The following is a 41746-nucleotide window of genomic DNA, read 5'->3' as shown; positions in this document are numbered from 1 at the left end:
CTTCAGTCCTGCCCACTAGACAGACTGAATCACCGATATCTCTGCGTCGCAACTGCTGACTTTTTCAACGAAATCGACCCATTGCCGACGTTAGCTGCTTCGGCGGCCGCCTTTCTGCGCAAAGAGTATCAGTAGGGGATATGCCAGCGCGAGAATGAAAATCGCGTCGAACAGGTAGACCGCAAATCCGCGCCCGAACGACGCTCCCGCCCCGAACGTAAACTCTCGCGCGTCAGAGAACAGTATCGGCAGGTTAAGAACGGTCGAAATGAAGTGACCGACCCAGCCACCTCCGCAGGTGAAGCTTTGCTGTCCCTCGCTCAAGCTGCACCCGATGGATTTCAGTATAGGGTAAGCGACAAACTCCAAGGGCGCTACAACGATGGCAACCCCCACGATGCATAAGCAAAGCAGACTCACACCTCGGAAAACTCTGAGCATTATCGACCCCGCATTCACCGAGAGTATCAATATCGATAGCGAGTTGCGACTGTCGTTGATTGGCTCATCGAACGGCTTCGAGGTGCTGGTAAACGGACCCTTGCGACGGATAAGCGTCTGCTTGTGGCCCATCTGAGAAGAGAGACGTGGATGCGCAGGCCAAGGCCGCGCATGACGGAATTATTCAACCGGAATTGAAATCATGCCGTCACCGCTCGCGCGTGCGGTCGCCGCTGCGGCGGTGACGCATGACCGTATCCAGGGCGAGCACTTTACGTTCGCTCCGATGAAATACGACACCGATCGTGACGCGCCGCTGATCTCCGATCCGGCGCGCACCGTGGTCGAGCACGTGCTGTGCCCGTTCGGCGAGTCCGCCGCCCGCGCGGGTGCCGGGGCGTTCGCACAAGCTGGCGTCAAGCCGGAGCGCGCTGGGCATGCGACCGATCGGCCCTATGTCTCGCTCGATCTGTCGCGTCTGGCCTGGCGCCCGCGCACCGGCGACCTCGTGACCCAGGAGGCGACCGGGCGGCGCTTCCGCATTCACGAGGTGCTGCCATCGACGCCGGGCTTTGTCCGGCTCACGCTCAATGGGATCTAACCATGCTGGCACGCGAATTTCTGCGGCTGACGGCGCTGGAAGCGCTGCGCCCCTCGGCGCTGCTGCCGAGCAGCGGTCCCTGGCCGACCATTGCCGGTGCCTATGTCTCGGACTCGCGCATCGATCCGTTCGATGACCTCACCGACGACGAGAAGCGCCCGCTGATCGCCGTGTTCACGGAAAACTCGTCGCTCGCCAGATCGCGCAGGCTGGCCCCGCCTTCTATAAGGGTGAGGTCGATCTCGTGTTCGAGATCTCTGACGTCGCCAACTTCCATCAGGACGGCAAGGTCATCGTCGACTATGCCGACACCGATGCGGCGGTCGAGGCCTCGCTCGGCGTGCTCGAAGATCAGATCTTTCACGCGCTGCATTTCGGGCCGACCGGCGCGCTGTTCCGGCAAATGGTCAAGCTGCCGTTCGAGGAGTGGCACTCCACCATCAAGCATCGCTCGGGCGAGGAAAACAACCGCCTCGCGGCCCGGACGATCCGGGGCCGCATCCGGGTGAAGGAGGCCTGTTACGACCCGGCGCCGGCCTCGCCGCCCGCGGATTTCGACCGGCTCCCGGCCGCGCTCAAGGCGATCGCGACGCAGCTCGGGCCGTCCACCTATCTGCACCGTCTCGCGCTCGGCATGGCGCGCGCCGTGTCGGTCATGCCGACACGCGTCAACCTCGATATGGTCGCCATCAAGGCGGTCCCGCAACCCGGCGCCATCAGCACCGAACCGGTGCAGTCGGCCGCCGACAATCTGCAAGGTGGATAATGGACAATATCTTTCTGAAGCCAGCGCCGCCCGCGGCGGACGGCGTCGTACGCGTGCGCGATCCCCAAACCGGCGCCCCGCTAGCCGCGAGCGGCGAGTGGAAAGCGCGGTCGCAATATTGGACGCGTCGGCTTCGCGACGGTGACGTCATCGAAGTGCAACAGGCCGAGGCGGAGCCCACTGCAGCCACGTCGACGTCCGGAATTGGACCCAAACCGGAAGCTACCGACCCTCACATCGAGTAGACCCGTCATGCTCCCACCCCGATCGAGGACAAATCGACTCATGCGGCAGGCTCGCCGCAAAAACTGGAGGGAGAAGAGAGAGCGCGGCAAAACGCTCAACGTAGGCTAGAAGTTCCACCGTGGATGTGGTACTGAGATAAGCGATTCGTATATAGATACCGTCTTTATGCTTTAAGGATTGCATAGTGACTGACCGGCGTGACGAAATTGAAGCTTTATTGAAGCATGAACGCCTCGAAAAGGTCCAAGGTTACACGAAGCGCGGAAGGCGCTTTCAGCTTTTGCCAGATGCCGAGTTGGTTGATTTCTGGGTACTTGCGATGAACCATTGGGCCGACGGCTCAAACGAGTTCACGTCGCAAGACCTTGATGATTGCCAATCTGAGATGATGTTGAGGCGCATTGAACCGCCATTCGATCGCGTAAGCGAGATATGGGAGCGTGTTGCTCGAAGAGCGGACATTCATTTCAACTTGATTGATAATGATCCAAAAGCTCGCGCCGCTACGGAAGCTTTGTTGGAAGAGCAACTTGGGCAGTTTCGTCAGCAGACCAGGCGCCCGAAGCATTAGTTGTGAGTTGAGAGAAGGCCGATCTGCACACCGAAAGGCTCATTACCGGACCAAGCGGAACGCAAACGGCAGAACTGCTTTTGGCCCATCTTGGACCTAACGGTAGCCCTCGCAGGCCGTCTGTTTTCGGGCTACAATCGGAAGTGGGCCGTAGGACCGCCCCAAGGCCGGCTTTGACCCGAAGCCAGCATCGTCTGTGGGCTCTCGGCACGGTTCCTGCAATGATCGCGCAGTACGCGAGAGACGTTGTCACACCGATCACCTTCTGCCTAGATCTTCTGCGAAACGGAGGAGGTAACCATCAGGGTCTTGCACCAGAAATTGCCTGTTGCCCCGCTCTTCGCCCGTAATCTCGTACCAAGCATCGTGACAGTCTCTGAAAAATGGCCAATTCGCTCCCCTCAGGGCTTCGACGAGGGGAGCGACCGAGTTGACAAACATTTGGAAGTTAATCCCGCGTCCCAACGGACGCTCAAGATTCCCAGTCTCCCAATTGCCGTTTCGCCGTTGTAGCATGAGCTGAGAGCCCTGCAACTCTATGTACATGAAGCGGTTCGCCGGTCGCTGATATGCGATTTGAAAACCGAGTATTCTGCACCAGAACGCCTCGCTCCGCTGCAAATCAAACACGTCCAACTCGGGGACCAGCCGGGCGAACCCTCCGGCAGGCAATCTGTTCTTCGATGTTTCCATTCCCCCGCGAGGCTCCTCGATGCAGCGCTGATCGCTCGCATGTTCTTAGCATTCGCGAGCCGCATTGACGATCGCTTCCTTGGCGGCGTCGGTTCAGCAGCGAGATCCGGTACGCAAAGACACGAACGCGACGTCGGACAATTTGCTCATCTGGCGCTCGATCGCTCTGAAGATCGTCGCACGAGGCTCCGCCAAGGGGAAGACGATTTCGCCAACTGATCAATCCATTCCTCGGCTAACACCAGCGTGCAGGAGCTCGTTGAGAGCGGCGAGTCAGCCGAACGATTACTAGCAGCTCAACTCAGAGATTCCCCGCCTTTAGCGAGGTTTATCGATTATGTTCTCTGCATCTGTCTCCGACATGCTCGGCTGAAGGATAGTGCAGCGGTTCGATCTTTGTTGCCTCAGGTCTGTTCGTCTTCGGATTGATTGTCGCCCTCATCGAGCTTTTTCATGTTTTCAAGGATCTTCAGCAGATCATGCAGACCGTGCACCGTGTCGTTGACGGAAATATCCGCCAGCACGTGATCGTAGTAGGTATGGATCTTCGGTAGCGCGAGCGTCTGCCAGACATGGCGACCAGTATCCGTCCATGACGAGCCTTGATCTCGGTCGCGCTCGTCCTGAGCGATCGTCACGTGTCCGCCGCGCCATACGGCCGACGAGTCCCGCGAGATTCTCGCCGGCTGACCCTGAGGTACTCGACAAGGTCGCCGCCGCTCATTCCGCTCCGTGCCTTCGGGCGGGGACAGCGCGCCCAGCACCGCCCATTGCTGGGTCGTCAGCCCCTCCTCCTGCACGGCCCGGGCCCCCGTTTTATGCAACATATTGGCCGCGTCATCACTGGCGAACAACAGAATGGCGCCGGGCAGATCATCCGGCTGGCCGATGCGACCCAGCGGGATCGAGCGTGTGAAGGCCTCGACCAGCTTCGAAGGCGGAGATCATCGGCCTCGCCAATGCCGGCACCGATACGATCAACGCGATCAAGACGGCCGGCGAGTTCGGCATCGTCGCCGGCGGACAGAAGCTGGTCGGCCTGGTGCTCTTCATCAGCGACATCCATGCGCTCGGCCTGAAGGCGGCGAAAGGGCTCATGCTGACCACCGCCTATTACAGGGACCTGAACGACAAGACTCGAGTTTTCGCTGAGCGGTTCGCCAGGCGCAGCAACGGCAAAGTGCGCCCGATGAGTTAGGCCGGCACCTATTCCACCACGCTGGCTATCTGCGGGCCGTCGAGAAGGTCGGCAGCGCCAAGGACGGCGCAGCTGTGATCGCGGCAATGCGCGACGCTGGCGCCTTTGATGATCCGCTGTTTAGCAAGACGATCGTGCGCGTCGACGGACGGGTCGCGCACGACATGTATCTGGTCGAGGTCAAGGAGCCGGGGCAATCGAAAAAGCCGTTCGATTACTACAAGGTGGTTGCCACGGTCCCGGCCGATCGCGCATTTCGCCCTCTGGCCGACGGCAACTGCTCGCTGGCGCAATGACGCCTCGCCTGCTCCCAAAGGTCAGGCCGGCGAGGAACAGTCCGCGCAGTCGGAGCGGCCGGCCGACTGCGATGCGCTCCGCCCGGCAGATCCGGACGGAGCGCGATCGGCTCACTCGGCGGTCTTGCGCGGCCGCGACCAGAGGAGCGTGTAGCCCTCGCCGCCCTCGTCCTCGAACAGGTTGGCGTAGATCGGGGCGTTGAAGGAAGGATCGTCGAGCTTGAGCGAGAGATAGTCGCGTCCCTCCTCGGAGTGACGTGCCCAGGCGGCGCCGATCTCGACCCGCCCGGCATAGACGCGGTGGCTGGGCGCGTTCTCGCTGGAGCGGTTGGCTTCGGGGACGATGCGTACACCCTTGGCCTTGAGGCTCAGGGTGATGATCTCGCCCTGGAAATCGTCGCCGACCTTCTTGAAGGAACCGATGGAAGCCATGTTGTCTCTCCTTGGCTGGTTCGGGCCGCGACCACCGCGGCCTCGATGGCGCATATCGGACGAACGGCGAGCGACGGCGCACCCGAAGGGCTGAAGCGGCAGCGGAGGACGGCGTCGGCCAACTTTCTTGTCCCGCGAGGAATGGACGTTCCGTCCAGGGGAAGAAAGTTGGCCGGCGGCGTTGCGCTCAGGCGATCGAGGCCCAGCCGGCCTTCGGCCAGATCAAGCCATCACGAGGCAAGGTGCGTCACTGCCTGATCAGTTCACGGGAGAGACATGGTGCACTGAGGCTGCACAAGAGATCGGGATGATCAGGCGAAAGATCAGAAGCCACCGAGAAGAAAAGCGTGTGCCGATGTGTGCCCTGGCTGCCAAACGTCCGTCATGCCCGGCGAAAGGCCTGGGACAGTCGAGATCCGAAAGGGGGTCCAGCCGGTTCGAGCAGAGTCCCGACTATCTTTCCGATGGAGCTCGACGCCTTGTCGTTCAACGCTAGCGATCCGCATCAAGCTCCTCGAGAACGAGGGCAGCGAGAGCTCTACGCTCCTGTGATCCCGACCACGCTGAACGCGGGGGCCGCTCGGGGTCACGTCTTGCAGCGAGACTGGCGGGGACAGTTCGTAGGCGAAAGACCGATGGAAGGCGGCAGCACGAACCAGGGATGTTCCGACCACGCCGCGCCCGCACAACGTCGTAAAGGCCGGCAGGCACGACCAGTCCAAGAGGCCGTGACGAGAACCAATTGCTGCCGATTGCAGGTATCGTCGCGCGGTCAGCGCGTCAGACGACCACGACCGCTCCCGCGCCACCACGTGCAACGCGATTCAAGCAGACATGCATCTCGATGACGAGTGCAGAGAGTCGCCTGGGATATCGACGCGGGCCGCTTTAGCAAGGCAAAGGACCTGCAGAGTTGACGGCGCTCACGCGTCGCCTTGGCCAGGAGTCCACACGGAATGCCAAGCCCGAGCGCCTCGTCGGCGAGGTTGCCCTGGATCCCCGAGCCGGGAGAGAACCGTGACGCCGATCGGGAGTGTCTCGAGTAAGGCGTCGGTGCGCTTGAAGGGATCTGATCGATTGGAGGCCGCGCGCAGTTCAGTGGATGGCGGCATACATGATCTTCTCTTCGGTCGCTTCGATCGCCGAGAATTCTTCGACGACCTTGCCTTGCCTTGATACCAGGATCCGATCGGATAGCGCTATAATTTCCGGCAGATAGGAGGATATCACGACCACAGCTCTGCCTTCATCGGCGAGCCTGTTGATCAACTCGTGAATTTCGACGATGGCCCCGACGTCGACCCCGCGCGTCGGCTCATCGAAGATGATCAGCTCCGGATCCTGAATCAACGATTTAGCGATGACAACCTTCTGCTGATTGCCGCCGGAAAGCTCGACAACCTTGACCTCGTCGCCGATGGCGCGAACCTTGAGACGTTCGATCCAGGTCTTGCCGACCCCATTTCTTTCACGACGCGACAACCAGGCTCGCCCTTTCGGAAACTTGGCAAGCAGACCCAAATAGATGTTGCGCGCGATCGAGGCCGTCTCGAAAAAGCCCTCCACCTTGCGGTCTTCGGTGACGTAGGCGATTCCGGCTTTCACGGCCGGCGCGGGGACGCGATATCGCACAGACTTGTCGTTGAGCAGAATTTCTCCACCGTGAAAGAAATCACGCTTCAGAATACCCGAGACGATCTTAAAAGTCTCGGTTCGGCCCGAGCCGACCAGTCCGAACACGCCCGTGATCTGGCCCGCGAACACCGACAATGAGTTGTTCCTGACCATCGGCGCCATTTTGAGATTCTGTATTGTCAACACGCGCCTGCCGGCCGGGCGCACTTTGTCCTTCCGCACACCATAGAGCGTATTTGAGAGGTTTCGTCCGACCATGGCCTGAACGATGCGCGCTCGATCGAATCCCGAGGCGTCGTCGGTGACGACGTGCTTGCCGTCCCGCAGGACAGTAATGCGATCGGCCAACAGCAAGGCTTCTTCGAGCGCGTGCGAGATGAAGACGATCGAAACACCGCGCCTCTTCAAATCCCGCACCAAATCGAAGAAATACTTCTTCTCCTCTGGCGTAAGCGTCGCCGTGGGTTCGTCAAAGATGATGACTTTCGCCTTGTGCAGCACGGCGCGAGCGATTTCGACCATCTGCTTCTTGGCCGCGCCCAGGCCGCCGACGGTCGCCGTCGGCGCGACGTCGAAATTGAGAGATTGGAGGAACTGCTGAGCCGCGATGTAGATGCCGCGCAGCCGATTGTAGAATCGCTCCTGACCGAGAAACAGGTTTTGCGCCACGGTCATCGTCGGCACCAGACTGTTTTCCTGAAACACCATTGCGATGCCAAGATGCCGCGCCTCCAGCGGCGTTCTGGGAGACACCGCGACGCCATCGACCGTCATTGCACCTGACGTCAAGGCCACGACACCGGCCATGACCTTGGTCAAGGTCGACTTGCCTGCGCCGTTTTCGCCGACCAACGCGTGGATCTCGCCCCGCCGCAGCTCGAAATCGACGCCCTCGATCGCTGGCACGCCGGCATACAGCTTGGTTGCCTTCGACAGGGACAGGATGATCTCGCTCATGGAAGGACCTCCTGGCCAAGGGTTGCAAGGGGCAGCCTGAGCACCCTGCCCGGCCCCTTTGCGATCATGACGAGGTCGCCGCCGTATTCGACGGCAGCGACGATGCCGTGATTGACGCCATCAGCGCGGCTATGAAGCGAATAAACCGGCAGTCCGTCGGCACCGAGCCGGATGACGAGTCCGTACGACCGTGGGGGAGCCCACGGCTTCATGACACCCATGGTCTTGATGTGCGCTCCCTGCAGCGGTTCCTTGAAGGACTGGCCGGACCTGAGCCGTGGTGCCACCCAATAGTCAGGCTCGATCTCAGCAATCATGCGACGCCGGTAGGCCGGTTCGCGCAGCACGAACTCGACCAATTGCGTGCGGGCGATAAAGGCCGTCAGCCAGAAGCCGCCGCCATGCGCCGGTGCAAGCCGGGAGGGATAGACCGGCAGGTGACCGAGCACGACCGTGCGCGTGCCGCCGGGTGCGATCGAGACCAGACGGTGCCGCCAGCTTTCACTGACCAGCACGTCGTTGCCGTTTGCGACGGCACCGAAGGCGTAGCGAAGCCCGCCCGCAAGCTGCTGCATCGTCTGCGTCCGCGGATCGAGCCTGAAGACACGGCCGGTATCACCGAGCTCCATCAGGTCGCGCGCCCAATCGCCGACCTCATACGATGACGAACCATCGGTTGCGATCAGGGTGCCGTCGCCTGCGGGCGCAAGCGCGTTGACGGCGCGCAACTCACCGGTAAATGTCGAGACCGGGGCCTTGGCGGTGATGTCGTCATAGAAATGAACCTCAGTGCCGCCAATCGCAACGGCCAGACCGCCGGACGGAAGCATCGCCAACGCGGAGATCGGCCGCGCGAATCTGCGGATCTCCGTAGGCGACGATCCGGCCCAACGCAGGAGTCGCGCGCCGTCGGCGATGAGAAGGGAGCGGCCGTCGGACGCAATATCCTCCGGTGCTTCACATTCGAGGAGCGTTTCGGCTGCCTCCAGCACTTGATTGGCCTTCAGCGCCCCGTCGAACGACGGAACGGTGATGGTCGCATCGCCGCGGCCGAGCAAGCGGTTTGCGAATTCACGGATGGCGGCGATCACGAATGCCTCCTCCAGCGTGTATCGTAGTGGACGAAGTCGGGATCGGCGTTCTCCAGCTTGAAGCGCCCGATCCTGTTGTTGGCGATACCGCCGAGATAGAGATAACCGCGGTGTTCCCGCATCGAGGTAATCATCGGATGATTGACGCCCTTGAGGTCCCAGAGGGATTCCAGGATCTGGCCCTGCTCGTTGAACTTGACGACGCACCCGGTGTTGATGTTCGGAAATAGCCATTCGTCGATCGGCACCCGCTTGGCCATGCGCCGCCGGAAGCCCGGCATCTGCCACGCCAAGTCGAGCGAAGGGCTGCGCATGCCGACCAGCGCCAGCCAATAGTTGCCATCCGACGCCAGATTGATGTTGTCGGGATAGCCCGGCAGATTGTCCATGACGGTCTCGACCGCGCCTTTCTTCGGACCAGCGAACCAGTATCGCTTGATCGAGCAGCCGAAGGTCTCCGCGAACAAGATCGACTGACCGTCGCTGGCAACAGCGACGCCGTTCGGAAACTTAAGTCCGCGCAGCACGGTGTGGGTCGTTCCACTCTTCGTGTCGTAGCAGATGATGCGACCGTTGCCGCGCGCCTCCAGCCCGTCGACCGGCCACTCGTCCATCTCGTAGCGAACGGTCGCCTCGGAGAAGAAGATCAGTCCGTCATCGGTGATGTCGAGGTCGTCGGCGAGCCGCAGACGGCTGTCGTCATTCACCGAATACAGGCTGCGGTTGGTCTCGTCGGTGGCCTTCTCCACGGTCCCGTCGGGCGTGATGCGGTAGAGACCCATGCCGCCGATGCAGACATACAGATTGTCCTGGCGGTCGAACGCCATTCCGAGCGGCTGGCCGCCGATATGGGCGAACACCTCCATCCGCTCGTAGTCCGGCGGAAAGAACCGGATGATGTCACCGTGACGGGAGCCGGCATAGAGCACGTCGTTGCGGTCGAGAATGACATCCTCCGGCGCCTCGATCCGTCCGAGCCCGATGAGAGACACATCGCGAAGCTTGTCGTTCTGCTCGAACGGCCCGCCCTTGCCGATCTCGGTCGGGGGTGGCGGCGGCAGCGCATGATAGGTCGGGGCAACGTAGACCTTGCTGATGATCCGGTTGCGGTTCTTCTGCCAGCGTATATCGACCATGGCGGCCGCCAGGAGGATCGTCGCGAGCGCCATGCGGTTGACGCCGCCACGCGCGTTCATCGCGGTCAAGCCGTTGGTCATCAGGAGGACGATGAGCACACCGACCAGCGACTTGACGACCGAACCCTTGCCACCGCCCAGTGTGATCCCGCCGAGGACGGTTGCAGTCAGGACGATCACCTCGAGGCCGACGCCGATGTCGCCGCCCACGGTTCCGAGGCGGGCGGCAAAGAACAACGCACCGATGCTGGTCAGAACGCCGCTCGCGACGTAGCAGAGCGCGATGGTCCGCCGCACCGGAATGCCGGAATTGTAGGCCGAGCGGCGCGATCCGCCGATCGCCGTGATGTGCCAGCCGGGCCGCAGCCGCGTCAGAAAGACATGGCCGACGATGGCGACGATGACATAGAGCAGCGCGACGCTCGGGATTCCCAGAACATCCCCGCCGCCAATGAAATCCCACGAGGGGATATCTGGAAGCGATGACGCGATGGCGTTCGAATAGCGTTGAATCAGCAGATCGAACGCCGAGCGATAGATGATCAGCGTGATCAGCGTGGCGATGAAGGCGCGAAGTCTCAGATATCCGATCAAGACCCCGTTCACGGCGCCGAGCAGCCCGCCGACGACCATGGTCGCGACGACCACTGCCGGAACGGGCCAATTGAGAACGTCCAGGAGATAGAGCGCGCAGAAATCCGTCAGGGCAAACATCGACCCGACCGACAGGTCGATGCCGCCGACGATGACCACAAGCCCCATTCCGAGACCGATGAAACCGATCTCTCCGGCCTGGCGCGCAGTGTCGGCGAGACTCGCGGGGGACAGAAAGTGCTCCAGGATCCGGCTCAATGCGAAGCCGACGATCAGGAGCAGAAGCACAGGAACGGCGGTTTCGGTCCACCTCTTGGACAAGATCTCGCCGAGGAGGTGGTCGGGCCAGTAGCGATATCGCAGTCGAGTCAATGTCTCGCGCATCTGCCTTCCATGGGTACTGCCTATGCAATCGTCTTGATGCGCGTCCCGGCCGAGCCGGAACGCGCGCCGCGGAGCGTCGTCACTTCTTGAGATCGGAGAGGTTCCAGCACGACGTCTGGGAGTCTGCGTTCTCCTTGGTGATCGGAATGAGCGTGCTGTATTCGAAGCCCTTGACCGAGCCCGCCTTCACCCCCGAGGACAGCAGCCACTTGATCGTTCCGGCCATCTGCGCCGCCTGCGTCGGCACGTCGTAGCTCATGTTCAGATCGAACGAGCCGTTCTTCACGAGCTCGCAGGCGCCCTTGCGCTCTCCACCGCCCGATGTTGCCAGGAAGACCTTGCCGGTGAGCCCGGCCTCCTTGATCGCAGCGGCAGTGCCGATATCCATTCCATCCCAGAAGCCCACGATGCCGCACAGGTCGGGATTCTGCTTCAGGACGGTCTGCGTGATGGCCTTGGCTTTCGCCGCATCCCAATCGGCCGCCTGGCTCGACACCACCTTGATTTCAGGATGCTTGGCGAGAACGTTCTCGACGCCCTTGAGTGTGTAGGCACTGGCAGCCGCGGACAGCGCCCCCTGAATGATCGCGATCTTGTTCGACTTGCCCTGGCAGGCCTTCACCACCCCCTCGGTCTGGCGTTCGCCGATCTCGATCCAGTTCGCGCCGACGAACGCGGAGCTGCGATAGGCTGATCCCATGTTGATCTGGATGACGTAGATCCCTTCGTTTTCGGCGCGCTGCAACAGCTTGGCATAGGTCTGGACGTCGGGATTGTGGATCACCATGACCGCCGGCTTCTCAGAGATCAGCGAGGTAACGGCCTGCGCCCCCGCGTTGGTGTTCCAGTTGGGATCACGAATCTCGAACTTGACGCCGTAGGGTTCGAGCTCCTTCTTCAGGCCCGCGTACCAGCCCTCCGTCAGATCGAAATTCATGGCGACCGGCACGTAGGCGACCGTCTTGCCGGCAAGCGCCTCGCGAAAGGTCTTCTGGAAGGGCTCGTCAAGCCCCTGCTGCGCGAGCGCCGGCGCCGCAGCCGCCGCGAGCGTCACCGCCACCAGACTTCCAAATGCTAGGCTATGCATGCGCATCGTCGTTTTCTCCCGTTTGATGTTTTCATTTTTCGGACTGAGCTAGATGTCGCCTTGCTGGGCCGTTTCTTCATTTCGCGGATTCAAGATCGTATCCGTGATCACCGCGATCAGCAGGACGACACCCTTGATCAGGTTCTGTCCGGCATAGGGAATATCCAGAATCGTCATGCCGTTCAGCATGGTCCCGATCAGCAGCGTGCCGATGATGACGTTCACGACGCCGCCGCGGCCGCCGGACAATCCGATGCCCCCGAGCACGACGACGAGGATCACGTCATAGATCATGGTCGAGTTGAAGATCCGGGTGGGCATCGAGTTGACGGATGCCGCCATCACGAGACCGGCAAAGCAGCCGATCACCGCCGCAAGCACATATTGCAGCACGACAATCGGGCGCGAGGGAATGCCGGTCACCCGTGCGGCGAACGGATTGTCACCAACCGCATAGATAAAGGCCCCCCAACGGGTCTGACGCAGCAGGAAGAACACGGCGATTGCGGCGATCGCAAACATCACGATCGACGTCGGAATGCCAAGGATGCTGCCCTGCCCGAGCCGCTCGAATCCCGCCATGCCGTCGCTCCATTGGACGACGTCGAGCTGGAACAGCGCCGCTTGCCCAAGTCCTGCAACAAACAGCCCGGTCGCGAGCGTTGCAAACAGCGGCGGCACCTCCGCATAGGCGATCAGCCAGCCATTGACGAGACCGATGGCGACGGCCAGGAGGCCGGCGGCGAGCAAGGAGGCCGGCAACGAATGACCGTTCTGCACCAACTGCAGGACGAGCCCGCCGGGGACCGCGAGGGCAGCGATGAGCGACAGATCGATGCCGCGCCCGATGACGACAACGGCCATCGCCAGGCCGAGAATGCCGAGAACTGCGACGTTCTGCAGCAGGGTCAGCATGTTGTCGGCGGTCAGGAAGCCTTTGAGGAAGATCGAGAAGGCCAGGAACAGCGCCGCGAAGACGGCGAACACGATCTCCTGTTGACCAAGCCGAAAGTGCTTCATCGTTGCTCTCACCAATTCCCAACTACGCCCGCCCGCGTGGCGGTGTCGCTTCAATACGATAGGTCTGCGGCAACGCCGACAGGCTCTCTGCAAGCCGGCCCAGCGCGACCTTGTCGATCGTTTCGACCGAAATGCAGACGACCGTGTTGAGCTTGTCGTCCTTGTTGACCTGGATGTCTGCCGCGGTTGCAGGACCGAATATCCGATCGACTTCCGTCCTGACCTTCTCCCGAACGGCGAGATCGCGAAGCGTCGGCTTGAAGATCTTGCCCACGGCGGTGACTGGAAGCGCGTCAAGCACCACCACGCGCTTCGGGCGCGCGGGGGGCTCGTGGACATTCTGCTCGAGGTAGTCGCAGAGCCGCGCGAGCTCGATCGTCTGCTGAGGCGACGGCACAACGAAGAGAATCGGAACCTCGCCAGCGTAGGCGTCCGGCATGCCAACGGCAGAGCTCATTTGCACGCCAGGATATGCATTGGCGACATCTTCGATGGCGGCGGGATCGATGTTGTGGCCGCTCCGAACAATAAGGTCCTTCTCCCGACCTGTGAGAACCAGCCGCTCGTCTGCGGTGAGGTAGCCGATATCGCCGGTCACGATCCAATCATCGTCGGTCAGGACGCCGACATTGTGCGTGGGATCGACGTATCCGGGGAATACCTGCGGGCCCTTGGCCAGCACCAGCCCGCTCGTGAGCGGAGGACACTCCTTCCTCAGCTCCGGGTCGCCCAGTGCCACGATCTTCGTTCGCGAGAACGGCGCCCTGAATCCGACGCTGCCCTGAAGCGGCTCGCCGCGACCCGGGTTGAACGCGATCGCCGCCGCGGTCTCCGTCATCCCGTAAGTCTCGAACAACCTCACTCCCGTCCTGGCCTGGAAACGGTCACCAACCGCCTTCGGGAGCACCGCACCTCCAGTCAGCGCCATCCGGACCGAGCTGATATCGCAGGACCCGATCGGCACCTCCGCCAAAGCCGCAATGGAGGTCGGCACGCCGCTCACGATCGTCACGCGATGTCGTGCGACGGTGTACCAATAGTCGCGGACGACCTCCGGGACGCGCAGACCGTAGGGTGACGGAATGATCACGTGGCCGCCAGCGGCGAGAATCGACAGACCTGCAGTCATGGTGCCGCCAACATGAAACAGCGGAAACCCGTTCAGCGCGATGTCCAACTCGTCGAGCCCGTGAACCTGGGCGAAGCCCCATGCGGCGTGGATCTGGTTGCCATGTGTCAGGCGGACGAGCTTTGGACGTCCGGTCGTCCCTCCCGTGTGGAAGAGCGCGCACACCGACCGCCGATCATTTGACGGTTCGAAATCGAGCGCATCTCGGTGCTTCGAAGCGGCTTCGTCAAAGACGGCCATTCGGCCGTTCGCGTCGCGGCTCTCGCCTAGAACGAGGATCTTCTGCAAAGATCCGACCCGTGCGGCGACCTTGTTCGCCTTGTGCCAGAGCGCCGGATCGTCGGCTTCCGAAGGAATCACAAGCAACGCTGCATTCTGCGCGTCGAGGAGATCGACGATCGCGTCCTCGTTCAGCAGATAGTTGATCGAGCTCGCGACGCCGGCGACCTGGGCGCCGAGCAAGGCCGGAAAGACCTGCGGCAGGCTCGGGCAGAGGAATGCAACGGTCGGTCCATCCGGTCTGATGCCGGACGCCCTGAACAAGTTCGCCGCGCGGGATATGTCGGCAAGCAATTGACGGTGAGTGAGGCTGATTTCGCGGGATTCACGAGGTGTCAGAACGGTCAGTGCCTGCCGATCCGGATGCAATCGGGCGGTCGCCTCGAACAGGTGATACAGATTTCGCGCAGGTACGAGGGCGTCATATGGCAGCCGCTCCAGCGCCACGATGTCAGCAATGGAGCCGACAGGGCGCGTGAACCTCGTCGTCATCGGTGAAGGCAGGCCTCCCCCCATTGCTGCAGTCCCTGGCACGGCAAATCACGCACGCCCGCATCGGCATCCGCGACTGCTTCCTCCCATTTTTGTTCTCTTAGCTTGCCGCCCCGAGTGACGCTTGCCTCGGAGCGCAAAGCTTTTGCATGGCCGCGCAAAGTTGGCTTGCGTAGAGCCGCTGGGCAACTAGAATTGCGGAACGGTCCTTGTGCGATGCAAAATGCAGCTTGGGCTGCTCGCGATGGATGACCGATGGAGCTCGTGTTCACAACGGAAAGCCTTGAGCCTTCCAAGCGCTACGCTGCCTGGCAAGGCGCCATTTGCGACGTCTATGTCCATGTCGACGTCGAGGCCGAGCAACGGTCCGACTATCAGGGCTTCATCCGGGAAGCACGATTTGGCGTGCTGACGATGACCGACGTATTGCTGTCGGAGCAACGGATATCACGACGGGAGCGGCATATCGCCAGGCTCGACAAGGATTGCTACTACGTCGAATTCGTTCAACAGGGCAAGATCAACGTCCTGCAGGCAGGCCAGACGCTGAATACGAATCCCCACGTAGGTGCAATCTTCTCCGCGGCCGAAGCCTACGATCTGGAGTGCGTAGGGAAGGTTAGATCCCTCTACCTTGAGATTCCGCGCAAAGAATTTTCGTCGCGATTCACCGAGAACCGGATTCCCGTTGCGATGACTATTGCGACCGGACGCGGTCTTGGCCGGATCGCCGCCGAATTCTGTTCGACGTTGGCATCGGAAGCATCGTCAGTCGATGAAGCGGCGAGGTCGCGGCTCGGCGACGAGCTGATGGATGTTCTGGCTCTCGCCCTGGACATGGGCGACAAGGACCAATTTTCCGAGGACGCCACGGCTCAGAAAGCCCGCCTGCGCTCTGTCAAAGCCTGGATCGAGGAGCATCTCACCGACCACGACCTTTCGCTCGAGAAGATCGCACGGAACAACGGGGTCTCGCTCAGACACCTGCACTATCTTTTTCGACTTACGGACATGTCGGTGTCGGAGTGGATTCTCGACCGGCGCCTGCAACGGTCCTACGATATGCTGACACGACTTGAGCAGCGCGTGTTGTCGGTGACTGAGGTCGCCTACCAGCTGGGATTCAGCAGCTCGTCACACTTCAGCACCGTGTTCCGGCGGAAATTCGGGCATAGCCCGTCCGAGCTACGCCGACGATAGGCCGATGCTCAGTGGCCGAGCGGCTCAGGAGGCACTGCGCCGAGCTCCAGCACGTCCGCGTCGCCCACGCGACCATCAAACCTCGATTCACTCGACAGCTCCACCTTCGAGCAGTTGTGCCGCCAATCGCAAGGCACATCAAGGCCGGCACAGCGACGAGAGGCTGATCCATTTGCAGGTTGCGGGACCGTCGCCAAACACGAGAGCTGTTCGGGGATATTCCGGTCGAGAGGTAGCGCTGCCGATTGCAGGCATCGTCGCGGCGGTCAGCGACCACCATGCACCCTGCGCCACCAGGTCCGACGCATTCAAGCAGACATACATGTCGATGCCGAGCGCAGGAGTCGCTTGGGATGTCGCCGCAGCCGCTTGGACGAACGCAAAGGACCTGCACAGTTGACGGCGCTCACGCGCCGCCTTGCCCGAAGGTCCAGACGGGAATGCCGAGGCGGCGAGCCTTGTCAGCGAGATTGCCTTGGATCCCGGAGCCCGGGAAGACCATGGCGCCGATCGGCAGCGTCGCCAGCATGGCGTCATTGCGCTTGAAGGGGGCGGCCTTATTGTGTCTTGTCCAATCGGGCTTGAACGCGATCTGCGGAACCTTGCGGTTCGATGCCCATTTGCTGGCGATCAGCTCGGCCCCCTTCGGCGAGCCGCCATGCAGGAGGACCATGTCGGGATGCTTGGCATGGACCTTGTCGAGACGATCCCAGATGAGTGCGACGTCATTGAAGTCCGGTCCGCCGGTCAGCGCGATCTTGGGGCCTGGCGGCAGCATGACCTCCGTCTCAGCCCGATGCTTGGCGGCAAGGAAATCGCGGGAGTCGATCATGGCCGCCGTCAGCGTGCGATGGCTGACCTGCGATCCCGAGCGCGGCCGCCACGGCGATCGCGTATGGAGCTCGAAGGCCTCGGCGGCCAGATCGCGGAACAGCTCCATGGCGTTGCGACGCTCGACCAGTGACAGTCCTTCCGACGTCAGGCGCTCGAGCTCGACCGAGCGCACCTCCGAGCCGTTCTGCTCGCGCTGACTCGAGCGCTGCGCCTGCTCGTTGTCGTCGAGCTCGCGCTCGATGCGCATCGTGGCACGGTGGAACAGGTTGACCGTTGACCACAAGAGCTCCTTCAGCTCAGGCTCGAGGCGCGTCTCCGAGAGCGTCGCGACCAGGGCGTCGAAGATATCGGCGACCGCGCCGGCGATGCCCCTGCCTTCAGGGAGCGGCCGAGGATCAAGCTCATCGTCGAAGGGGCGGTAGCCGTACAGCTGGAGTTCGGTCAGGGCGTTGTCGATGCTCGACTGCGTATCGTGCGGCTCACGCATCTCGTCTTGCCGGTCGGACATGGGGACCTCGTCTATGTTCGGTGACCGCGTCGATCGCGGCCTTCCATGGCGATCTCCAAGACGGCGGGAGGACCGGACCAGAACCCGCTGATCCCTTCGAGGAGCGGGCCGGAGCGACAGCGGAGGATGGCGGTGTGCGCGGCTATTTTGCCTCGCGATGCAAAGGCCCGCCTGCGGGCCGGCGGAAAATGGCCACGCACCGCCATTGCCGGACCGGACCGCCTGCCGTCCGATCGCCTCTCAGAAGGCCCCGGCGCGGCTCTCTGACGCCCTGACGAGATCCTCTTGTCCCGACAATGTGCGGCGAGCGCCGAACGACTCTCCAGCGTCGAGCCGACGTTTAGGTCGCAGCCGCGCTCACGAAGCGCTCGGCATCTTCGGGCAGCAGCTGATGACGCAAGACGTCCAGGAGCTTGGCTGTCCCTAAAACGCGTAGGTCTTCGTTGAAGTCGTCCAGGCGAGGGCATAATGCGATCGCCTCGATACCGGCGTCCAGCGCGCGTGTCGTCAACGTCTCTGCCGCGGCGATACCAGCAGCATCAGCATCGACAGCGACGTAGATCCGGCGCAGCGTGGCCGGCCACAGCAGATTCGCCAGATGGTTGGCCGAGAGCGCAGCAGCAACCGGCAAGGTCGGCAGCACCGTCCGCAACGACAGCATGGTCTCGATGCCCTCGCCGGCCGCAAGCACGTGCTTGGCGGTCCCGAAGCGCACGGCATGCCCAAGCAGATCGCCCATCGCCCGCCGCGGCGTGTCGATTGGCGCCTTGCCAAGCCGGCGATCGTCGAAGCCATCGGGATCCAGCCAGGTGCGATGAACCCCGGTGATGCGCCCCTCGAGGTCCGTCACAGCGGCAATCAGCGCGGGCCACGTCTCGACATCGGTGGCATCGTCCGGCCGATAGTAGCAACGTGGATGAAAACGTAGACCATCAGTGCCTGCGCGCGGGTCGATACCGCGATGAGCAAGATAGGCCTCGCCGCGCGTTCCAGACAGCGGCTGCCCCATCGCAAACAGCCGGCGAGCCGCTCGGGCGGAGTCGCGGGGGCGCACGTCATTCACAGCACCGACTGGAAGCTTGCGTTCCCAGTCCGGCAGCTTCAGAAAGCGGCGCGCCTCCCCGGCAACCTCGTGAAAGCTGCTCAGGCCACAAACCGAGCCGATGACGTCGAGCAGATCGCCATGCTCCCCGGTCGCAGCATCCGTCCATTTGCCCGCCGGCCCCTTCGACGAGGCGTGCAATCGCACGAACAATGATCGGCCCGGCGTGTTGTTGACATCACCGACCAACCAGTAGCGTCCCTGACGTCTGCCGTTGGACAGATAGTGACGGCACACCGCCTCGGCCTCACGCGCAAGGCGGCGCGCCAGTTCAGACGCGTCGTCTGACATCACGACAGCTCCCGCCCGCGGACCTCAGCAATTGGAAACCGCTCCAGAACGCTGGCTAGGATCGCCGGGCCGCTTGCATCGGTCGGCACGAACATCCGCAGCCTCCACGAGATGATCTCGCTGAACAGCCCGCAGGCCCTTAGACAATCCCGTAAGCCCGCAGGGAAGCCCAAGAGCTCGATCCGGTTGGCGCCCATGACGCGCACCCTCCGCAGCTGCAAGCCCTCATGAAGATCGAGTACGTAGCCGTCACGCAGCACGGATGTGAACACGTCATCGGGAACGAGCGAAGGTCGCTCGGTCGACACTGCGGTGACCCAACTGAGTGGCACCTTGCGGCCGATGATGCGCTCGCCCGCGTCGGTCTGGAGCCGGTAGACCCGCGTGGATTCCTGAGGGAGGCGTTTCCAGATCGGCAGCAGAAGCCCTGTGACGAGGTAGATCGTGGTGGTCGTGGACTCCGGAATGGATGCGAGTTCCGCACTCCAGCCGGCCTTGAACTGCTCGCGGTCTGCCTCGGCCCAATCATGCTCGGCCAGCCTGGCGAGCGGCAGAGTCTGGCGTCGCATCGGTCCGATCAGATGGACGCGCTGCTCGATCTCGCCATCGTCGAGCAACCAGCTCGGCGCCGGCACCTGGATCGCCGCTCGCCCCGAGCGGACATGGGTCACGGGAACAGCGCGGCGTTGCAACAGCCGCTCCAAGGCCTCGTTCAGCGGCATCGGCCGGTTGCGGTCACGCTGGGCGATGGTGACGAGATGCGTCTCGGCACCTGTTGCCGGATGGGTGTTGATGGTGCGCCGCTCCATGACGACGAAGCTTTCTGCACGCAGCGTCTCCAGACCGGCATCGAAAGTCCCGGATGCGACCGCGCCCTCGATCCGCGCCGCGAGCAACTGCTCGAACACCGTGAACAGGATGTTCTGCAGCTCGATGGTCAGCGCCAGCAGCCGGTTCAGGAATGTCGTGATCGGCGGCAGCTGGTCGCGAAGGCCGTTCTCGTCCGTGAGCTTCAATCCCGTGGCCTGCTCGAACCGCTGCAGCGAGCAGCTCCCCAATTGCCCACGGGCGAGCAGCCCATAGAACTGACGCAGGGCATCGCGGGCGTGCGGGCCTTCGAGATTGTCCTCCGGCCGGAACAGTCCCTGTCCGCCGGTCTGGCGCTGGCCACGGGTGATCGCGCCCAACGTGTCGAGCCGGCGCGCGATCGTCGACAGGAAGCGCTTCTCGGCTTTCACGTCGGTGGCGATAGGGCGAAAGAGCGGTGGCTGCGCCTGGTTGGTGCGATTGGTCCGGCCAAGCCCCTGGATCGCGGCATCCGCCTTCCAGCCTGGCTCCAGTAGATAATGCACCCGCAGCCGCTTGTTCGTCGCCGAGAGCTCGGCGTGGTAGCTGCGGCCTGTGCCGCCGGCATCCGAGAACACCAGGATGCGCTTCCTATCATCCATGAACGCTGCGGCCTCAGCGAGGTTGGCAGATGTCGCCCTCGTCTCGACCACCATCCGATCGCGGACGCGGACGATCCGTCTCGACCTGCCCGTGACCTCAGCGACCATGTCCGTGCTGAAGCGCTGAACGATCTGGTCGAGCGCACCCGGCACCGGGGCGAGCGAAGCGAGATGTTCGATCATCTGATCGCGGCGAGCGACCGCTTCGCGGCTCTCGACCGGCCGGCCATCGCGAGTGACCGGACGCGACAACAGATTGCCCTCGCGATCGGTGAACGGCTCGTAGAGCTGGACCGGGAAGGAATGGGCGAGATAATCGAGGACATATTCGCGCGGCGTGATGTCGACCTGGACGTCGCCCCACTCCTCGGTCGGGATCTCGGCCAGCCGGCGCTCCATCAGGGCTTCACCTGTGGAGACGATCTGGACGACCGCGGCGTGGCCAGCATCGAGATCGCGCTTGATCGCCTGAATCAGCGTCGGCGTCTTCATCGAAGTCAGGAGGTGCCCGAAGAAGCGCTGCTTGGCCGACTCAAAGGCCGAGCGCGCGGCCGATTTGGCCTGGGCGTTGAGCGTGCCGGTTGCGCCGGTGATGTTGGTCGCCTGCATCGCGGCCTCGAGGTTGTTGTGAATGACCGCGAACGCCTCGGCATAGGCATCATAGATCCTGACCTGCTCGTCCGTGAGCCGGTGCTCGAGCGGCTCGTATTCGACGCCCTCGAAGGACAGCGAGCGCGCCGCATAAAGCCCGAGGGCCTTGAGATCGCGCGCCATCACCTCCATGGCCGCGACGCCGCCCTGCTCGATCGCCGCCACGAAGTCCGCCCGCGTCGCAAACGGGAAATCCGCGCTGCCCCACAGTCCCAGCCTCTGGGCATAGGCCAGATTGTGAACGGTGGTCGCGCCTGTCGCCGAGACGTAGACGATGCGGGCATTGGGCAGCGCATGCTGCAACCGCAATCCGGCGCGGCCCTGCTGTGAAGCCGCCTGATCGCCCCGATCGCCCTTGTGGCCTGCGGCGTTCTGCATCGCATGGCTCTCGTCGAAGATGATCACGCCATCGAAATTCCGTCCCACCCAGTCGACGATCTGTCGCACGCGGGAAAGCTTCTCGGCCTTCTCGTCGGTCCGCAGCGTGGCGTAGGTCGTGAAAAGGATGGCCTCATCGAGCCGGATCGGCGCCCCCTGGCGGAAGCGCGACAGCGGCGTGACCTGAAGCCGCTCCATGCCGAGCGCTGCCCAGTCGCGCTGCGCGTCCTCGATCAGCTTGTCGGACCTGCTGATCCAGACCGCCCGGCGCCGGCCCTTCAGCCAATTGTCGAGCAGGATGCCGGCGACCTGGCGGCCTTTTCCGGCGCCCGTGCCATCACCGAGGAACCAGCCGCGCCGGAAGCGGACCGCCGTCTCCGTGTCCTCTCCGACCGCACGGACCTGGTCGAAGGTCTCGTCGACCGTCCAAAAGCCGGCGAGGAGTCCACCATGCGCTTCGCCAGCAAAGATGAGACTCTCGAGCTGCGCGCCGGACAGCACGCCTTCGGCGACGATCCTGGCCGGAAGATGCGGCCGATAGGACGGCTTGGGCGGTGCGACGGAGGCCATCGCCGCCGACTGCACGAGCTTCGTGGGATGAGGCTGCACGCCCGGAATCCGGATCGACTGCAACTGATACGTCTCATAGAGCGCGTCAGTCAGGCGAGTTCCTTCGTCGGAGACCTCATCCACGATGTCGTAGGCGAGCTCGCAGCCCTCAGGCTCACTGGACGTCGGCGATGGAGAGGAGCATGCGGGATCCAGATCCCGTCTCGAACGAATTTTTGCACGCTGCCCCACCTGAGCGACAAACCGGCCGGCCATCGGCGGCCGCGGTGGCACGAGCGCCGTGATCCAGCCGAGCAAGGTCCTGACATCAGGTGCCACCCCGGCAGATTGCGGAAACACACGAGCGTCCGGCGCTGGGCGCTTGTCGATCACGAGCATCCGTGTGGCGGTTGTCGTGCCCTGCCGCGCATAGACAGTGCCATCGATCGCCGCGGAGAACACCAGACGACCGCGCTCCTGCAGATGCACGAAGGCATCCGTCCAGGTCGGATTGTCGGGCGCAAGGCCGGCGGCCGTGATTGCGACCAGTCGCCCACCGTCTCCAAGACGTGCGAGGGCCGAAGACACATGGCGCAACGCCGTATCGGCCAGCGGACGGTCCACACTCGCGGTCGCCGAGAACGGGGGATTCATCAGAACCACGCTTGGAACGAAGGCCGCATCGAGATGATCATCGATCTGCGCGGCGTCGAAGCGGGTCACGGTCAGACCCGCGAACACCAGATCGAGCAAGGCTGCGCGACTTGCAGCGAGCTCATTGAGCAGAAGCGAGCCGCCAGCAAGCTCCGCAAAGACGGCCAGGATTCCTGTCCCCGCCGATGGCTCGAGCACCCGATCGGCCGAGGTCACTTGCGCCGCCGCGGCCGCAGCGAACGCCAATGGCAGCGGGGTCGAGAACTGCTGAAGACTCTGGCTCTCGAGTGAGCGCCTGGTGTGGCTCGGCAGTAGGGCCGCGACCTTTGCGACCATCGGCAGCATGGCCGGGGGAGTGCCTTTGCTGGCCTTGATCATCGCTGGACCGTGCTTGACGAGGAATAGGACAGAGGCGATCTCACAGGCGTCGTAGGCCGTCTTCCAATCCCAGCTTCCATCGGCGTCACTGGCGCCAAACGCGGTCTGCATGGCCAGGCGCAGGCACCTGGCATCGATCCGCTCGCCACGGGTAAGGTTTGGCAGCAGCAGCTCGGCTGCACGAAGGACGGCCTTGGCGCGCGCAAGCAGCGCGAAGGGCGCCGCAGGTGAGCTCGTCTCGGTGATCATGTCGAGGAACCTTCAAGGAGAGCGGAACACGGAAGAGCACCGCCGAACGCTCTCTCCGGTCCGGCGGACTCAATCGCGCTGCTCCGCCTCTCTCACTCTCGAGCTGCTCGACGCGACAGTGACCTCCATGAAAAAAGCCCGGCCGATCTGACCGGGCTTGCACTTCGGTTTCTTCAGGTTGGGATCGGCCGCGAAGGCAAGCTGATCATTCCGCGGCAACTATCTCCTCCACGTCGTCAGCGCCTTCCGTCGCCTCCTCATCCTCACTGAGGAACGCCGGCAGGCTAGCGGAATCGACGCCATCGACCGCCTGCGTTACCTCGGCATCCGCGCCACGCAGCGGCTCGGGCAACCAGCGACTGCCTTCAAGCAACCGCTCGGCTTCACGCGCCATGTCCGGCTTCCTCAGATGCTCGATGAGCTGCGCCGACGCTTCGCCCTTCGCTTCTCGCACGGCCCGCAGGATGCGGTGCTTGGTGACGCGACCGAGATAGGTGTCGACGGTGGGCTTCCAGCCGGCGCTGATCATGTCGAGCCCGACGGCGCGCGACAGATGGTCGGCCTGTTCGAGGCGCCCGCGGACGCCATGGGCGGACAGGCGGCCTTGATGCAGGCGGTTGGCCGGCTCAAAGATCGCGTTCACCGCCTGCGCGGCGCAATGGGCGAACAGCTCTGCCTGGGCCGCTCCGTCCATCGTCGTCAACGCTGCCCAGAGGTCCTTGCCGTTGGCCGGCAGCTTCGCCTTCCAGGCCGCGTGACGCGCGACGATCGCCTTTGCCGGAGCGCTGTCCTGCAGGCCCGGTGGCTGCGCCGGGAAGCTCGGGGTGCGCAGCGAGATCTCCAGGCAGTTGAGGACTGACCCGTAGGGATAGAAGGCCGCGAGCACGAAGGTGTGCAGCACCGCCTGGAAGGCGATGGATGGCTCTCGGCCGAGTGCCTCACGAAGGGCGAGCGTGCGATACGCCGAGAGCTCGCTGATCAACCGGTCGGGCAGCGGCCGCTCGACATCCTCCGCGTCGGCGGGCGCTTCCTGCTCGCCGTGACCGATGACGATTCTCGCCGCCGGCACCCCGCCCTCCATATCCGGAATGGCGGTCGCAGTGTCCCTGTCGTGACCAGCTTCGGTCTCCGGCTCATCTTCCGACACCACGGCCTCATCCTCGGGTCGGACGAAACCGCGGGCGACGCGCAGTCGGCCTTCCGAGTCGATGCTGACGAACGCGCCAGCGCGCGCCATCTCGGCTGCATCGAAGATCATCGGCCGTTCGTCAAAGGACTGCAGCGCCGCCTCGATCTCACCGAGACGCTGATCGACATCCTCAGGCAGTTCATCGGCCTGACCGTGTTCGGCCTCGAGCCTGGCCTGCTCAGTCCGCAGCGCTTCCATGGTCGCCCGCTCGTCGGCGGTGAGCTCTGCCGGCTGCCCGTGAAGCTCGCGCAAGCCATGAGTATGCCCGAAAGGGAAGTCCACGGCGGCCGCGATCCACTTCCAGCCCTCAAGGCCAATCCGCTCCGCCTCCGCCTTCAGCTTCTCCGCCACGAGCCGGTCCAACAGCGCGACATCGTGGAGCCAGCCGCCATCGTCGGCCTCGAACAGATCCCGCAGCACAGCGCCACCGGCCATCTCGTAGGCAGCCAGCCCTATGAACTGGACCCTGCGGTCGAACGCCCGAACCGTCTGCTCGGTGAGTTGCCGCCGGATCTGGTAGGGCGAATCGCCGCCGGAACGGCTGACCTTGTCCCAGACCTCCTGTTGGCGTGCATGATCCGACGTCACCGAAAACGCCATCAGCTGCTCCAGGGTCATGCCGTCGGCGGCATACACGTCCAGAAGCGCCGGCGAGACCGCGGCCAGCCGCAGCCGCTGCTTGACGACCGCAACGGTCACGAAGTGCCGCGCCGCGATCTCCTCCTCTCCCATGCCGCCGTCACGCAGGGCCTGGAACGCCTGAAATTGATCCAGGGGATGCAGACCGACACGCTGGTCGTTCTCGGCGAGCGAGTCGTCCAGGGCGGAACCGGAATCGCGCACCACGCAAGGCACAGCTTGCGTTTTCGCCATCCGCTTCTGCTTGACGAGGAGTTCGAGGGCACGGTAGCGGCGGCCGCCCGCCGGCACCTCGAACATCCCGGTCTCCTTGCCGTCAGCATCGAGGACGGCCCGAACGTTGAGGCTTTGCAGCAGCGTCCGCTCGGCGATGCTCTCCGCCAACTGTTCGATGGAAACGCCGTCCTTGACGCGGCGTACGTTGGATTGGCTCAGCACCAGCTTGTTGAAGGGGATGTCACGCGACGGCGACAGCGTGATCTTCTGGGCGGCTTTGGTCATCTCTTGGTTCTCCGCGAAGGGTAGCCCGGAGCCTCTCTCTCAGGCCTTCACCCCTCGCAGAGCACCTCTCGCCCTCTTCCTCTCCTCCTCGTTGAGCAAGCTCAGGCAGCGGTGCAATCCGGTCCGATCGCCTCAGTGCCGCCAGCCGCACCAGGTGCGAAGCCGAGGAGATAGTCGGCCACGCGGCTTGCCTGGCTCGCCGCCCGGACGATAGCGCGATTGTCCTCGCGCAGGACATCGAGCCAGAAGCCGATATAGTCCGCGTGGCGCAGGGTCGGCACGATGCCAAGCGCCGCGCAGCTGAAGGCGGATGCTATCTCGGCGATCAACTCCTCGAAGGCGTATTCGCGGCTGCCGAACCGCCCCGACAAATCACGCTTGAGCCGGGAGGCATGACCGCTGGCATGCGCGAGCTCATGCAAGGCTGTGCGGTGCCAGTTGATCGGCTCGAAGAACGCCGCAGGCGGCGGGACCTGCACGAAGTCCTCGACCGGAGCATAGAAAGCCCGGTCACCGCCAATCCGGAAGTCGACGCCACTGTTCTTAATCAACGACTCCACGGCGGGCTGGATAGCACCGGCCGGCGCCGGCGGTGCCGTGGTCGCGATATCGTCCGGCAGAGCCGAGCATTGGTCGGTGTTGAAGACAGTAAAGCGCTTCAGAAACGGAACGGCGTGCGCCTCATCGCCGGTTTCGCGCGCACGCCGCCGTTCGTCGGATGGGACGAAGCGATCGGCATAGACGACCGTGACACCGCGTTCGCCCTTGCGGACATGGCCGCCTAGAGACAAAGCCTGTCGAAACGTCAGCCAGCTCTGGCCGCGAAACCCGCGCTCGATCACCGCTCCCCAAAGTATCAGAACGTTGATCCCTGAGTACGATCGCCCGGTCGCGGCATTACCGGGCAAGGCAAGCTGAGCTTTCGCAGCTTGCCTTCCCCATGGCTGGATCCAGGGCACGCGGCCGGCCTCCAGCTCGCTGATGATGTTGCTCGTGATCTCCTCATAGAGGCTCGCCCGGCCCTCACCGGCATGCGCTCCAACTCTCCGTTCCTGCATCGCGGATCTCCGCGACGGGCGCGGCAAAACTCTCTCGCCGCTTCCAACCCGTCACGGCCAACTCGGCCTGCACTCTTCCTCTAGGAGAGCCATGAGCGCACCAACCGTCTACCGGGCAGTCCGCATTCGCTTTGCTCCGGAGGAGGCGGCCCGCGCGGGTTCGGAGCAGATCGCCTCACCTGGGCAGCCGTAACCGTCGAACCGATTTCGCATAAACGGAATTTTGCCTTGCGCCGTCGGGCAAATCAGTGGTTAATAAGGTGCTGGCTCAACTCGGGAGACAGTGATGGCCGAACAATCAGATCCGGCATCCGACCTTGTTCAAATCTCCAAAATGAACGGCGATTTCCGACGCAACTACGGACCGTTCCTTGGAGCGTATCTCTACTTGCGCTCTATCGAAGCCGTGCGCCAGCGCCCTTGTCGGCGGATCGGGATGTTTTCACTGATCGGGACCGCTGTCGCTGCATTGTTCGCACGACACGCCTGTCCTTGGTAAGCAGGCGGACCAGCGCCCGGGTAAGTTCACTTTCCGTCTTGAAGTAGGCGACGCCATGGTCGGCACGCCCATTCTCACGGAATCTGATCATGTTGCTGTCGTTCGGAACCGTTGGCATCAGGACGTAGTCGAGAATGGCCCTATTATGTTCATCTAGCCGGATTGCTACGATCCACCCGACCGGTAGACGCCGACACGAGACCGTCCAAAAGGGAGAAAATCCCGGCCGCGCTCCAGCCGTCCAGTAAGCCACCCGAAAATAGATCTGCCACTTCTTGTCAACAATCAGATGCTGCTCGGGAACACCGACGTTGATCCAACGGCTTTTCACGCTGTGAAGGTTTGCGCTGCATCCTTCTTTTTCCATCCTTTGGCAAAGGCGTACGGCGAGAGCTGAGAGTGGCTCAACCCACTCCTGACGGATGTCCATGTACTCACAGCGTCGCTGCGACTGATATCCAATCAGCCTGTAGGCATTTCGCAAAGTCCCGAAATGATCAACAAAGGTTCGGGCGGACGGGAGCTCGGCCGTTGCGTTGATGATCGTCGGGGTGAGACGCCCCTCCTTCTTCAATGTCTTCTTCAGACGGAGCAGCATCTCCTCTTCACTGATGTCGACGCGCCTCTCTTTCATGATTTTCTGAACAGCAAGAAAGACGTCATTCGCAACGATAGGTTCAAAGCAACGTTCAGCACGGACCCATAGGTTCGGGGGATTGTTGATACGCTCACCGCCCAGCTTGCTTGACTGCCGGTTATAGACCAGATTGCCGACGTAACTTTCGTTTCGCAGCATGCGGCTGATCGTGGGAGCTCTCCAGGGCTTCCCTCGGCACCATACCCGGTTGCGATTGAATTCCTTTGCGATGGCCTTCTCGGACTTCACCTGAAGGAACCGAGCGAAGATCCGCCTCACAATGGCGACCTCGTGTGCATCGCCAGGCCGCAGACGAATATGATCGGTCTGAAGATATTTCCGTTCTCCCTTTCCCATGATCCTCTTCGGCTGAAGGCGCTCGTCGACCAGAACGCGTTCAAGGCCGTAGCCAATGGGCCCGCCGGGCAAAAATCCAAGTCCAACAAAGCGGCAAATACCCGTATGCACCTTGACCGACAGTTCACGGCTGTATTCGGCGGCCATGACCCTTTTGAGGTTCTTGACGATGTTAGAGAGCATGCTGCCATCGTTGTCGAACTGCTCGGCGCAATAGTTGACACTGATCCCGGCTTGCTTGCAGATAAACTCGTAGTGTGCAGCTTCGTCGGCGTCCTGGAACCGCCCCCACCGGCTGATGTCGTAGACGAGGATGTGGTTGAACTCGGCGCGTCCATTGCTGACATCCTCGATCAGCTTGGCAAGTCCCGGCCTGTTCTTGATTTTGAGACCGCTCTCACCATGGTCAGCATAGGTCTTGACGATCGCAAGTCCATGGGCATGCGCGTAAGCCGCGATCGCTGCAGCCTGATTTTGGATTGAGTACCGCTGATAGTCCGTGGACATGCGGACATATTGCGCTGCGCGCCCATCGAGGGATCGGGGGAGGTGGGTCTCACGGACGACGAGTGCGTTTGACACTGATCACGCCTCCGACGGGTTGTCCAAACAAGCAGACGCCAATTCCGCGCCGCTGACAAGTCTGCGTGCCCGTCGTGAGAATACGCCCCTCGGTATGGCCGCCGGTTGTCGCCATGTCCCGTGACCTCGAAGAATGCACGGTCCTTCTACAGCAGTTGCTCCCTGCCATCGCTCGTCTCGGTCAATCAGACCGAGACCTAGATCGCTGAGGTGATCGTAAACTTGACCGACGGAGGCCGCTTCCGCGTGTTGGCGGAATGCCCCCCGACATGCCGTCTCGAGCACGAGGTCGGCTTTGCGGCGCCCAAGCGCGAGGCTTGTCATCCCAGCTCGGCAAGCTCGTTGGATGGGTAGATTTGTTCCTCCATCCATTTCAAGGCCGCTATCAAGCTGGCTCTGCCCGCAGGGTCCTGTACGATCGTCCTCAATGAAATTGACGGGTATTTCGAGAGATCAGCTTCGCGAAGGTCCGCCCCCTTGATTGCGTTGAAACGCTCCAGCAGCTTGCGTCGAGCATCCATCGATCCGAATATCGGCTTGTTCTCGAGGGCCCCAAATTGGAGCCATAGCTTTCCGTCCGACGACAGATATGTTGGATTGATCAGCACCCCGCCTGGTTTGAATACCGGATAGACCGAGCCATTCTCCTTTCCTGTCCCAAAGACGAGGGGACGTTTGCCTCCCTTGGCCATCCATGCAAAGATTTCCCTCGCAACATCCAGCTCATCGGGCCCGACGGTCCGGGACAGCTTCTCGAACAAGGTTTGTTCATTCCACCTCGTCACGCCCCCCAGACGTTTTCGGGTCATGGCCTGGTTCTGTCCGTAGATCGTTGGTACGATCGTCTTTAGATCCTTGTTGACGAACTGACGCAGCTCGACCGCCAGCACTTCCACAGGATTCATCTGTCTGTTGAGGAATTCCACGACACGGCGCAATTCGACGGGTATCACGTCGGCAAGGAAAATGAGCCGAATCTTTTCAGCTTGAAGATTTGTGCCGACCCGTTCCCAGAATTCGTTGATACTGGCCTCGGTGCCGAGCAGCTCTCGAAGCGCAGCCTCCGACGTAAGGCCCTGCTCCAGGCAGGTCTTGTCCAGAGAGGATTGCAGCCCCTCTACTGACCAGTAAGATGCACAGCTGGCCGCGTAGTCCAGCATTTGACCAATGAACTCCCGCCGGAGACGGCTATCGCTCTGCCGCTTAATCTCCACCAAGGTCAGGATGCCATCCTGGTCGATGAACACGTGGTCGATCGACCATAGAGACGCGCTCGCCTCCCCCGTCGAGATCGGCTGCTCACGCTTTACGAGGAGCCATCGCCTTGGGCTCTGCGGATCGATCTGATCGCCAACAAGCAACTCCGGAAATCGAGCCAGCAAGCGCTGGAAGTCGTCTTCGGTCGCAAACTGGCCTGGTTCCATCGCGACCAGAGCGTCCTCCCCCTTCAGCAAGAAGACCCCAGAAAGCCCAGTCATGTTTTCCCCTCAGATAGTTTCTTCTTGGAATCCGCAGGGCGCCTTGTCTATCAGGTAACGCCACAAATGGACTCGCGTATCATCCGCTATTCGTCCAGGAGGTCCAGAAACCGTTCGATCCTTCGTAAGGGAGGCTCGCCGCCGCGCTCGGCATAGATGAGCCGATTGCCATCACGCTGCAGCAGGCGTGAGCACGATTTTCCAATCCGCCCCGGAAGCAGCATGGCCGCAATCGCCTCTGGCCCGACATCGAGACGCATGATCCCGCGCTCCCTGCAATTCACCCTGAGCCTGGCCACAGCGAAAAAGTCGCAGGCCGCCGGTGGCAGAGTGCCGAAGCGGCGTTGCGTTTCGTCCTCGAGTTCTTCGAGTTCGTCATCCGTTCGGCACCGCGCGGCGCGCGCGTAGATCTCGAGCCTGAGCGCCTCCGACTGCACATAATCCGACGGAAGCAGCTCGGCGATGGGGAGGTTCAGCTCCGGAACCCAAAGAGCGGACATCCCTTCGCGGTCGCCCTCGAGCGCCAGGGTCAGCAGATGGCCATAGAGTGTCGGGCCGAACACCTGCACGTGGCCGGACTGCCGATCCGACAGCATGTCGCCGCCGCCGCGCAGGTCGAGATCACGCGCGCTGATCGCAAAGCCGGCACCCGGGCGGTTCAGCTCCTCGAGAACGGACAGCCGCTTCTCCGACCGGTCGGAACCGCCCGCCGTAAGGAAATGCGCGAACGCGCGAATGCCGCCCCGCCCTACCCGACCGCGGAGCTGATGCAGCTGCGCCAGGCCAAATTTTTCAGGCCAGCATACGACGATGGTGTTGGCCCGCGGGATATCGAGACCGCTTTCGACGATATTGGTCGCGAGCAAGACGTCCGCATTGCCTTCGACGAATTTCATCAGCCTTTCGTCGATCTCGTCTGTAGGCAACCTGCCGTGAATCGCAATGATCCGAAGCTCGGGCGCCGACGCGTGGATCCGGGCCAGCATCGGATCCAGATCCTGAATCCTCGGGCAGATCACGAAACTCTGGCCGTTGCGTCGCTGCTCGCGCACCAGGGCAGCGGCGATCCCAATGTCGGAAAGCGGCGCAACCTTGGTCACGACCGGAACACGATGAACCGGCGGCGTCGCAATCACGCTGAGATCCCGCAGGCCGGTCAAGCCCGCGGCGAGCGTGCGTGGGATGGGCGTCGCGCTCATCCAGAGCCTATGACCGTTCTTGTTGAGACCGGACAGCATGGCCTTGTCAGCCGCACCGAAATGCTGCTCTTCGTCGATGATGATCAGGCCAAGATCGGCAAACTTGATCTCCTTGGCGGCCAGCGACAGTGTCCCGACGACGACTTTGAGCTCACCGCTCTTCAATCCTTCGCGCACCTTGCGCGCCTCGGCCGTCGACGCAATCCGTGACAGGTTTCCGACGTCGATGCCGAGCGTCGCAAAGCGTTTGCGGAACGTCTCGACATGCTGTCGCGCCAACACCGTGGTCGGAACGACGATTGCAACCTGCTTTCCCGCCAGGACGGCAGCCGCAGCGGCGCGCAACGCGACCTCGGTCTTGCCGAAGCCGACATCGCCGCAGACGATGCGGTCCATCGGGTGCCCCGACGCGAGATCATCGAGAACGTCGCGGATGGCCTTGGCCTGGTCCGGGGTGGTGAAATACGGAAACCGCGCGACGAATTTCTCATAGCTCGCAGGCCGCGGCACAAGCTTCGGGGCCGGCCGCCGCCGGCGCTGGCTCATCTGCTTTGCGACCTCCTTGGCGACGACATGGATCTCGGTCTCGGCCGCGGCGCGCCGCGGCCGCCATGAGCTGCCATCGGCCTTGTCGAGAGAGGTGTCGCCGAGCTCAGCCGCGTAGGGCCAGATCAAGGCCAACTCCGCAAGAGGCACCAGAATGGCATCATTCTCGGCAAACACCAGCCGAGCCATCTCACGAGCAGAGACTCCGGCACTGCCCATCGACCGCAATCCGCCAAGCCGGGCCAGTCCACGTTGCAGATGAACGACCACCGATCCAAGCTCGGGCAGGTCCACGGCTTCGAAGCCAGGCGTCCAGGCCCAATTCGTGGGCTGCGGCTGATGCGCCCTGCTGCCGAAAACGTCGGACGCGGTGATGACGACAATTGGTTTCCGCCCGGGAATGACAAAGCCGGCGTCGAAGCCGGCCAGCAACGCCGTTTCTCTCCGGCCCCTGGCGGTTGCCTGCGCCCAATCAGCGGCGCATTCGGCTTTGACCCCGCTCATCGCGGCCATCAGCCGCAGATCCGCCTCGACCGCAGCAGCAAACACGAGACGCGCGTCGCGACGCTGGGCTTCCTCGACAAAAGCGCGCAGCGTCTTTCGGGGCGCGGCTTCCTTGAAGAACTCCGGCGTTGCTCGGTATGGCGCTGTCGTCGACAGCAGAGCGATGCTCTTCGCCGCTTGGTCCCATTCGCGACGGCTCACATACGCACGATCACGCTCAGCGCGGGAAGCCGCGTCCTCGATCGTGCTCAGCCATGTGTCCGCGTGCTTGGGGACCTCCGCATCGGCAATCCACTTGGCTCGCGTGCAGTAATCGAACAGAGTGGCTTTGTTCCGAGCTCGTTCCTTGAACGCAAGCCGCTCGGACATCGGATCGATCTGAAGCTGCTTGAGCTCGGAGATCACCTCCTGATTCAACGGATTGAAGGCGGCAATCCGCCGTATCCTGCCCCCGGAATGCTCGACCCTGAACGGGCCGCGCGCGCCGGCAGGAAAGATCTCGAACGTGTTTCCGTGAAACAGCACCCCGCCGGGATAGTCCGGGCTGTCATCCAGGTCATATCCGAGCGCACCAAAGCGCGATTCGAACTGCCGTTCAGAATAGGCGTCGCCGACCCGCAGCAGCATGCCGATCCCCGACCAGTCCGCCGGCAGCGGAAGGCGCTCCATCAGCGCCTCCACGGTCGTGATCAGCAGGATCGGCCTCTTTGCGCGCGCAAGACGCCTCAACACAGAACTTCGCCTGCCGGCGATGTCACGGGACGGCTCGAGCAGATCGAATGGCAAGGTGTCCAGTCGTGGATAAACGAGCACATCACACGCCGGCTCGAGAACCAGAATGATGGACGCTAACCGCTCGGCTCTGCGCTCGTTCTCGGCGAGAAACACGAGGCCGCTTCGACCAGCCCCTTGCCACCGTTCTACGAGGTGCAGTGCCAAAAGTCCCAGTGGCGATGCGGAGGATACGGCAAGCCTCGCAGCCGCTGCCTTTTTAGGCGCACCCAAGATCTTCTTGCGTGGAGACGGCTTCTTCGGTGCGGGGGTGGATTTTGGTGCAGTCGTCTTCCGCTGCACAGAGCTGCGGGGAACACGAAGGACTGAAGGCAAAGATTTCGGCTCGCGTATCACTGAGGGCGCCGGGAGAAGAGCCCAGCCATCTGACGACACCTAGCGGATTCGGGTCAACAAGGCACCCAAGATCTGCAATTTACTGCGGTTGCAGAATCAATCGCGCCAGCCGAATCGTCCACATCGTGGTCGAACACCTGATCGACGAGACTGAACCGTTCAACAGCGTCGGCGAAAAAAGAGACCTTTGTCCCAGCCTCAGGTCGCGACGACGAAGCGCATCTCCGCGGCGGACCAGATCTGCGTGATGTCCCAAGAAATTCAGAGACATTTATCCCGAACCGGCAAAATGATGCGCTGAGTGTAAGGGCGCGTAGTTTCCCTCAATCATGTCCCAGCTAGCGCAAGTTCGGCCCTTGCTCACTGATAACTAGCCAGCTCGCACGTTATGAACAATGAGACCGCAGCGGAGCGAAGGCAGAGAACGCACCCGCAGGCGGGGCAGCATTGCGGCCACCGCGTCAGCGGTGGCCCCGGGGCCGAGTGCAGTCGTGAGACCGGTTAAGAAGGCACCCGCGCTTGGGCAGTGATAGCGGTGCAGCGAAAGCGGCAGCCCCGAACGCGAGTGCCTCCGGCGATCGACCCCATAAATCCGTTACACGGCCATGTGCTCCGTCTTTCCCGCCCACAACACCACTACTGACAAACCGCGAATCATACCGTAAAGGTAGCTTTTATTATCTGCACAGACTCGCGGTTGTCTCGACATGGACATGCTTTATCCAGCTGAGCACATGATTTTTTCTCACGGAATCCTGGGTTCGCGTCCCGGCGCGCTCACCACGCTGGAAATATCGCAACCTTGGGTAAGCGGCCGCGACGATAAGCCGGATGACTATATCCCTCCTAGGCGCCAAACCATCGGAGAGATCTGCCCGCGGTGCGGCGCCGTGCTCACGATGGAGCGCCTCTACACCTGCTCCGACAAGGACTGCCCGTATCCCGATTTTCCCGGGCGGGAGTAATCGCCGCGATCCCGAGGGGCGCACTCACATGCAGTTTTGTGAAGCGCCCATTGTTGGTGCACCTCACCGGCGAAGGCTACCGTATTCACACATCGATGCTGAATAAGGGAAAGGCGTCTGATTCCGTGGCGTCTTGTTGCGGAGCAGGATAGCATTGAGCTCGGCTGGGACGGTTTGACGAGCGTCGCGTGGAATAGGGGCGCCTTTCTTCTGGGCGCCTCGTTGCGTTTGGGAGGCGGAGGTTGCGGGTGCGCCGGTTAGGCGGCACGCGGGCCGGAAAGGTTCGCCTGACGCCGCTTCTGCGCAAAGAGGCGGTCAGCAGCGCTGAGATGCTGACGGAGGTAGCCGCAGGGACGGCCGAACGTTGCCCGGGCCGTCATGTTCTGGCGCTCCAGGACACGACTGGGCTGCGCTCGCACGGCGGTCGGGGTGAATATCTGCACGCTGTCATGTCTCTGGATGAGAAGGATGGAACGATCCTTGGGGTGATAGATGGCATCTTCCTGGATCGCCAAACCAGCGGGCGGCCCGTCTGCGCCGATTGAGGAGAAGGAGAGCTTCCGGTGGCTGGCAGGTACCGGTCGGTTCGCCTCCGTCTGCCCCGGCGCAGCTTCGATCATGTTGACTGCCGATCGTGAGAGAGCGACATTTTTAAAGCGTTTTCCTTCCGTCCGGAAGGTGTCCAACTGCTGGTCCGTCGAGGCACAGGTGAACACGCGTCGCGATCTGGCAGTCAGCCCGTTTTCGACCTGTCCGGTTGAAACTCGCTTCTACGAAATTGTATCCGAAACACGCACTGAGGCTCTGGAGCCCTTCCATCGACACGCTGCGGCATCCTAACTGCCTTGAGCGAAGGTCCCCTCCTGCGAGTCCAGAGCAGCCAAGCTTGCAGGGTCGCCTCAGCCAACTGCCAGCCGGGCGATCGAAGCACCTCGATGAGCATGATTGAAAACGATGATATCAGGCAGCGCCGCCTCGTCCATTTCAAAGACGGGTGCCGCTACGGCAAATTTGGCAAGACAAAAGCCTATGAGCTGATCGCGAGGGAGCAGATCAGGGCCTACAAGATGGGAGGCAAGACACTCATCGATCTCGACAGCATCGATGAGTATCATGCCTCGCTGCCCCGCGTTGAATCGCGCGCGATGATCTAGGCTGACTTGCGCAGCGGCTGGGTAGCTCTCTTGCGCAAGTGGTCGAGGCGATCAGCCCAATGCTGCATCAATCGCACGCGCTCGCTCCAATAGGCTGCCCGGTTGTAGATTCCGCGGATTTTGTTCTTGTCGCCCTTTGCAAGCTGGCGCCGCACCACCTCGTCGCGGCGACGCCTCTTCTTCTCATCTGTTTCGTGGGCGAGTTGAGCTTCGACCACATCGCCGTCGAATGCGCCTTCTTCATTGAGCAAGGTTGAGGCGCTGGAGCGGAAGCCGTGCGCGCAATGGTCGCCACCGGGGCCGGTATCGTAGCCCATGATCCGCAATGCCTTGTTGATCGTGTTGTCAGACATCGGTACATCGTCGTCGTGCGAAAACAAGTAACGGCCGCGGCCGGTCAAAGGACGCAACTCGGCCAGAATGGCCAGTGCCTGGCGGGACAGCGGCACTTCGTGATCATCGCGCATCTTCATCTTTTCAGCGGGGATCACCCAGATGCAATTCTTCTCGTCGAACTCTGCCCACTCGGCCAGCCGCAGCTCGCCAGGGCGCACCATGGTCAAGGCAATCAGCTTGAGCGCGTAGCGGACCAGTCCGCCGCTCTTGGCGTCATAGACCTCGATCCGGCGCATCAGATCGCCGACGTCTTCGGGATCGGTCAGAGCGGGGCGCGGGTTGCCTTTGGGTGCCTTGGTCAGAGCGTGTTTCAAGTCGCGGGTTGGGTCGCTCTCACAATAGGCGGCGCCAACTCCAAACTGGAATACCCGCGAGGCCGTCGATCGTAGGCGCCCGACGGTGTAGAACCGGCCGCGAGCTTCGACGCGGCGCAAAGCGGTCAGCAGCTCGGGCGGGCCAATCTCACAGAGCGGCCGGTCGCCAATCTCGCGATTGAGCTGATCGAGATTCCATCGCTCGCGCTTGATCGTCGCCTTGGCCTTGTTCTCTTTCTCTAGCTTTGTGGTTGCCCATTCCTCGCCGACCGCCCGAAAGGTGTGCTTGAGCTTGTCGTCTTCGCGGCGCCTCGCCTCCCGCACAGCGACTGGGTCCTGCCCCTGGTCAAGCAGCTTTTCGGCTTCGTGGCGCTTGTCGCGCGCGGCCTTCAGCCCGACGCCGGGAAAGGTCCCAAACGACATGTTCTTGCGCCTACCGGCGTAGCGATAGCGGTAGAGCCAGAGCTTGGTCCCATTGGGCCGGACCACGAGGCTGAGGCCCTGGCCGTCGGCAAGCGCGTATTCCTTTTCCGCTGGGGAGGCATTGCGGAGTTTGGTGTCGCTAAGCTCATCCATGGGAAGGCCCCCCGCGATCGAGCGACGCTCCAGTGTACCCGGCCTTCCCAGTGTACCCACAGTGTACCCGAAAACGCCGGATGCTCCCGAACGGTCGCGAACCGTTTCGAGCACCATCCTAGCACGAAGAGCCTGATTTCAGGACGGTTTTCGCCAATCGGCGAACGATCGCGGACGAAAAAGAACGGGGCCGGAAGGGGGATGGTGCCCAGGGGCGGAATCGAACCACCGACACTGCGATTTTCAGTCGCATGCTCTACCAACTGAGCTACCTGGGCAGGTCTCGTGAAGGGCAAAAAAGCCCGGCGAGCCGGCGGGTTATAGTCAGAGCGGGCGGCGCTGTCTACCGCCCTGAGGCGAAGTTTTCTCATTCCTTTCGCAGTTGCGCGGAAGGCCCCGGGACCGCCGCCGGACGGCCGGCTGCGCTGGGGCAAAGCCATGAAAACACGGCCCTATTCGACGTCGTCCTCGTCGCCCTCGGTGGCCGGGATGACATAGGAGCCGCTGAGCCAGCGATGCAGGTCGACGTCGCGGCAGCGCGGCGAGCAGAATGGGCGGACGGCCGCGGCTGCGGGCCGGCGGCAGATCGGACAGCGGCCGGCGGGCTTGGCGGAGGCGGCGGATGGGGAGCTGGTCGAACGGGTCGATTCTTGGGACATGGCCGCTATCTAGGCGCCCGCGACGCGCGATGCACCTCCTCAAGGATGGCGTCAGACGCCGACGGTGTTGAGCCAGCCGAAGCGGATCGGAAAACCCTCGCCGGCGAGCAGCGTCGTGGTCTCGTAAAGCGGCAGGCCGACGACGTTGGTGTAGGAGCCGACCATCTTGACCACGAACGAGCCGGCGATGCCCTGCACGGCATAGCCGCCGGCCTTCCCCCGCCATTCGCCGGAGCCGATATAGGCCTGGATGTCGTCCTCGCTGAGCCGCTTGAAGCGGACGCGGGTCTCGACCAGGCGCTGGCGGAACGCCTCCTTCGGCGTCACCAGCGTGATCGCGGTGTAGACGCGGTGGTTGCGGCCGGACAGCAGCCGCAGGCACTGCGAGGCCTCGTCGACCAGATTGGCCTTCGGCAGGATGCGGCGACCGACCGCGACCACGGTGTCGGCGGAGATGATGAAGGCGCCGCGCAGCTCGTCGTCGAGCTGGACGGATTTGAGCGCGGCATCGGCCTTGGCGCGGGCCAGCCGATTGGCGCAGGCGCGCGGCAGCTCGCCACGCTTCGGCGTCTCGTCGACGTCGGCCGGGCGCAGCGCGTCGGGCTCGATGCCGGCCTGGTTGAGCAGCGCCAGACGCCGCGGCGAGCCGGATGCAAGAACGATTTTGGGACGGCCGAGCATGCTGATTTCGCTGGGGGATTCGGAAGCGGCGGGGCGTGCGCGCGGAACCTATCGGAAGGGCTGCCATTCCACAACCCGAAGGCTGCGACAAGGCTGCGACGGGCCTGCTCTACGGCGCGAATTTGAGCGGGGGACGACGTTGGTATTTCGGTTCGATGACACCTGCGGGGAGCCGGGAACCTACAAGCCCGCCGGACCGGGCTTGCCGAAACGCTTGCGGATCCGCGTGAACAGCCCGTCGCAGACCTCGCGATAGGCCGCGAGCTTCTGCTCGCGATTGCCGTCGGCGCCGGTCGGGTCGGGCGTCGGCCAGTATTCGACGTCGGCGGCGATGGTGCGGGTCAGCTCCAGGGCCCTGTGATGGGCCTCGGGCGAGAGGGTGATGATGAGGTCGAAATTCAGCCCCTCCCAGTCCTCGAGCTCCTCGAAGGTGGTCGGCTTGTGCTGCGAGATGTCCTGGCCGAGCTCGGCCATGACAGACACCGCGAACGGATCGAGCTCACCCTTCTTGACGCCGGCGGAGCGGACATAGAGCGCCTGCGGATACATCTGGCGCAGCAGGCTCTCGGCCATCGGCGAGCGGACGCTGTTCTGGCCGCAGGCGAACAGCACCGCCTGCGGCTGGCGCGCGCGCGGCGGCCCCTCGGCCATGCGCCTAGGCGCCCTTGGCCGAAAGCTGGGACGCGCGCGTGGCGGCCCGCGGCATCACTGGCCCTCGCCCTTCCAGTGCAGCACCGTGATCAAAGTGAACAGCCGGCGCGAGGTCTCGAAATCGACCCGCACCTTGCCCTTCAGCCGCTCCTGCAAGGTGCGCGAGCCCTCGTCATGGATGCCGCGGCGGCCCATGTCGATGGCCTCGATCTTGTCGGGGGTCGCGGTGCGGATCGCCTGGTAGTAGCTGTCGCAGATCATGAAGTAGTCCTTCACGATCCGCCGGAACGGCGACAGCGACAACAGATGCGTCACGACAGGCGTGCCATCCTCCTTGCGGATGTCGAACATCAGCCGGTTGGCGGTGATGCCGAGATGCAGGGTGAAGGGACCGGCGCCGTCGGCGCCCTCGGGCGCGAACAGGTTCTCCTCGACGAGGTCGTAGATCGCGATCGCCCGCTCATGCTCGATGTCCGGACCGGAGCGGCCGATCGACTCCTCGTCGAGCGTCACCGCCACGATGCGATTGGTCCGGTCGTCGCCTGGCGGGTGCTGGGTCATGGCAGATTGAGGCGTATTCCCACGGAGCGTGAATGGGCGTCGAGACCCTCGGCCTTGCCCAGAGTCATCGCCGCTGGCCCCAGCGCGCGCAACTGCTCGGGGCCGCATTTCAACAGCGACGTGCGCTTCATGAAGTCGAGCACACCGAGACCGGAGGAGAACCGCGCCGAGCGCGCGGTCGGCAGCACGTGATTGGAGCCGCCGACATAGTCGCCGATCGCCTCGGGCGTGTGCGCACCAAGGAAGATGGCGCCGGCATTGCGGACACGGGCCGCGAACGCGTCGGGATCGGCCGTCATGATCTCCAGATGCTCGGCGGCGATGGCGTCCGCCAGCGGCACGGCCTGGTCGAGATGCTCGACCTCGATGATGGCGCCGAAATCGGCCCACGACGCGCCGGCGATCGCGGCACGCGGCAGGGTCTTGAGCTGGCCCTCGACGGCGCGGGCGACATCATCGGCCAGGCGGCGGCTATCGGTGATCAGGATCGATTGCGCGCTGGCGTCATGCTCGGCCTGGGCGAGCAGATCGGCGGCGATCCAGTCGGCATTGCCGCTGTCGTCGGCGATGACAAGCACCTCGGAGGGGCCGGCGATCATGTCGATGCCGACCTTGCCGAACACCAGCCGCTTGGCGGCGGCGACATAGGCGTTGCCCGGGCCGACGATCTTGGCGACCGGGGCGATCGTCGCGGTGCCATGTGCCAGCGCCGCCACGGCCTGGGCGCCGCCGACGCGGTAGATCTCGGAGACGCCGCCGAGATGGGCGGCGGCCAGCACCAGCGGATTGAGCTTGCCGTCCGGCGCCGGCACCACCATCACGAGCCGGCCGACGCCGGCGACCTTGGCGGGAATGGCATTCATCAGCACCGAGGACGGATAGGCCGCGGTGCCGCCGGGGACGTAGAGACCGGCGGATTCGATCGCGCTCCAGCGCCAGCCGAGCTCGACGCCGGCTTCGTCGGTGAAACGCTGGTCGGCCGGCAGCTGCTTGAGATGAAACGCCTCGATGCGGTCGCGGGCGAATTTCAGCGCATCCAAGGTCGCGGCGTCACAGGCCTTGAAGGCGGCCTCGATCTCGGCGGCCGTCACGCGCAGCGAGGAGGCATCGAGCTCCAGCCGGTCGAACTTGCGGGTCGCCTCGAGCAGCGCCGCATCGCCGCGTTTGGCGACGTCGTCGACGATGGCGCGGGCGGCGGCTTCGACGTCGGCGGAGGTCTCGCGCTTGGCGGCGAGAAACTGCCGAAACTGAGTGTCGAAATCGGTGCTGGCGCGGGACAGGCGAATGGGCATCTCTGGCACTTTCCGAAGGGGTGGCTGCCCCCGACCCCCTGCTCAATGGCGCGGCAGCGCGGGGCCGTCAACCCTTTGAACCGGCGCCTACCCGGTCAGCGGCGGACCGCCATCGATATCGCTGGTGCCGAGATCGTCCTCGCCAAGATCGGTCAGCTCGCATTCCAGACATTCGACGTCGAGCCGCAATGCGCCGCCGTGGGAGAACAGCAGCAGCGCGCTGCCGGCGGGCGGCTCGGCGCCGGCATGGAATTCGATGCCGATCAGCTCCAGCACGGCGTCAGGCGCGGCGAGGTCGATGCGGCGCGACTTGCAGGCCAGCACCCGGTCGAACCGCAACGCCGCGAGCAGCCGGCGCGGCTCGCTCTCACCATGCAGCGCCTGATCCCAGTCGAGCCGGTTCATGCCGATCACCAGCCGCTTCTCGGCCTGGCGCCAGATGATGTCGGCCGCCTGCACCCGCGCGTCCTGTACATGGGCGGAGATGACGGCGAGATCGTCGGCATCGAGCGCGATCAGTTTGAGCCGGTCGGTCACGGTCTCATCCTCTTGGCAGCGCCTTCACTCGCGGATGCGCTCGATCGTGGCGCCGCAGGCCTTCAGCTTGTCCTCCAGCCGCTCGAAGCCGCGATCGAGATGGTAGACGCGATTGATCATGGTTTCGCCTTCCGCAGCAAGCCCGGCAATGACCAGCGACACCGAGGCGCGCAGATCGGTCGCCATCACGGGCGCGCCGCGCAAATGAGACGTGCCCTCGATCCGCGCGGTCTCGCCGTCGAGACTGATACGCGCGCCGAACCGTGCGAGTTCCTGCACATGCATGAAACGGTTCTCGAAGATGGTCTCGGTGATCGCCGAGGCGCCCTGCGCGCAGACCATCAGCGCCATCA

34 protein-coding genes, 1 tRNA gene and 1 pseudogene (1 of these 36 only partly in view) are annotated in these 41746 nt (G+C 63.0%); 9 read left to right on the top strand and 27 right to left on the bottom strand.

All coding sequences use genetic code 11. The features are described from left to right. Positions 1 to 643 precede the first annotated feature (643 nt). The 4 genes from QX048_RS19830 (at position 644) to QX048_RS19820 (ending at position 2625) form a co-directional block, all read left to right on the top strand. Entirely contained in the window at positions 644 to 1042 is a 399-nt protein-coding gene (locus QX048_RS19830; protein WP_315718664.1) for a hypothetical protein, read from the top strand. Positions 1043 to 1286: 244 nt separating this feature from the next. After that, positions 1287 to 1808 (top strand): hypothetical protein, encoded by a 522-nt coding sequence (locus tag QX048_RS19825; protein ID WP_315718665.1) that lies wholly within the window; start codon positions 1287 to 1289, stop codon positions 1806 to 1808. Next, positions 1808 to 2053: a DUF2635 domain-containing protein gene (locus QX048_RS35275; protein WP_409978007.1), complete on the top strand. Its 246-nt coding sequence runs from the start codon at positions 1808 to 1810 to the stop codon at positions 2051 to 2053. The genes QX048_RS19825 and QX048_RS35275 overlap by 1 nt, the downstream gene beginning before the upstream one ends. A 185-nt stretch (positions 2054 to 2238) precedes the next feature. Continuing rightward, on the top strand, positions 2239 to 2625 hold the full coding sequence (locus tag QX048_RS19820; RefSeq protein ID WP_315718666.1) for a hypothetical protein: 387 nt from the start codon (positions 2239 to 2241) through the stop codon (positions 2623 to 2625). A 258-nt stretch (positions 2626 to 2883) separates the two neighbouring features. On the opposite strand, the gene QX048_RS35270 is transcribed toward QX048_RS19820, so the two are convergent. Both QX048_RS35270 and QX048_RS19815 read right to left on the bottom strand, forming a co-directional pair. After that, positions 2884 to 3318: a bleomycin resistance protein gene (locus QX048_RS35270; protein WP_410052170.1), complete on the bottom strand. Its 435-nt coding sequence runs from the start codon at positions 3316 to 3318 to the stop codon at positions 2884 to 2886. 404 nt (positions 3319 to 3722) lie between these two features. After that, positions 3723 to 4154: pseudogene (locus QX048_RS19815) on the bottom strand (MarR family transcriptional regulator); the annotation flags it as partial. Positions 4155 to 4261: 107 nt separating this feature from the next. Between QX048_RS19815 and QX048_RS19810 the strand changes: the two are divergent. Together QX048_RS19810 and QX048_RS19805 are read left to right on the top strand one after the other, a co-directional pair. Then, entirely contained in the window at positions 4262 to 4516 is a 255-nt protein-coding gene (locus QX048_RS19810) for an ABC transporter substrate-binding protein (RefSeq protein ID WP_315718545.1), read from the top strand. A gap of 86 nt (positions 4517 to 4602) precedes the next feature. After that, positions 4603 to 4812: a hypothetical protein gene (locus QX048_RS19805; protein WP_315718543.1), complete on the top strand. Its 210-nt coding sequence runs from the start codon at positions 4603 to 4605 to the stop codon at positions 4810 to 4812. A gap of 111 nt (positions 4813 to 4923) precedes the next feature. Here the strand turns inward: QX048_RS19805 and QX048_RS19800 are convergent, their stop codons facing one another. The 7 genes from QX048_RS19800 to QX048_RS19770 form a co-directional block, all read right to left on the bottom strand. Continuing rightward, positions 4924 to 5244, bottom strand: a complete 321-nt coding sequence (locus tag QX048_RS19800) for a DUF736 domain-containing protein (RefSeq protein WP_315718542.1) — start codon at positions 5242 to 5244, stop codon at positions 4924 to 4926. A gap of 1095 nt (positions 5245 to 6339) precedes the next feature. After that, positions 6340 to 7836: a sugar ABC transporter ATP-binding protein gene (locus tag QX048_RS19795; RefSeq protein WP_315754948.1), complete on the bottom strand. Its 1497-nt coding sequence runs from the start codon at positions 7834 to 7836 to the stop codon at positions 6340 to 6342. Beyond that, entirely contained in the window at positions 7833 to 8927 is a 1095-nt protein-coding gene (locus QX048_RS19790) for a hypothetical protein (RefSeq protein WP_316200624.1), read from the bottom strand. Before QX048_RS19790 ends, QX048_RS19795 begins: the two co-directional genes overlap by 4 nt. Next, entirely contained in the window at positions 8924 to 11041 is a 2118-nt protein-coding gene (locus QX048_RS19785; RefSeq protein ID WP_316200623.1) for an ABC transporter permease, read from the bottom strand. The genes QX048_RS19790 and QX048_RS19785 overlap by 4 nt, the downstream gene beginning before the upstream one ends. 79 nt (positions 11042 to 11120) lie before the next feature. Then, entirely contained in the window at positions 11121 to 12134 is a 1014-nt protein-coding gene (locus QX048_RS19780) for a sugar ABC transporter substrate-binding protein (protein ID WP_316200622.1), read from the bottom strand. Positions 12135 to 12176: 42 nt separating this feature from the next. Further along, complete coding sequence (locus tag QX048_RS19775; protein WP_316200621.1) at positions 12177 to 13148, bottom strand: ABC transporter permease; 972 nt, start codon at positions 13146 to 13148, stop codon at positions 12177 to 12179. 22 nt (positions 13149 to 13170) lie between these two features. Continuing rightward, the gene (locus tag QX048_RS19770) at positions 13171 to 15072 is read right to left on the bottom strand and encodes an AMP-binding protein (RefSeq protein WP_316200620.1); all 1902 of its coding nucleotides are present in this window, start codon (positions 15070 to 15072) and stop codon (positions 13171 to 13173) included. A 231-nt stretch (positions 15073 to 15303) separates the two neighbouring features. On the opposite strand from QX048_RS19770, the gene QX048_RS19765 reads away from it, so the two are divergent. Continuing rightward, complete coding sequence (locus QX048_RS19765) at positions 15304 to 16248, top strand: AraC family transcriptional regulator (protein WP_315718536.1); 945 nt, start codon at positions 15304 to 15306, stop codon at positions 16246 to 16248. Between the two features lie 406 nt (positions 16249 to 16654). Here the strand turns inward: QX048_RS19765 and QX048_RS19760 are convergent, their stop codons facing one another. The 8 genes from QX048_RS19760 to QX048_RS19725 all read right to left on the bottom strand — a co-directional run bounded on the left by QX048_RS19760 (position 16655) and on the right by QX048_RS19725 (position 33487). Continuing rightward, entirely contained in the window at positions 16655 to 17590 is a 936-nt protein-coding gene (locus QX048_RS19760) for a DUF2493 domain-containing protein (RefSeq protein ID WP_316200619.1), read from the bottom strand. Between the two features lie 340 nt (positions 17591 to 17930). Beyond that, a complete protein-coding gene (locus QX048_RS19755; RefSeq protein ID WP_316200618.1) occupies positions 17931 to 18983 on the bottom strand; it encodes a toprim domain-containing protein in 1053 nt (350 codons plus the stop codon). Further along, positions 18983 to 23290, bottom strand: a complete 4308-nt coding sequence (locus QX048_RS19750) for a strawberry notch-like NTP hydrolase domain-containing protein (RefSeq protein ID WP_315718533.1) — start codon at positions 23288 to 23290, stop codon at positions 18983 to 18985. Before QX048_RS19750 ends, QX048_RS19755 begins: the two co-directional genes overlap by 1 nt. Positions 23291 to 23495: 205 nt before the next feature. After that, positions 23496 to 25619 (bottom strand): ParB/RepB/Spo0J family partition protein, encoded by a 2124-nt coding sequence (locus QX048_RS19745; RefSeq protein WP_315718532.1) that lies wholly within the window; start codon positions 25617 to 25619, stop codon positions 23496 to 23498. Between the two features lie 101 nt (positions 25620 to 25720). Next, complete coding sequence (locus QX048_RS19740) at positions 25721 to 26677, bottom strand: ArdC family protein (RefSeq protein WP_315718531.1); 957 nt, start codon at positions 26675 to 26677, stop codon at positions 25721 to 25723. A 395-nt stretch (positions 26678 to 27072) separates the two neighbouring features. After that, positions 27073 to 28752 (bottom strand): recombinase family protein, encoded by a 1680-nt coding sequence (locus QX048_RS19735; RefSeq protein ID WP_315718530.1) that lies wholly within the window; start codon positions 28750 to 28752, stop codon positions 27073 to 27075. Between the two features lie 320 nt (positions 28753 to 29072). Next, positions 29073 to 30230, bottom strand: coding sequence for a hypothetical protein (locus QX048_RS19730; RefSeq protein WP_315770019.1), 1158 nt, complete (start codon positions 30228 to 30230; stop codon positions 29073 to 29075). An 86-nt stretch (positions 30231 to 30316) separates the two neighbouring features. Next, entirely contained in the window at positions 30317 to 33487 is a 3171-nt protein-coding gene (locus tag QX048_RS19725; RefSeq protein ID WP_316200629.1) for a DEAD/DEAH box helicase, read from the bottom strand. Positions 33488 to 34314: 827 nt separating this feature from the next. On the opposite strand from QX048_RS19725, the gene QX048_RS19720 reads away from it, so the two are divergent. Then, a complete protein-coding gene (locus tag QX048_RS19720) occupies positions 34315 to 34572 on the top strand; it encodes a hypothetical protein (protein ID WP_316200617.1) in 258 nt (85 codons plus the stop codon). 257 nt (positions 34573 to 34829) lie between these two features. Here the strand turns inward: QX048_RS19720 and QX048_RS19715 are convergent, their stop codons facing one another. Further along, positions 34830 to 35258 carry a hypothetical protein gene (locus QX048_RS19715; protein WP_316200616.1) on the bottom strand — a complete coding sequence of 143 codons (429 nt, stop codon included), beginning with the start codon at positions 35256 to 35258 and terminating at the stop codon, positions 34830 to 34832. Positions 35259 to 35507: 249 nt separating this feature from the next. Here QX048_RS19715 and QX048_RS19710 point away from each other — a divergent pair, with 249 nt between their 5' ends. Then, a complete protein-coding gene (locus QX048_RS19710) occupies positions 35508 to 35726 on the top strand; it encodes a hypothetical protein (protein WP_316200615.1) in 219 nt (72 codons plus the stop codon). Here QX048_RS19710 and QX048_RS19705 read toward each other — a convergent pair. From QX048_RS19705 to murA, 9 genes are all read right to left on the bottom strand, one after another. Further along, positions 35723 to 37012, bottom strand: coding sequence for a tyrosine-type recombinase/integrase (locus QX048_RS19705; RefSeq protein ID WP_316200614.1), 1290 nt, complete (start codon positions 37010 to 37012; stop codon positions 35723 to 35725). The two genes, QX048_RS19710 and QX048_RS19705, sit on opposite strands and share 4 nt — an antisense overlap. 202 nt (positions 37013 to 37214) lie before the next feature. Then, positions 37215 to 37290, bottom strand: a tRNA-Phe gene (locus tag QX048_RS19700). A gap of 174 nt (positions 37291 to 37464) precedes the next feature. Continuing rightward, positions 37465 to 37671, bottom strand: coding sequence for a DNA gyrase inhibitor YacG (gene yacG / locus QX048_RS19695; protein ID WP_315828013.1), 207 nt, complete (start codon positions 37669 to 37671; stop codon positions 37465 to 37467). Positions 37672 to 37722: 51 nt separating this feature from the next. Beyond that, on the bottom strand, positions 37723 to 38352 hold the full coding sequence (locus QX048_RS19690) for a Maf-like protein (RefSeq protein WP_006613056.1): 630 nt from the start codon (positions 38350 to 38352) through the stop codon (positions 37723 to 37725). 180 nt (positions 38353 to 38532) lie between these two features. Next, the gene (locus tag QX048_RS19685) at positions 38533 to 39003 is read right to left on the bottom strand and encodes an arsenate reductase ArsC (RefSeq protein ID WP_315828012.1); all 471 of its coding nucleotides are present in this window, start codon (positions 39001 to 39003) and stop codon (positions 38533 to 38535) included. 54 nt (positions 39004 to 39057) lie between these two features. After that, positions 39058 to 39564, bottom strand: a complete 507-nt coding sequence (locus tag QX048_RS19680) for a UPF0262 family protein (RefSeq protein ID WP_315717869.1) — start codon at positions 39562 to 39564, stop codon at positions 39058 to 39060. Then, on the bottom strand, positions 39561 to 40856 hold the full coding sequence (hisD, locus tag QX048_RS19675; RefSeq protein WP_315828011.1) for a histidinol dehydrogenase: 1296 nt from the start codon (positions 40854 to 40856) through the stop codon (positions 39561 to 39563). The genes QX048_RS19680 and hisD overlap by 4 nt, the downstream gene beginning before the upstream one ends. An 87-nt stretch (positions 40857 to 40943) precedes the next feature. After that, positions 40944 to 41393, bottom strand: a complete 450-nt coding sequence (locus QX048_RS19670) for a DUF2948 family protein (protein ID WP_315717871.1) — start codon at positions 41391 to 41393, stop codon at positions 40944 to 40946. Positions 41394 to 41417: 24 nt separating this feature from the next. Continuing rightward, positions 41418 to 41746, bottom strand: the end of a protein-coding gene (gene murA / locus QX048_RS19665) for a UDP-N-acetylglucosamine 1-carboxyvinyltransferase (RefSeq protein WP_315828010.1). The gene runs 961 nt beyond the window's last position; 329 of the gene's 1290 nt are visible here — the last part of the coding sequence; its start codon lies off the right edge, out of view; the stop codon is at positions 41418 to 41420.

The sequence above is a fragment of the Bradyrhizobium sp. SZCCHNS30572 genome (assembly GCF_032484415.1).
Lineage (GTDB): Bacteria > Pseudomonadota > Alphaproteobacteria > Rhizobiales > Xanthobacteraceae > Bradyrhizobium.
The sequence above is the reverse complement of the archived record's forward strand: the minus strand, read 5'-3'. Positions and strand labels throughout refer to the sequence as shown.

What these genes read in the sequence shown, in the direction of transcription:
- QX048_RS19830 (WP_315718664.1), top strand. Translation starts at nt 644, where the DNA reads ATGCCGTCACCGCTCGCGCGTGCGGTCGCCGCTGCGGCGGTGACGCAT.
- QX048_RS35275 (WP_409978007.1), top strand. Translation starts at nt 1,808, where the DNA reads ATGGACAATATCTTTCTGAAGCCAGCGCCGCCCGCGGCGGACGGCGTC.
- QX048_RS35270 (WP_410052170.1), bottom strand. Translation starts at nt 3,318, where the DNA reads ATGGAAACATCGAAGAACAGATTGCCTGCCGGAGGGTTCGCCCGGCTG.
- QX048_RS19805 (WP_315718543.1), top strand. Translation starts at nt 4,603, where the DNA reads ATGCGCGACGCTGGCGCCTTTGATGATCCGCTGTTTAGCAAGACGATC.
- QX048_RS19800 (WP_315718542.1), bottom strand. Translation starts at nt 5,244, where the DNA reads ATGGCTTCCATCGGTTCCTTCAAGAAGGTCGGCGACGATTTCCAGGGC.
- QX048_RS19795 (WP_315754948.1), bottom strand. Translation starts at nt 7,836, where the DNA reads ATGAGCGAGATCATCCTGTCCCTGTCGAAGGCAACCAAGCTGTATGCC.
- QX048_RS19785 (WP_316200623.1), bottom strand. Translation starts at nt 11,041, where the DNA reads ATGCGCGAGACATTGACTCGACTGCGATATCGCTACTGGCCCGACCAC.
- QX048_RS19780 (WP_316200622.1), bottom strand. Translation starts at nt 12,134, where the DNA reads ATGCGCATGCATAGCCTAGCATTTGGAAGTCTGGTGGCGGTGACGCTC.
- QX048_RS19775 (WP_316200621.1), bottom strand. Translation starts at nt 13,148, where the DNA reads ATGAAGCACTTTCGGCTTGGTCAACAGGAGATCGTGTTCGCCGTCTTC.
- QX048_RS19770 (WP_316200620.1), bottom strand. Translation starts at nt 15,072, where the DNA reads ATGGGGGGAGGCCTGCCTTCACCGATGACGACGAGGTTCACGCGCCCT.
- QX048_RS19765 (WP_315718536.1), top strand. Translation starts at nt 15,304, where the DNA reads ATGGAGCTCGTGTTCACAACGGAAAGCCTTGAGCCTTCCAAGCGCTAC.
- QX048_RS19760 (WP_316200619.1), bottom strand. Translation starts at nt 17,590, where the DNA reads ATGTCCGACCGGCAAGACGAGATGCGTGAGCCGCACGATACGCAGTCG.
- QX048_RS19755 (WP_316200618.1), bottom strand. Translation starts at nt 18,983, where the DNA reads ATGTCAGACGACGCGTCTGAACTGGCGCGCCGCCTTGCGCGTGAGGCC.
- QX048_RS19750 (WP_315718533.1), bottom strand. Translation starts at nt 23,290, where the DNA reads ATGATCACCGAGACGAGCTCACCTGCGGCGCCCTTCGCGCTGCTTGCG.
- QX048_RS19745 (WP_315718532.1), bottom strand. Translation starts at nt 25,619, where the DNA reads ATGACCAAAGCCGCCCAGAAGATCACGCTGTCGCCGTCGCGTGACATC.
- QX048_RS19740 (WP_315718531.1), bottom strand. Translation starts at nt 26,677, where the DNA reads ATGCAGGAACGGAGAGTTGGAGCGCATGCCGGTGAGGGCCGGGCGAGC.
- QX048_RS19730 (WP_315770019.1), bottom strand. Translation starts at nt 30,230, where the DNA reads ATGACTGGGCTTTCTGGGGTCTTCTTGCTGAAGGGGGAGGACGCTCTG.
- QX048_RS19720 (WP_316200617.1), top strand. Translation starts at nt 34,315, where the DNA reads ATGGACATGCTTTATCCAGCTGAGCACATGATTTTTTCTCACGGAATC.
- QX048_RS19710 (WP_316200615.1), top strand. Translation starts at nt 35,508, where the DNA reads ATGAGCATGATTGAAAACGATGATATCAGGCAGCGCCGCCTCGTCCAT.
- QX048_RS19705 (WP_316200614.1), bottom strand. Translation starts at nt 37,012, where the DNA reads ATGGATGAGCTTAGCGACACCAAACTCCGCAATGCCTCCCCAGCGGAA.
- yacG (WP_315828013.1), bottom strand. Translation starts at nt 37,671, where the DNA reads ATGTCCCAAGAATCGACCCGTTCGACCAGCTCCCCATCCGCCGCCTCC.
- QX048_RS19690 (WP_006613056.1), bottom strand. Translation starts at nt 38,352, where the DNA reads ATGCTCGGCCGTCCCAAAATCGTTCTTGCATCCGGCTCGCCGCGGCGT.
- QX048_RS19685 (WP_315828012.1), bottom strand. Translation starts at nt 39,003, where the DNA reads ATGGCCGAGGGGCCGCCGCGCGCGCGCCAGCCGCAGGCGGTGCTGTTC.
- QX048_RS19680 (WP_315717869.1), bottom strand. Translation starts at nt 39,564, where the DNA reads ATGACCCAGCACCCGCCAGGCGACGACCGGACCAATCGCATCGTGGCG.
- hisD (WP_315828011.1), bottom strand. Translation starts at nt 40,856, where the DNA reads ATGCCCATTCGCCTGTCCCGCGCCAGCACCGATTTCGACACTCAGTTT.